This is a genomic window from Acinetobacter sp. 228 (assembly GCF_048147885.1).
In genome coordinates this window covers 230,686-288,356 of the sequence record NZ_JAYWYV010000001.1, presented here as the reverse complement: position 1 = coordinate 288,356, position 57,671 = coordinate 230,686, and the positions used below count along the sequence as shown (strand labels likewise).

General features: G+C 42.5%; 51 protein-coding genes and 1 tRNA gene (2 of these 52 only partly in view). 23 read left to right on the top strand and 29 right to left on the bottom strand.

All coding sequences use genetic code 11. The features are described 5' to 3' along the window. Both VXQ92_RS01355 and VXQ92_RS01350 read left to right on the top strand, forming a co-directional pair. Positions 1 to 866 carry the 3' portion of a sensor domain-containing diguanylate cyclase gene (locus VXQ92_RS01355; protein WP_064095456.1) on the top strand. The gene continues 79 nt to the left of window position 1, outside the view, so the window shows 866 of its 945 coding nt (coding positions 80–945); the start codon falls outside the window, past its left edge; its stop codon occupies positions 864 to 866. 939 nt (positions 867 to 1,805) lie between these two features. Continuing rightward, positions 1,806 to 2,087: a hypothetical protein gene (locus VXQ92_RS01350; protein ID WP_064095457.1), complete on the top strand. Its 282-nt coding sequence runs from the start codon at positions 1,806 to 1,808 to the stop codon at positions 2,085 to 2,087. A 75-nt stretch (positions 2,088 to 2,162) separates the two neighbouring features. Here the strand turns inward: VXQ92_RS01350 and VXQ92_RS01345 are convergent. From VXQ92_RS01345 to efp, 7 genes are all read right to left on the bottom strand, one after another. Beyond that, positions 2,163 to 2,239 (bottom strand) — tRNA-Val (locus VXQ92_RS01345). Between the two features lie 47 nt (positions 2,240 to 2,286). Then, a complete protein-coding gene (locus VXQ92_RS01340) occupies positions 2,287 to 4,278 on the bottom strand; it encodes a transglutaminaseTgpA domain-containing protein (protein ID WP_416680005.1) in 1,992 nt (663 codons plus the stop codon). A 16-nt stretch (positions 4,279 to 4,294) separates the two neighbouring features. Beyond that, entirely contained in the window at positions 4,295 to 5,200 is a 906-nt protein-coding gene (locus VXQ92_RS01335) for a DUF58 domain-containing protein (protein ID WP_064095458.1), read from the bottom strand. A gap of 12 nt (positions 5,201 to 5,212) precedes the next feature. Then, positions 5,213 to 6,175 carry an AAA family ATPase gene (locus VXQ92_RS01330; RefSeq protein WP_416680004.1) on the bottom strand — a complete coding sequence of 321 codons (963 nt, stop codon included), beginning with the start codon at positions 6,173 to 6,175 and terminating at the stop codon, positions 5,213 to 5,215. A 398-nt stretch (positions 6,176 to 6,573) separates the two neighbouring features. Beyond that, positions 6,574 to 6,879 (bottom strand): YbdD/YjiX family protein, encoded by a 306-nt coding sequence (locus VXQ92_RS01325; protein ID WP_171254926.1) that lies wholly within the window; start codon positions 6,877 to 6,879, stop codon positions 6,574 to 6,576. Between the two features lie 7 nt (positions 6,880 to 6,886). Continuing rightward, positions 6,887 to 8,986, bottom strand: a complete 2,100-nt coding sequence (locus tag VXQ92_RS01320) for a carbon starvation CstA family protein (RefSeq protein WP_064095460.1) — start codon at positions 8,984 to 8,986, stop codon at positions 6,887 to 6,889. A gap of 171 nt (positions 8,987 to 9,157) precedes the next feature. Continuing rightward, the gene (gene efp / locus VXQ92_RS01315; protein WP_064095461.1) at positions 9,158 to 9,727 is read right to left on the bottom strand and encodes an elongation factor P; all 570 of its coding nucleotides are present in this window, start codon (positions 9,725 to 9,727) and stop codon (positions 9,158 to 9,160) included. Positions 9,728 to 10,108: 381 nt separating this feature from the next. Between efp and epmB the strand changes: the two genes are divergently transcribed. The 3 genes from epmB to VXQ92_RS01300 are packed head-to-tail and all read left to right on the top strand — an operon-like array spanning position 10,109 to position 15,033. Continuing rightward, positions 10,109 to 11,131, top strand: a complete 1,023-nt coding sequence (gene epmB / locus VXQ92_RS01310) for an EF-P beta-lysylation protein EpmB (RefSeq protein ID WP_416680001.1) — start codon at positions 10,109 to 10,111, stop codon at positions 11,129 to 11,131. Positions 11,132 to 11,140: 9 nt separating this feature from the next. Beyond that, positions 11,141 to 12,886, top strand: a complete 1,746-nt coding sequence (locus VXQ92_RS01305; protein ID WP_416679999.1) for a GTPase — start codon at positions 11,141 to 11,143, stop codon at positions 12,884 to 12,886. Continuing rightward, positions 12,868 to 15,033, top strand: a complete 2,166-nt coding sequence (locus VXQ92_RS01300; protein ID WP_416679997.1) for an EAL domain-containing protein — start codon at positions 12,868 to 12,870, stop codon at positions 15,031 to 15,033. Before VXQ92_RS01305 ends, VXQ92_RS01300 begins: the two co-directional genes overlap by 19 nt. A 99-nt stretch (positions 15,034 to 15,132) precedes the next feature. On the opposite strand, the gene rpmE is transcribed toward VXQ92_RS01300, so the two are convergent. The 4 genes from rpmE to VXQ92_RS01280 all read right to left on the bottom strand — a co-directional run bounded on the left by rpmE (position 15,133) and on the right by VXQ92_RS01280 (position 19,259). After that, entirely contained in the window at positions 15,133 to 15,357 is a 225-nt protein-coding gene (gene rpmE / locus VXQ92_RS01295) for a 50S ribosomal protein L31 (protein ID WP_081406336.1), read from the bottom strand. Between the two features lie 195 nt (positions 15,358 to 15,552). After that, the gene (locus VXQ92_RS01290; protein WP_416679996.1) at positions 15,553 to 16,545 is read right to left on the bottom strand and encodes a bile acid:sodium symporter family protein; all 993 of its coding nucleotides are present in this window, start codon (positions 16,543 to 16,545) and stop codon (positions 15,553 to 15,555) included. 142 nt (positions 16,546 to 16,687) lie between these two features. Then, on the bottom strand, positions 16,688 to 17,089 hold the full coding sequence (gloA, locus tag VXQ92_RS01285; protein WP_064095466.1) for a lactoylglutathione lyase: 402 nt from the start codon (positions 17,087 to 17,089) through the stop codon (positions 16,688 to 16,690). Position 17,090: 1 nt separating this feature from the next. Continuing rightward, entirely contained in the window at positions 17,091 to 19,259 is a 2,169-nt protein-coding gene (locus VXQ92_RS01280) for an AmpG family muropeptide MFS transporter (protein ID WP_416679994.1), read from the bottom strand. 198 nt (positions 19,260 to 19,457) lie between these two features. Here VXQ92_RS01280 and VXQ92_RS01275 point away from each other — a divergent pair, with 198 nt between their 5' ends. Then, positions 19,458 to 22,112, top strand: a complete 2,655-nt coding sequence (locus VXQ92_RS01275; RefSeq protein WP_064095468.1) for a Lon protease family protein — start codon at positions 19,458 to 19,460, stop codon at positions 22,110 to 22,112. A gap of 89 nt (positions 22,113 to 22,201) precedes the next feature. Here the strand turns inward: VXQ92_RS01275 and grxD are convergent, their stop codons facing one another. Then, complete coding sequence (gene grxD, locus VXQ92_RS01270) at positions 22,202 to 22,543, bottom strand: Grx4 family monothiol glutaredoxin (protein ID WP_064095469.1); 342 nt, start codon at positions 22,541 to 22,543, stop codon at positions 22,202 to 22,204. Between the two features lie 160 nt (positions 22,544 to 22,703). Here grxD and VXQ92_RS01265 point away from each other — a divergent pair, with 160 nt between their 5' ends. After that, positions 22,704 to 23,915 carry an aspartate aminotransferase family protein gene (locus tag VXQ92_RS01265; protein ID WP_416679992.1) on the top strand — a complete coding sequence of 404 codons (1,212 nt, stop codon included), beginning with the start codon at positions 22,704 to 22,706 and terminating at the stop codon, positions 23,913 to 23,915. A gap of 58 nt (positions 23,916 to 23,973) precedes the next feature. Here the strand turns inward: VXQ92_RS01265 and VXQ92_RS01260 are convergent, their stop codons facing one another. From VXQ92_RS01260 to surE, 3 genes are all read right to left on the bottom strand, one after another. Continuing rightward, on the bottom strand, positions 23,974 to 24,903 hold the full coding sequence (locus VXQ92_RS01260; protein ID WP_416679990.1) for a LysR family transcriptional regulator: 930 nt from the start codon (positions 24,901 to 24,903) through the stop codon (positions 23,974 to 23,976). 91 nt (positions 24,904 to 24,994) lie between these two features. Then, positions 24,995 to 25,825, bottom strand: a complete 831-nt coding sequence (locus tag VXQ92_RS01255; RefSeq protein WP_416679989.1) for a peptidoglycan DD-metalloendopeptidase family protein — start codon at positions 25,823 to 25,825, stop codon at positions 24,995 to 24,997. A 94-nt stretch (positions 25,826 to 25,919) separates the two neighbouring features. After that, on the bottom strand, positions 25,920 to 26,708 hold the full coding sequence (gene surE / locus VXQ92_RS01250) for a 5'/3'-nucleotidase SurE (RefSeq protein ID WP_416679987.1): 789 nt from the start codon (positions 26,706 to 26,708) through the stop codon (positions 25,920 to 25,922). A 112-nt stretch (positions 26,709 to 26,820) separates the two neighbouring features. Here surE and VXQ92_RS01245 point away from each other — a divergent pair, with 112 nt between their 5' ends. From VXQ92_RS01245 to VXQ92_RS01185, 13 genes are all read left to right on the top strand, one after another. Then, the gene (locus VXQ92_RS01245) at positions 26,821 to 27,192 is read left to right on the top strand and encodes an MCR_0457 family protein (RefSeq protein WP_064095474.1); all 372 of its coding nucleotides are present in this window, start codon (positions 26,821 to 26,823) and stop codon (positions 27,190 to 27,192) included. 162 nt (positions 27,193 to 27,354) lie between these two features. Then, positions 27,355 to 27,729: an MCR_0457 family protein gene (locus VXQ92_RS01240; protein WP_064095475.1), complete on the top strand. Its 375-nt coding sequence runs from the start codon at positions 27,355 to 27,357 to the stop codon at positions 27,727 to 27,729. Positions 27,730 to 27,863: 134 nt separating this feature from the next. After that, a complete protein-coding gene (gene dacC / locus VXQ92_RS01235; protein WP_144724496.1) occupies positions 27,864 to 29,012 on the top strand; it encodes a D-alanyl-D-alanine carboxypeptidase PBP5/6 in 1,149 nt (382 codons plus the stop codon). A 105-nt stretch (positions 29,013 to 29,117) separates the two neighbouring features. Beyond that, positions 29,118 to 29,651: a gamma carbonic anhydrase family protein gene (locus VXQ92_RS01230; RefSeq protein ID WP_416679984.1), complete on the top strand. Its 534-nt coding sequence runs from the start codon at positions 29,118 to 29,120 to the stop codon at positions 29,649 to 29,651. Between the two features lie 85 nt (positions 29,652 to 29,736). After that, complete coding sequence (locus VXQ92_RS01225; protein ID WP_416679983.1) at positions 29,737 to 29,919, top strand: antibiotic biosynthesis monooxygenase family protein; 183 nt, start codon at positions 29,737 to 29,739, stop codon at positions 29,917 to 29,919. A 371-nt stretch (positions 29,920 to 30,290) separates the two neighbouring features. Beyond that, a complete protein-coding gene (hdeA, locus tag VXQ92_RS01220) occupies positions 30,291 to 30,599 on the top strand; it encodes an acid-activated periplasmic chaperone HdeA (RefSeq protein WP_064095478.1) in 309 nt (102 codons plus the stop codon). Positions 30,600 to 31,048: 449 nt separating this feature from the next. Next, complete coding sequence (locus tag VXQ92_RS01215; RefSeq protein ID WP_416679982.1) at positions 31,049 to 32,254, top strand: alpha/beta hydrolase family protein; 1,206 nt, start codon at positions 31,049 to 31,051, stop codon at positions 32,252 to 32,254. Between the two features lie 293 nt (positions 32,255 to 32,547). Further along, entirely contained in the window at positions 32,548 to 33,033 is a 486-nt protein-coding gene (locus VXQ92_RS01210; RefSeq protein ID WP_064095480.1) for an NUDIX hydrolase, read from the top strand. Positions 33,034 to 33,037: 4 nt separating this feature from the next. Further along, positions 33,038 to 34,177, top strand: coding sequence for a tRNA 2-thiouridine(34) synthase MnmA (mnmA, locus tag VXQ92_RS01205; RefSeq protein ID WP_064095481.1), 1,140 nt, complete (start codon positions 33,038 to 33,040; stop codon positions 34,175 to 34,177). A gap of 7 nt (positions 34,178 to 34,184) precedes the next feature. Next, complete coding sequence (gene hflD, locus VXQ92_RS01200) at positions 34,185 to 34,916, top strand: high frequency lysogenization protein HflD (protein WP_064101387.1); 732 nt, start codon at positions 34,185 to 34,187, stop codon at positions 34,914 to 34,916. Between the two features lie 54 nt (positions 34,917 to 34,970). Next, positions 34,971 to 36,359, top strand: coding sequence for an adenylosuccinate lyase (gene purB / locus VXQ92_RS01195; RefSeq protein WP_064101388.1), 1,389 nt, complete (start codon positions 34,971 to 34,973; stop codon positions 36,357 to 36,359). A gap of 88 nt (positions 36,360 to 36,447) precedes the next feature. Further along, on the top strand, positions 36,448 to 37,074 hold the full coding sequence (locus VXQ92_RS01190; protein WP_416679980.1) for a DUF2238 domain-containing protein: 627 nt from the start codon (positions 36,448 to 36,450) through the stop codon (positions 37,072 to 37,074). Between the two features lie 357 nt (positions 37,075 to 37,431). Then, positions 37,432 to 38,028 carry a hypothetical protein gene (locus VXQ92_RS01185; protein WP_416679979.1) on the top strand — a complete coding sequence of 199 codons (597 nt, stop codon included), beginning with the start codon at positions 37,432 to 37,434 and terminating at the stop codon, positions 38,026 to 38,028. A 133-nt stretch (positions 38,029 to 38,161) separates the two neighbouring features. Here VXQ92_RS01185 and sohB read toward each other — a convergent pair whose 3' ends face one another. From sohB to VXQ92_RS01145, 8 genes are all read right to left on the bottom strand, one after another. Next, positions 38,162 to 39,124, bottom strand: a complete 963-nt coding sequence (gene sohB / locus VXQ92_RS01180) for a protease SohB (protein ID WP_064095486.1) — start codon at positions 39,122 to 39,124, stop codon at positions 38,162 to 38,164. A 532-nt stretch (positions 39,125 to 39,656) separates the two neighbouring features. Beyond that, positions 39,657 to 40,568, bottom strand: coding sequence for a phosphate ABC transporter ATP-binding protein PstB (gene pstB / locus VXQ92_RS01175; RefSeq protein ID WP_416679977.1), 912 nt, complete (start codon positions 40,566 to 40,568; stop codon positions 39,657 to 39,659). Between the two features lie 14 nt (positions 40,569 to 40,582). Beyond that, a complete protein-coding gene (gene pstA, locus VXQ92_RS01170) occupies positions 40,583 to 41,974 on the bottom strand; it encodes a phosphate ABC transporter permease PstA (protein WP_064095488.1) in 1,392 nt (463 codons plus the stop codon). After that, complete coding sequence (gene pstC, locus VXQ92_RS01165; protein WP_005107378.1) at positions 41,974 to 43,353, bottom strand: phosphate ABC transporter permease subunit PstC; 1,380 nt, start codon at positions 43,351 to 43,353, stop codon at positions 41,974 to 41,976. Before pstC ends, pstA begins: the two co-directional genes overlap by 1 nt. 104 nt (positions 43,354 to 43,457) lie before the next feature. Then, complete coding sequence (locus tag VXQ92_RS01160) at positions 43,458 to 44,489, bottom strand: substrate-binding domain-containing protein (protein WP_004279710.1); 1,032 nt, start codon at positions 44,487 to 44,489, stop codon at positions 43,458 to 43,460. A gap of 460 nt (positions 44,490 to 44,949) precedes the next feature. After that, positions 44,950 to 46,299, bottom strand: a complete 1,350-nt coding sequence (locus tag VXQ92_RS01155; RefSeq protein WP_085064273.1) for an MFS transporter — start codon at positions 46,297 to 46,299, stop codon at positions 44,950 to 44,952. Between the two features lie 173 nt (positions 46,300 to 46,472). Next, the gene (locus tag VXQ92_RS01150; RefSeq protein WP_416679973.1) at positions 46,473 to 48,005 is read right to left on the bottom strand and encodes a pyridoxal phosphate-dependent decarboxylase family protein; all 1,533 of its coding nucleotides are present in this window, start codon (positions 48,003 to 48,005) and stop codon (positions 46,473 to 46,475) included. Between the two features lie 3 nt (positions 48,006 to 48,008). Further along, a complete protein-coding gene (locus VXQ92_RS01145) occupies positions 48,009 to 49,382 on the bottom strand; it encodes a diaminobutyrate--2-oxoglutarate transaminase (protein ID WP_064095493.1) in 1,374 nt (457 codons plus the stop codon). Between the two features lie 474 nt (positions 49,383 to 49,856). On the opposite strand from VXQ92_RS01145, the gene VXQ92_RS01140 reads away from it, so the two are divergent. Together VXQ92_RS01140 and VXQ92_RS01135 are read left to right on the top strand one after the other, a co-directional pair. Continuing rightward, complete coding sequence (locus VXQ92_RS01140; RefSeq protein ID WP_416679971.1) at positions 49,857 to 50,558, top strand: SIMPL domain-containing protein; 702 nt, start codon at positions 49,857 to 49,859, stop codon at positions 50,556 to 50,558. A 164-nt stretch (positions 50,559 to 50,722) separates the two neighbouring features. Continuing rightward, entirely contained in the window at positions 50,723 to 51,319 is a 597-nt protein-coding gene (locus tag VXQ92_RS01135) for a phosphatase PAP2 family protein (protein WP_144724504.1), read from the top strand. A 66-nt stretch (positions 51,320 to 51,385) separates the two neighbouring features. Here the strand turns inward: VXQ92_RS01135 and proB are convergent, their stop codons facing one another. The 4 genes from proB to VXQ92_RS01115 form a co-directional block, all read right to left on the bottom strand. Continuing rightward, complete coding sequence (proB, locus tag VXQ92_RS01130) at positions 51,386 to 52,519, bottom strand: glutamate 5-kinase (protein WP_416679969.1); 1,134 nt, start codon at positions 52,517 to 52,519, stop codon at positions 51,386 to 51,388. A 27-nt stretch (positions 52,520 to 52,546) separates the two neighbouring features. Then, a complete protein-coding gene (gene cgtA, locus VXQ92_RS01125) occupies positions 52,547 to 53,764 on the bottom strand; it encodes an Obg family GTPase CgtA (protein WP_064095497.1) in 1,218 nt (405 codons plus the stop codon). A 162-nt stretch (positions 53,765 to 53,926) separates the two neighbouring features. Further along, positions 53,927 to 54,457 (bottom strand): hypothetical protein, encoded by a 531-nt coding sequence (locus VXQ92_RS01120; protein WP_416679967.1) that lies wholly within the window; start codon positions 54,455 to 54,457, stop codon positions 53,927 to 53,929. A 59-nt stretch (positions 54,458 to 54,516) separates the two neighbouring features. Further along, complete coding sequence (locus VXQ92_RS01115; RefSeq protein ID WP_064095498.1) at positions 54,517 to 54,891, bottom strand: winged helix-turn-helix transcriptional regulator; 375 nt, start codon at positions 54,889 to 54,891, stop codon at positions 54,517 to 54,519. A gap of 102 nt (positions 54,892 to 54,993) precedes the next feature. On the opposite strand from VXQ92_RS01115, the gene VXQ92_RS01110 reads away from it, so the two are divergent. Beyond that, positions 54,994 to 55,854 (top strand): SDR family oxidoreductase, encoded by an 861-nt coding sequence (locus VXQ92_RS01110; protein WP_064101397.1) that lies wholly within the window; start codon positions 54,994 to 54,996, stop codon positions 55,852 to 55,854. 54 nt (positions 55,855 to 55,908) lie between these two features. On the opposite strand, the gene VXQ92_RS01105 is transcribed toward VXQ92_RS01110, so the two are convergent. Then, positions 55,909 to 57,363 (bottom strand): glyceraldehyde-3-phosphate dehydrogenase, encoded by a 1,455-nt coding sequence (locus VXQ92_RS01105; protein ID WP_416679965.1) that lies wholly within the window; start codon positions 57,361 to 57,363, stop codon positions 55,909 to 55,911. Positions 57,364 to 57,614: 251 nt separating this feature from the next. Further along, on the bottom strand, positions 57,615 to 57,671 hold the 3' portion of the coding sequence (gene rarD / locus VXQ92_RS01100; RefSeq protein WP_064101398.1) for an EamA family transporter RarD. It continues 876 nt past the right edge of the window; only the last 57 of its 933 coding nucleotides appear in the window; its start codon lies off the right edge, out of view; it ends in the stop codon at positions 57,615 to 57,617.

Here is a 57,671-nt window from a genome sequence, read left to right as displayed (position 1 = left end):
AATTATGGATGATTACTCGTACAGAGGGTGATGACTGGATCGTGTTACTAAGTGAAGATAATGGTTATAACGTTAAGCCTGGACAAGTATTTCATTGGGCAGACTCATTCTGCTCACACATGGTGCAAAGTAATGCGCCCCGTATTGCTCCCTATTCACCAGATATTCAAGTTTACGCAGACGCACCTATAAATCACCTAGTCCCAATTAAAGCCTATATCGGCCAACCTCTGTATAAAGAAGATGGCTCTCTTTTTGGTACTTTATGTGCAATTGATCCCGAACCTCAACCTAAAATTCTTGTTGAAGATGCTCCATTATTCGAGCTGATAGCAAAGGTACTCAGTTATACGATTCAAGCCGATATAAAAGCTGCTGAGTACATACGTAAAGCTGAGCGTTTTGAAATGGAAGCAATGTCCGACCCAATGACTGGACTTTTCAACCGTCGTGCCTGGGATGAGCTGATTATCAAAGAGGAAGAGCGCTGTAAGCGCTATGGGCATCCTACTGCTATTCTTATGATAGACCTTAATGATCTTAAGATCACAAATGATACTCTGGGTCATGCTGCAGGTGATGAGCTCATTCAAAGAATGGCTTTAGCTCTCAAAAATACGGTACGTAGTAATGATATTATCGCTCGCTTAGGGGGTGATGAGTTTGCTGTGATGACTATTGAAACTAACTTAGAGCATGCTAAAAAGCTTGCATCAAGAATTCAAAATACTTTTGCAAAAGTTGGAATTAGTGCTGCAATTGGTCTTGCAATGCGTAATCCAACCTTTGGGTTAGCTGAAGCTATCAAAGAAGCAGATGCAAAGATGTATCAGAATAAAGTTATGGTCAAATCAAGTAGCCATTAATTAAACTACTTGCACGATGTATTCTTTGTATCTGTTAAGGTCCTATCTACAATCTGAAGATATGCAATTGAAACAGTCACATGCACTTCACACAATCTGATACGCGATTTTGCCCAAATATTTTTATCTCTGGTCAAAAAACTTATGATTTTCCCATCTCAAAACTTCATAATTATTGCTTTTTAAAACACTTTATATCTTTATATTTTATAATCTAATTATTTGTTTACTTTAAAAAAATAATACCTATAATCCCATCTGCTCATTACGAGAAGCAGACATGATGAAAAGAAAAATTCTCCAAATTCTATTAGTACCCTTTCTCTATACGAGCTGTTATAGAACTTCGTCGGAAGATGACCCGAAATCTATAGTGACAAATATAGAGAGATCAAAAAATCTCTTGGCTCTTTCAGCTCACTCGGGAATTTGTCACCATGTTGGTACGGTCTAAAATCAGCATCGATCAGATCTACTCAGACAGACTGCTGATGTTGTTCAACCAGTATCTCAGCAAGAGTTTTTTTATGATTTGAACTGCCGTATAACCAAAACAGAGCAAACATGAATGGTGGGTAATTCTGTTTACCTTCATTTATCACGCGCTTTAGTTGAAGCAAACTTTAAACATAAAAATATTTATAAAGGGGCAGCTTAATGATTGAAATGAGCACAATTGCAGTACCCAACTTCATCATTGACGAGCTGCACAAGGACAAGGCTTTTAATCTGGCACCGAACTAACAACAAGCCGATGTTTCTTTTGGGTAGTAGAAGAATTTCAAGGTAATTTTAGGCTATCTATTTCCTATAAATTAGGCATAACAACCGTTCCAGTTGATAATGAAAATGCCAATGCAATTTACCCATATGCTTTCAAGCTATATTGCGAAGCATGACCGATCTGGAGTCGTACAGAGCTTAAAGGAGGTGTCTTAAATGGATATTTTTCAAATTACTGTACAAAGTGAAGCACCTCAATTATTTATAGGATCTGAGATTGGCGGTGCAAAGATCATATCGATTAAGGATGTAAGCCCAAAACTGGTATCAGCAGCTGAATTGGCTCAGCACTATGGCATTAGTGTAGATGCTGTACGTGATCGCTGTGCAGAGATTAACAAAGGCACTCGAGGCAAATGTCTTTACGACCCAGAGCAGGCAAATTTGATTTTGACTGCTAAGCCAGTGGCTAAGCGTGGGCGTGCTAGGAAGAATTAGTGACTATGAAATATAAAAAATGGCTTTAAGCTACTGTTTTTGCTTAAAACCCTTATAACTTAATGTTTAGAATCTTGGTAGGTATATCCAGACTCGAACTGGAGACCTCTACGATGTCAACGTAGCGCTCTAACCAACTGAGCTATACACCTAGAATGCTTGGCATATTATAAATTTTTTCTCATGAAGACAAGCCTTTTCATTTAGTTTTTAAAACATCCGCGCAAGTTTTAAGCAAATCCTTGAATTTTTTCATTTCTTGCTCCGTCATTGTTATTCCTGAATACAGATTTTTTTCAAAAACCTTTATGGCTTGAATAAAGGCAGTCTGGTTTTCAACCTGAACCTGCTGGGATAAACGTAACATCCACTGATGAAAGGTTTCAGCTGGCTGTTTTTTGAAATCGTCAGCTAAAGATTGATTCAACTGTTGAATCATACGATCATATGGAGCTTGAGCTTGTCTTGCCTTCAAATAAATTCTCAAGATGTAGAGGAATATTAGTATACTGATACCAGATATTAGTATAACGACGCTGGAATAGATTGAATCTAGGCCCAATTTCGCTAACCAGCCCTGTTGTGATTCTGCATTATAACCCACCACCTTACTTTGCCATTGGTAGCTGGCATAATCGCTCCAAACACGTATTTTGGTCATCCACTGATTATTCTGTGATGCCCAGGTTGAATTATTTGCCGATACACGTTCATCTTGAGACATTAGATTTTGCATTCCGTTGTCTATACGCTGTGGAGCAATCATAGCGGTTGGATCAAAGCGCTGCCATTTCTGATCAATCCAGACCTCTGTCCAGGCATGGGCATCCATTTGTCGGACCTCCCAACTCATCCGATCCGGGGCCAACTCTCCCCCTTGATAACCTGTGACCACCCGTGCAGGAATTCCAACATAACGCATCAACATTACGAAACTCGATGCATAGTGTTCACAAAACCCCTGACGGGAATTAAATAGGAATTCATCAATCCGGTTTTGTCCCAATTGACCCGGTTTTAAAGTATAAACAAAATTATTCTGCTGATACCAGTTCAAGACTTGTTGCACATAACGACGTGGCTCTTTAGCACTTTGTTCATATAGATGTAATGCCAATTTCTGGGCTCGAGGGTCTAGGCTACGCTGCACTTGAGTATTCATTCGCTCGATATATTGGCTTGGCAGTGTTTGAGGCTCGTATTTTGTACCGACCCATTGTAATGTAATCGGTTCAACGCGTTGCGTAAGCCGTCGCGGTACAATACTCCAGTCCTGACGGTTATAATAACGGCGTTCCACAGGTATGGATTTTTCCAGCCCCATGATCCAGAACACCGAAGGATCTGCAGCCAGATATTGATAACTCCAGCCTGTAGACACTGTAGATGTATCCATCGATGGTTGCATTAAAGGCTGTTGATTGCTGAAATTGCTGGTCCAGCGCTGCCCATCATATTCATCTAGTACCAGGGCTCGCCAATACAACTCTGAACGTGATGGGAGCTTGCTGACATCACCGATAATCCGGAAAGCAAGGGCACTGGATTGGGACAATTCGGCAATATCACCGGGCGACATGCTGTCGCTAATGCCTGTTACACCTTTGTTTTCTGGAATAGAAATATACCAAAGCGGAGGCAAGCGCGGGAAGAAAATAAATAACAGTATGAAAAATGGAACGGCGTAGAAGACAAACTGGCCCACATGTTTGGCATCCTGTTGCAATGCTGTGCCCAGAGTGGTCTGTTCCTGTTCAAATTCGCTGGTCTGAATCCGGTACAGGCCAATCAGACAGCTGATTAAACACAGTACAATCACGATTGCCATCCCAAATGACTGACTGTATAAGAATGAACTTGCAGCGACAAACAGGGCAAAATTAAACAGGATAATCAGGTCTCGTTTATTTTTGCTTTCCAGTGATTTGGCAAATAAAAATGTAGATAAAACAGCCACTCCTGCATCTACGCCAATAAAACTTTGATAATTCAAATAAATACTGCCCAGTGCCAACGCCGTCAGCAGAAAAGTACCGATTTTTGGAAATGGCTGCTGACGCTTCTGATAAATCCAGATACACAGAATACTGATGGCAAAAATTATACTGAGTAGCACAGGAATAAATGCCATTTGGGCGATGAGAATCAGCCCCAGAGTCAGTACAATCGAGGTACAGATTTTTGCGTTCATCGTTTCTTTATCCACTTTAGGCCTGCGCCAACAATTGTTTGGCTTTCCGTAGTTGTTCTTCCCCTGCTCCCTGTGGCAACTCAGCCTGTGGCAAATGCAGGCTATAGGCACATTGCTGCTGCTCGCACTGCTCGACCAGCCCCATTACAAATTCAAGTTTTTCTTCATGTGACTGGCTTGGCATATGCTCATAATGAATCTCGATACTGTGTTCATCCTGATATTGTTCAAAGACTTTGACATACAGGCCTTGCCCACGCGCAAACTGCTTCCAGGAGACAGCCTGCAAGGAATCCCCAGACTGATAATTGCGTAATTCACGAAATTCATCCATATCCGGTTCAAAGCGGTTAAAGTAATATTTATTTTCAGCCGTAAAAGCTTCAGCCTTAGGAGCAATCCAGGCAGAATGCTGATGATAAAGATAGGTCCAGGCTCGAACCAGACCAAAGGGATAAACCGAATAAATCTGAATGATCGGGTAATCAAACTTGCCACGTTGCTCTGTGTAAAATGGCAGGATAAATTGCTGCTTTGCTGCATTCAGATAAAATTTTGCTATCTGATCTCCTGCCTTGATATATACATATCGTGGACGAAGCTGCTGCTGTTGAAAATAAAAATGTAGATTCAGGCTATTCCCTACCTGACCAATATCATCTGCAATTAATTCAATTTTCAGGTCATGCAATTGTTTGAAAGTCAGATAAAAACTAACACACAGCACGGCACTGATTAAAAAACAAAAACCTAAAATCAGGTTATTGGCATAATTCACTCCGGCCACAAAGGTGATCAAGATCAAAACAAGATACAGATAACCCTGCCGATAAATAAATACCAGAACATCTTTCTGTGAGAGCTGTTTCTGCTGTGAAAATTGAAAGCGTTTGGCCAGCCATTTTTGCCAGGTTCTATCCAAGAGAAAACTCCTTTAGCTGACCGCAACCTGTTGCATGACATTAAAGGCTTCTGCCTCACTTAAACCCAGACGATGTGAAGTCACCGCAACAAATACGGCCTGTACATCATCGGGCGTGACAAAGGCACGTTGCTGAATCAGGGCATGGGCTTGTGCTGCACGCTTCAGGGCCAATAAGCCACGTGTGGAAAGTCCATGTCGTTTTTTACGGGTTTCTTCTGCCAGATCGAGCAGATATTCCTGAATCGCTTCACTGATAAATACCTGATGCGTCAGGCTTTGCAGTTCCAGTGTCTCATCTTCAGTGAAAATATGGGTCAGGCTCGCAATCAGGGCAAAACGGGATTCCTGCTGTAATAAAAGTTTTTCTGCATGGCGTGATGGATAACCCAAGGATAAACGCATCAGAAAACGGTCAAGCTGGGATTCAGGTAAAGCATAAGTACCACTTTGAAACAGCGGGTTTTGTGTCGCAATCACCCAGAAGGGTTTGGGCAAGGCATAGCGCACACCATCAATGGTGGCATAGCCTTCCTCCATGGCTTCAAGTAAGGCACTCTGGGTTTTGGGACTGCAACGGTTAATTTCATCTGCCAGTAAAATCTGGGTAAAAATCGGCCCTTGCTTAAACTCGAACCGGTGTTCTTTCTGGTTAAACATATTAATACCGATCACATCACTGGCCAGCATGTCATTGGTAAACTGGATCCGCTGGAACTTCAATCCTGCCAGATGTGCCAGACTGCTGGCTAACGTGGTTTTCCCCAGCCCGGGTAAATCTTCAAACAGGACATGTCCACCCGCAATCAGGCAACAAAGTGCCAGTTTGGTCTGAGCCTGCTTGTCCAGCACAATGGCATTAACTTCTTCAAAAAAATGCTGGATCTTGGGTGAATAACTTGCAATCTTTTGTTCAAGCCCTGTATTGATGTATGCAATGTCGTTATTTTCCTTTTGTTTCATGCCCCAGATCACAGTAAATTCCTTAATAAAACATGGTCTAGGATTAACATACACTGAAATTTAAATTTTCCCAAAAGATCAATCATCTGTCTATGTAACTGAATAAATACACTCACTAGAAAATACCGGAATAGAAAGAACATACAGAAATGAGATCTAGAAAATAAAAATGACTGCTACAGACAGAGATATTTTTTGATCAAATATCAAAATACTTATAGGACTTTGCTGTCTCTTAAAAGACTTATACATAAAAAATCATACTTAAAAGGTATATAAACTCAGATCATTTTTTCGATTTTTATAATTTTTTTGGAAATAGCTCAACTCATGCAATCAGGGTTATTAGGTGGCCTATTCTTTTAGAGAAAAAAAAAGCGCCCCGAAAGGCGCTTGCTGTTACTTAACCATTAACATGGACATTTCTTCATACCACCACCCGCGGATGGATAACGCGAATCTACACAATGGCGATAGAAAGTCTTAGGATCCATCGGTTCCAGATCCGGGTGATGCTTGCGCATATGCTCCACATAGGTCTGATAATCTGGCACACCGACCATCAAACGGAAACTTTGCTGCAAACGTTGCCACAAGGTCGCAATCCGTGACCAGTTTTTCGGATTCAGGATCAAATCCTTCTGCGACATCACGGTCATCTTGATGATTTTATAAATCATCGTTTTCCCGCTTTTGGCAAACTTCAGATTCATAATATTCTCCTTAATGACCTTTCGCTGGCTGAATCTCTTCAGGATCGCGATAAATCGCTTCTGCCTCATGCACGGTCGGTACCGGACTTGCCAAGGCACGGCGAATCACACCAATCGCAGCGAACAACATCACAAAGGCTACAATCATGAAGAAAGCACAAAGTGCAGCATTGATCTGGTTCGACATCGCTACCGTCTGCATTTCAGCCATGGTTTTCGCTGGCGCCAGGATTTCATTATTGGCAATTGCCGTGTTGAAACGGTCAGCTTGCGCAAGGAAACCAATCTTTGGATTTTCGTGGAAAATCTTCTGCCAGCCTGCTGTCATGGAAGTAATGAACAGGAACACTGTCGGGATAATTGTCACCCAGACATATTTCTGTTTTTTCATCTTGAACAGAATGACGGTACCGAGAATGAGCGCCATCGCAGCCAGAATCTGGTTACCGATACCAAACAGTGGCCATAAGCTGTTAATCCCGCCCAGTGGATCGACTACGCCCTGATAGACGAAGAATCCCCAGCCTGCAACTGCAACCGCAGTACCCAACAGGTTTCCGAAGAAGTTATGCGACTGTTTCACCGCAGGAATCACGATACCCACGGTATCCTGAACCATGAAACGACAGGCACGGGTACCAGCATCTACAGCAGTCAGGATAAACAATGCTTCAAACAGAATCGCAAAGTGATACCAGAATGCCATCATTTCACGACTGTTGAAAATTTCAGTGATGATATGTGCCATACCAATTGCAAAGGTAGGCGCACCACCAGTACGTGACAAAATCGAGTTTTCACCGACTTCTTGTGCCAGTAAGGTCAAGGCTTCAGGCGTTACCACAAAACCAAGGGTTCGTACTGCTTCTGCTGCACTTTCGGCTGTAGTACCGAGTAAAGCTGCTGGCGAGTTAATGGCAAAGTAAATTCCTGGATCCAGAATTGCAGCACAGATCAAGGCCATGATCGCCACAAAAGATTCCATTAACATACCGCCGTAACCGATCATGCGGATATCGCGTTCATTGTTGACCAGTTTCGGTGTCGTCCCCGAAGATACCAAAGCATGGAAACCGGAAATCGCACCACAGGCAATGGTAATAAACAGGAATGGGAACATAGAACCTGCGAATACAGGACCAGTACCATCAACGAATTTGGTAATTGCTGGCAGTTTCATTTCAGGCATGGCAAACAGGATACCCACAGCCAGACCTGCAATCACGCCAATTTTCAGGAAGGTCGACAGATAATCACGTGGAGCAAGCAATAGCCAGACTGGCAGTACCGATGCAATGAATCCATAAATGATCAATGCCCAAGTCAGCTCAGTGCCAGAAAGCGTAAAGAATGGACCCCAATATGGATGTTGTGCGATGTTTTCGCCGTAGATAATGCCTAGCATCATCAGGACAAAACCAATAATTGAGACTTCAGCAATTTTACCCGGTCGGATAAAACGCATGTAGATGCCCATAAAGATCGCAATCGGAATGGTCGCTGCGATACTGAATACACCCCAAGGACTGTTGGTCAGCGCTTTTACCACTACCAGTGCCAGTACCGCTAGAATGATAATCATCACACCTAAGGCACCGAGCATGACCACAATCCCGGCAAAAGTACCCAGTTCCTGCTTGGCCATTTCACCGAGTGATCGACCGTCACGACGGGTGGAAATAAACAGCACCAGGAAATCCTGGACTGCACCGGCAAGCACCACGCCGACCAGTAGCCAGATCGTGCCCGGCAGATAACCCATCTGCGCTGCCAGGATTGGACCGACTAAAGGACCTGCACCGGCAATTGCTGCAAAGTGATGGCCAAACAGAACGCTTTTATTGGTCGGCACATAGTCCAGACCATCGGCCAGACGATGCGCAGGCGTTAAACGGCGTTCATCCAGCTCAAATACTTTATTGGCAATAAATAAACTGTAAAAACGGTAAGCAATGCTATAGACGCAGGCGGCGGCAAGTACCAGCCAGACTGCATTGACATGCTCACCCCGACTCAGTGCCAGCACTCCAAAGGAGACTGCACCCACAATGGCTACCAAAAGCCAAATCATTTTCGAAGTCAGCGTGGACTTCTTTTGTAAAGTTTCCATTCAATCCCTCATATTGTGATGCATACAAATCAGCGTGATTGTTGTTGTTCGAGGTACTGCTGTTTTCCCTTGCGACTTTACGCCTGTTCTTTTGCTTTTCCTCTAAGACTTTGGCATAAAAAAAGGGATGATTTAAATCATCCCTCTCGATAATAGTCTATTTTCAAACCATTATGCACGTTCTAAATAGTCACCAGTACGGGTATCTACACGAACGCTTTCTTCTTGCTGTACGAATAATGGAACACGTACTACAGCACCTGTTTCAAGTTTCGCCGGCTTACCACCACCGCCAGAAGTATCACCACGAACACCTGGATCAGTTTCAACGATTTTCAATACCACGAAGTTTGGTGGGCTCACACTAAGAGGCACGCCATTCCACAACATGATGGTACATTTTTCGTTAGAATCGTCTTTTAACCATTTTGCAGCATCGCTCATTGCTGTTTTATCAGCTGCGATCTGTTCAAAGGTAACAGGATCCATGAAGTTCCACATTTCGCCATCGTTGTACAAGTATTCCATTTCTACTTCAACGATATCAGCAGCTTCTAGTGAGTCACCAGACTTAAATGTTTTTTCTAACACTTTGCCTGATTTAAGGTTACGTAATTTTACGCGGTTAAAAGCTTGGCCTTTACCTGGTTTTACGTATTCATTTTCCATGATTGAACATGGGTTGCCATCAAGCATAACCTTAAGGCCTGACTTGAAATCATTCGTAGAATAATAGGCCATGACTGGCGCACTCCAAACTTACTAACTTTAATCTATAGATGCTATGGGCTGTTGCGATGTCATTTAGCAAGTCTGACACGAACATGATTTGCCACATGCACATTCATTTGATGTTGCGTATTCTAAATGAGCAATACGTCTTGCCGCAATGAAAAAATCCGCTTTTACCTGCTCAGGCTGTCTAAGTTACAATCAGACATGAAAATCCTTTGTTTATTCATGTCTTGCTCAACGTTAGACTGTCATCAGCTTATCATGAAGATCAGCATATCTGAATCGCACCCCATATTAGAGCACAGCGAGTCATTCTGCTTTCTTACAAACTGTTAAACTGTGTCCATCAGGATGTGTCCTCCCACTTAATATTGTTAATCTTCCAGCATGACGAACTATCTATATCAAGAACAAAACTGGCAATCACAACTCAGCGACCTGATCACTGATCCACACGAACTGCTTGAAGTACTGCAGCTTGCACCGGAGCAACTGCTCTCAGGTGCCATCTTGGCTTCCAAGCAGTTTAAATTACGCGTACCACGTGCTTTTGTGAGCAAAATGCAAGCCGGAAACCCTTTAGACCCCCTGCTTTTACAAGTGCTGCCCCATCATCTGGAACTGGAAGAGCATCCGGGATTTGTCACTGATCCCTTGGGCGAAGAACAGGCCAATCAGCAACCTGGCGTACTGCACAAATATAAATCCCGTTTCCTGCTGACACTGACTGGTGCCTGTGCTGTCCATTGCCGTTATTGTTTCCGCCGGCATTTTCCCTATCAGGAAAATCTGCCTAAAAATGAAGACTGGATAAATATCAAGCAATATCTGGAAAGCCAACCCGATATTAATGAAGTGATTTTGAGTGGTGGTGACCCACTGACCTTATCGAACCGAAAATTAAAAACCTGGATTGAACGACTGGAATCAGTACCACATCTCAAATTCTTAAGAATACATTCACGAGTTCCTATTGTGATCCCCAACCGAGTCGACGAAGAGTTACTTAGCATGTTAAAAAACAGTAGGCTACGTATTATTCTGGTGGTACACTCAAACCATGCATCGGAGTTGGACGACTTCACTTGCACGCGTTTAAACCAGCTGGTTCAACACCAGATTACTGTATTGAATCAGGCGGTTTTATTAAATGGGGTTAATAATTCTGCTCAGGTTTTAGTAGATTTAAGCTATCGCTTGTTCGATGCTGGGGTCATGCCTTATTATTTACATGTACTTGATAAAGTAAAAGGTGCCCATCATTTTGATTTGGCATCTGACCATATTAATGAGATTTATACAGAAGTTTTAGCGAGCCTACCGGGGTATCTGGTTCCTAAACTGGTTCGAGAAATAGCGGGCGAGAAGAATAAGACACCGCTTTTTGGGGTTTCAACATTTTTGAGTTAAATAATAAAGATGAGCACGCATACTTCAGACATTTTTCAGACACCGACTGAACTAAAACGAGAGCAGTTGAGCTTTTGCCCAACCACTGCCAAAGCTCTACAGGAATGGGTTGCAGGAATTTCAATTCTACAACTGGGGAATTCATCCAAATCCCTGTTTAATGCCCTATTGGAAGTTTCTGAGCTGAAATGTACAGAAACCCAGCGCTTTGACCTGATTCAGATTTTACATCCAACTCTTGAAAATGTTCTGACCAGCCTGGAAAAGCATTTCGTTAACCAAGGACTGATCACATCGGATCGTAATGACCAGATTATTGAGCTGGCCATGCTGCTGCGCAGTCATTTTGCCAAAATTTATATCGATATCGTTAAGCGCTGCAATCATCAGCTGACGCATCAGAAGTTTTCGCTGTTCTCTCTGGGTAAAAAGAAAAGCATTCAAACTGCCCGGATGGTCTCGATTTATTATGCACTGCAGCAACTTACACTTCTGTTATATCAACAGCATATGCTTTATAGCACGCCAGGACTGGGACAATGGCTGGCCGCTCACCAACTGCTTGAATATGCCATAGATAATAATTTCTATCAAACCAATATCAATCAGGTATTGGGCACCCAGCATGAGATCCAGAATATTGCACATGCCTATTCACAACTGATTTTACTGGATATTTTCAATACTCATCAAATCCGGCCTGCAGAAATCCAAGGGCTGTATTTGTGTAGTTTTGACTGGGCCAAACTGGTACAGATCCTGCCAAAGGAAACCACATTATCCCGTTATGTGGTTGATGCCAGCAAAGACCATCCGCCGATCTTTAATTCCCATCAGGAAGCCCAATTTCAGCCAAGCTTCTATATTTCCACCCAAAATCTGATGGATCATTTAACCGGCACCCAAAGCAAAAATGCCCAGTATCTGTCACGTAATGAAAAACTGTTTCTGACCCCTGCTCTGCATTTTCATATCTATAATCTGCTTTCCAATAATGTCGAGCGCCGTCATGAACGTTATGAGTATTCAGCCCAGATCAACATCTGCTTTGGCTTAACGGTAGCGCATTTTTACCTGTCTAAAGGCAAAAATTTTAACGAAACACTCGAACTTGGTGCCAATTACAATTTCCAGAGCGAAAGTAGTTTTGTCAGCTCGTTGGAAAATTCCATTCCAAGTGGTTTTAGCAGTATTAAGGCGCTCGATCGTGAAACCAAACAGATCCATAGTGCTGAAGTTCTGGATATTAGTGTCAATGGTTACCGGATTAAATGGACCGACGTTACCCCTGCCAACCTGAAAACCGGTGAATTCATCCTGGTTCAGGAAAAAACCCAGAGCCAGTGGCGTGGCGGTGTGATTCGCTGGATCAAGCAGTCAACAGATAAGAGCCTGGAAATTGGCCTGGAAATTCTGGCACAAGAGCTCTTCCCTTGTGCTGCCTATACCCGTACCGAACGCCATCATGTCAATTATCAACCGGCACTCCTGGTGAAAATGACGCAACTAGATGAGGTTTCGACTAGTCTTATTGTTTCTGGCTCACAGATGTTTAGGGAAAAACAAACCATTCATTTACGTCTCGGTCAGGAAGAAGTCAAAATCTATCTGACCAAAGCACAACTGATTACACAAAGTTTCATCCGTTTCGATTATGAATTACTCAATGATCAGGAAGAAGAAAGGATCGAAACCTTTATCGATCAGCATATGAATGAAAGCAGAAATCATGATTTATGGGAAGCATTGAAGTGAGAAATCCATTATTGTCTAAAAAGTTAAAACGTACTGAAACACGTTTACTCATTATTGATGATAATCAAATTAGATATAACCAAATCTGTGATCTTCTGACGAATAATGATTATCAGGTCAATGCTGTTCTGCTAGATGACCTGAAATCTTTTGAAAAGCAGTTAAATTTCAACTGGGATCTGATTATTTTTGGCCGTGCATATGACCTTAAATATGAACAGGCCTTAAGTCTGGTGCGTCTTTCGCAGCAACCCAATCTGCCGATGATTTTGCTTAAACCAGATGATTACCGCGCTGAACAATATGCACAATATATCCATAAAGGGATCTATGACATTCTCAATTTCGATTACCTGGAACGCTTTTATGTGGGACTGGTTCGAGCATTGTCATTCAGCCGTTTATCGCAGACCCAGCAATATTTAATGAATGAACTGGAAACGGCACAGATTCAGGCACAATCTTTAGTAGATGACAAAAACCGGGCTGTCGCAACCATTCAGGAAGGGATTCATATTCAAGCCAATGCAGACTACCTGAAACTGTTTGGCCTGCAAAATGAAGATGAAATTATTGGGTTACCACTTCTGGATCTTCTTCAGCCTTCAGACTTAAATGATTTCAAAACACGTTTCAAAAAGATTTCTCAAGGTCAGTTTGATTTAGGTCGGGTCGAAATCCAATCCCTTAATCCCCAGGTATCAGCATCGGGTCCTTTAAAACTGGAATTCTTGCCCTCAACCTCTGAAGAAGATGCAGTGCAAATTAGCATTGATACCCAGTCGCAAGCCGTTACTACCGAGAAGACTGCAGGAAAACCAAGCACTTTCCAGTTACTTAAGCGCGAACTGAACAAGCAGTCTGCACCTGCTAATGCCTTGGTCACTTTCTCCTTCGGTGCTTATGACCCAGAACTTCTGCAATCCGACTGGACTACTTTTAGTGGGTACTTTAATACAGTCAAAGAGTTCCTCATGGAGCAGACCCGACTTCCACTATTTAAACTCGAATATGACGTCATTGTTGGTCTGTTCCAGGCAGATTCTAAAGCAATTCTTGAATCCAAACTGATCAGTTTAAATGCCTTAAGCAAGCCACAACTTATTACAGTAGGACAAAAGTCATTCCCTCTCAATTTACGCTTGGGCTATGTCATGCTTGAACAGGGGTTAAAGGATGAAATACATTGCAATACATTGATTGCACAAGCATTCTCTACTCCATTACCTCAAGCAGAAGTGGCGTCTGAATTTAAACTCGACATTCCATCTTCATCTAGCAGTCCAAGCTCTTTAGATATGCCGAGTATAGACTTCAGTGTTGCTGACAAACCAGTTGCCAGCCCAACAGTTGCGACGATCAGTCCAGCAGTCACCTCTCTTCCGAGCACCACACCTTCTATTTTAAAAACTTTAAGTGAATGTCTGGAACGTGGTGAAATTCATCTGAAATATCAACAGCTTTATGATAAAGAAGATACTGATCTGTACACGTATGAAGTGACCAGCGGCTTTATCTTTGAAAATAAATGGCAGGATATTTCCAATCTTGTAGAACTTCGTGAAGATGATGAGCTGTCCATTAAACTGGACCGCTGGATTCTGGTAGAATCCAGTAAGCAGCTACATAACTTTATTGTTCAGTATCCAGATGCCCGTTTAATCGTGAACTTAAACCGTGCTGTACTGTTTAAAGACCGTACTTTCCCTGAGTTTATTTCCAAACTGATTACGATCATCCGCAGTAAGCAGCAGCATCCGCTCACCCTACAGTTTTCTGAAGAAGATATCTTGATGAACCAGCAGGATGCCCAGAAATACCTGAGAAATTTACGCGAGCATGGCGCACGAATTTCACTGCGTGACTTTGGTCATTCTATGTATAGCGAAACTTTATTGCGCGAATTCGATATCAATGCCCTGTCCTTGCACACCGAATTGACCCAGATGCTCAACAGTGACACCGGTATTGAGCAACTGCAAGAAAAAATCACCGGCTATAATGATATTAAGCCAGTTAATATCGTGATTCGTGAACTAAATGACATGACTTTGTTTGCCAATGCCTGGAATGTGGATGCCCGCTTTATTGAGGGTAATTATTTCCAGAAAAAACTGGATCATTTAATAGATGTACAAGAGCATTAACTACTTCTCCACACCTGAAATTCAGAAAATGAGCTTATAGTTTTCTGAATTTCAGGCACAAAAAAACGGGCTTGAAGCCCGTTTTTTTCATTTTGGGTATTAACGTTTAACAGAACGTGACATACCAGCAAAACGTTGTTTGAACTTGTCGATACGACCGCCAGTGTCAACATTCTTTTGCTTACCAGTATAGAATGGGTGGCAAGCTGAACATACGTCTAGATAAAGAGTTTCTTTACCAAGAGCTGAACGAGTTTCGATTACGTTACCACATGAACAAGTAGCAACTAAAGTATCATATTTTGGGTGAATATCGGCGCGCATCGTCGATTACTCCATTAGGTTCAAGAAGGTTTAGCTGTCATCGCTATTGATCACTCTCAACTGAGGAAGCAGGAACAATGTTCATGCAGATCAACACCACAACAGACCATTCTTTTGGCCCACCGAGACGGATACCGTCAGAGCTAAGCACAACAAGTGGGCATTATTATACGTGAAACGAATGCAATATGCGAATTATTCTTCTGCTTCTGCTGCTAATTCTGATTCATCCTCTTTGGCCCACAGATTAGCAATAATTCCGCACACCATTAGCTGAATCTGATGGAAAATCATGATCGGCAAAACAATCATACCTAATGGCTGACCAATAAATAAAATTTGCGCCATCGGCACGCCACTGGCCAGGGTTTTTTTAGAACCACAAAAGAATGCCGTTTTCTGATCAGCGCGGCTAAAGCCCAGCCAGCGCGGAATATAAAGTGATAACAGCATTACAATGGTAAGCAATACCGAGCAGGCCAGTAATAGCAATAACAGGGTACCCAGACTAACCTCATTCCAGAGTCCGGCCACTACAGCACTGCTGAAAGCCCCATAAACCACCAAAAGAATCGAGCCTTGATCGAAAATCTTGACGATTTGTGGCACTTTCATCATGTAAGGATAAATCCAGGGACGCAACACCTGCCCAAGAACAAACGGCACCAGTAGTAGCAATGTAATCTGGATAATCGAGGTGGTCGGGTCAAAATCATGTTCAGATTGACCAAGAATAAAAAATGCCACCAGGACCGGAGTAATAAACATTCCAATAAGATTGGAAAAAGAGGCACTACACACAGCCCCGGCAACGTTACCATGTGCCACTGAGGTAAAGGCGATAGAAGACTGCACCGTAGAGGGCAAGAAACACATAAACAGGAAGCCCCAATACAGCTCCTGCCCGAGCATCGGCAATAAAATTGGCTTGGCCAAAAGTCCTAAGATTGGAAACATGACGAAAGTCAGTGCAAACACTAAAGTATGTAATCTCCAGTGCATAATGCCTTCTACAACTGCCTCGCGAGATAATTTGGCACCATGCAAAAAAAACAGGATGGCAATGGCTCCCGTTGTTACCCAGCCAAAGACTCCAGCCGCCTGCCCTGAAACGGGCAATACACTGGCCAGCAAGACCATCACAAATAACAGTATCGTAAAACGATCCAATGCCAAGAATTTAAGCATATCCCTTTAATCCCTCAAATTTTAGATTTTATTGTTTGATATAAAAATGCCCGGCTATCTTAACAGATGCCGGGCTGATACTACGCATTCAGCTTGATGTAATATATTCATCTATACATGAATATATTTCACTACACCACGCTTAGTTGTTACGTGCATCCTGATCCTGCTGGATCAGCTCGATTTTATAACCGTCTGGATCTTCTACAAATGCAATCACAGTCACGCCACCTTTCATCGGACCGGCTTCACGCACGACGTTACCGCCACGCGCTTTAATTTCTTCACATGCCTTGTAAGCATCATCAACTGCTATCGCAATATGACCATAGCCATTGCCCAGCTCATAATGGTCTGTATCCCAGTTATGCGTCAGCTCTAGCACGGTATGATTTTCTTCATCGCCATAACCGACAAAAGCCAGGGTAAAACGACCTTCTTCGTAATCACGCTTACGAAGCAGAGTCATGCCAAGTACTTCAGTATAGAACTTGAGAGACTGTTCTAAATTGCCTACACGTAACATGGTATGCAGCATGCGCATATTAATCATCCTTTTGTACAGATTGTTGTTGGTGTTCACCGAGCAATTTTGCAACCCAGACTACCAGAATCAGAATGGGGATCCCGATTAGAGTAGTCATTAGGAAGAAGTTCGGATAACCGATATGGGTGACTATAGTACCCGAATATCCGCCTAAAATCTTAGGCGTCAGGGTCATGAGAGAGCTAAAAATCGCATATTGAACGGCGGTAAATGAGACACTGGTCAAGCTCGATAAGAACGCAATAAATGCAGCACCTGCAAGCCCGGCGGCCAGGTTATCGACAATAATGGCAAAATAAAGCCACTTGTCGCTATAAGGTTTAATTACCTTACCACTGACCTCGACTGTATCTGAACTGTTGTTATCTACCAATGCTAAAGGTTGGATATCAATATCCAGATTCGGGGTATGGGTCAACTGTTCATTGACCTGATAAACATGGGTTGTTTGTTGCAGTGCCTGACCATCTTGCATCAAGACTGCACTGATAATATGTGCGGGTGACTGGATCAGTTGCTGTGCTGGAATCGCGGCAGTAAATATGCCCTCACTTTCCAGTTTCGCATCAATATTCTGGTCGTTAATCTGCAACACGATCTTTTGATTTTCTGGCAGTGCTTTACCGACATACTGGCCACGCACCACAATGGTCTTGTCCTGTTCAGCAGCTGTAAGCGTATTATCACTCGTAATCGGCAGGATCTGTAACTGGGTGCTGCCCGGTTTTTCAGTTAAATACGGCATACTGACTTGTACCGGGGCCTGATCAGTAACATCTCCATCCAGATAAGCAGCCGATACTTGTAACTGCTTGCTTTGCGCCAGCACGGCACTCGGTAGCTCCAGCTTCCAGTAACCAACTTCATCTGTATCTGCCTGATAAACCTGATTAGCCACCCTAACTTCAACAGCGGCCAGTTGTTCACCTGACTTGACCAGCCCAATAAAAATGAGATTGGTCAAACAGGCCAGTAGAGCACCGACAAACATCAGTTTCATGATATTCATTTTCTGGGCCAACAACCCACCCAGAAATCCACCGATCAAAGAGAAAATAACGCCATAAACTTTGACCGCCTCAGCGATTTGCTCTTTACTGAAATTCAGGTCCTGATAAAAGACATTGGAAATCACCCCGGCAATAATATCGGAAACCCGATAAAAACCAATCAGCAATAACAGCACCAAAGCCAACTTCAAACCATACCGTTTAAAGAAATCGGCAACCGGATCAACCCAGGTTTCATAGGCCATCTGCTTGTTGACTGCACCCATTTTTACCAGGCTGGTGCCAACGGCAAAGGCTACTGCACCCGAGCCAATAAAACGTAAAGCTTCAAAACAGAACAAGACAAAGGTATCTTGAATGGCAAACTGTTCCGTGACGCTGGCCACCAGATTGCCCGAATAGACATAGCTCAGTACAAAACTGATGACCGCAACAAAAAACACTGCGACCAGACGAAAATAGTCACTGCGTACATAGTGCTTGCGTACCCGGTTAACCTGTGGTTCCCGGATGGACAGTGTGGTGACAATACCCACCATCATGACCGCAGCCATCGCCATATAGGTCCATTTCCAGGCATCATAAATATAGTTGCCTTTCGCTGTACCCAGATAGGCAGCCAAAAATAATGCCCCGGCACCCGCAACAATCATCCCGATCCGGTAACCGGCATTATAGGTGGCGGCTAGCACAGTCTGCATCTGGGTTTCTGCCAGCTCGATCCGGTAAGCATCAATCACAATATCCTGCGTTGCTGCGGAAAAGCCGAGCAACACTGCCCCCAGTGCCATTTGCTGTAAATGGGTCGTTCCTAGCGCAGGATCAGAAAATGCCATAATCAGAATAGCACAGACAATCAGAATCTGGGCGATCAGCAACCAGGCACGACGGCGTCCCAGGGCCTTGGTCAAAAAGGGCACTGGCAGTTCATCAATGAGCGGAGCCCAGACAAATTTAAAAGAATAGCCCAATGCCGCCCAGCTAAAGAAAGTTACAGCACTTTTGCTGATTCCGGCCTCACCTAACCATAAAGACAGACTGGAAAAAATCAGAAGAATCGGCACACCAGCCGAAAATCCCAAGAACAGCATAATCAAGGCACGTCGATCTAAAAATGCTGTAAATGCGGATTTCCAACCCGTCGTTTGTGTTGTCATTGCTTTATTATTTTCCGCAGAAAAACCAATTGCTGCTATTCAATCCTGTAATAGCGTATCTTTCAACAAGATTTATATATTTATCACATTTCCGGTTTTTTATTTTCTGGGAAAAGCGACATGTTGGCTTGAATTTTTCAAGTAAATCTGTATACCTTAACTCTCATCAACGTAATATTTCGTTTTGGATTTTCAACAGTGACCCAGAGACTCGATCAAATTAATTCTTCTATCGCCAGCAACAATACGACAACACCAGAAAATATCCGCTCAGATTTACTCATCTCGGCATTTGAACAAAGTGAAATTCAAAACACCCTTGAACATACCCGCTTAAAATCAATACAACTGACACATATTCCTAATCTAGAAAAAATTCCTGCGTCTACCAAACGGATCAAGCCCCTGAATAATTTTCTGGGCCAAGATCGGGCACGTGCTTCAGTCGAGGCCGGGATTGCCCTGCCTTATTCCGGTTATAACATTTTTGCCGTCGGTACAGCAGGTCTTGGTAAACGCACCATGGTGAAACGTTTGCTACAGCAGCATGCCAAAACCATGGATACTCCTAATGACTGGGTCTATGTCAATAACTTTCAAAACCAGCGTCAGCCGCTTGCACTGGAACTACCCCCTGGGCAGGCACCAAAATTTCAGGCGATGTTAAATCAAAGCTGGCAAACCATCCTGAAACAGCTTGAGCGCCGTTTTACTGCTGAAAGCTATCACAACCGCATTGAAATGATTCGCCAGGAAACCGGGGATGAACAACAACAGGCACTGATTGAACTCACCAAAGAAGGTGCAGAACTGGATCTGAAGCTGATCTCGCGACACGATGAGCACTGTTTTGTACCTGTGCATTTGATCGATGACAAATTGCAGGAAATGTCTCAGGAAGATCTAAACGCATTAAGCAACAAAGATCGTGCCGAACTCGCTTCCAACATGCGCTATATGGATAAAAAGCTGGAACGTCTAGGGCTACATCTGGGTGATCTGGAAGATGATGCACGCGATCGCGTACAGGTGCTAAATCGTGATATTGCCAAGCAGGTGGTTCTGCCGCGAGTAGAACAGATTCTGGCAAAATTCAAACATGTGGAAGGTCTGGAAAATTACCTGAAATATTATGCTGAAGATATTATTAACAATGTCGAAATTGTGCTGGAACAGGAAGAAGACGATTTCACTCCGGCACTGTTCAGTCGCGTTCCGGCACGTTATCAGGCCAATGTGATTATCACACACAAGCCGAACAGTGGTGCGCCGGTGATCTTTGAAGATTTTCCAACCCATTACAACTTGCTGGGTCATGTAGAACAGCTGACCCAAAATGGCACGATCACGACTGACTTTACCCTGATTCGTCCAGGCAGTTTGCATAAGGCCAATGGCGGCTTCCTGATGCTGGAAGCAGAACAACTACTGGAACAACCTTATGCATGGCAAGGTTTGAAACGCGCGCTTAAATCCGGGCATTTAAAACTGTCTTCACTTGAGCATATGATCACGCTGACCGGCAGTATTTCGATCGAACCTGCATCGATTCCTTTAAACATCAAGGTGATCTTGCTGGCGGAGCCTGAAATTTATTATGAAATTTTAGAGCTTGAACCTGAACTGGGCAGCATCTTTAAAATCCGCGCTGACTTTACCGATACATTACAACGTAATGACGACAACGAGCAGGCCTATATGCAACTGATTGCCGACTATGTGCAATCCGATAAATTACTGCCTTTTGACCGGTCTGCTCTGGCCGCATTGCTTACCGATTCCAGCCGTCAAGCTGAAGATCAAAGTTCATTGTCATTACATGCCCTGACACTGGGTGATCTGATCCGTGAAGCACATCATCATGCTTTCAAGGCAGGTGACAAGATGGTTTCAGAAAAACACATCAATACCGCACTGGATCACCGCAAATATCGTCTCGGCTATTTACGTGAACTATACTGGCAGGATCTGACCCGTGGTACCCAACTGATTGAAACCCGTGGCCATCGTCTGGGACAGATTAATGCCCTGTCGGTGATTCATTATGCTGATGTTGAATTTGGTCTGCCTTCACGTCTGACGGCTTCGGTTTATCAGGGTGGCGGTGATATTCTGGATATCGAACGCAGTGTAGAACTCGGTGGATCTCTGCATGCCAAAGGTGTGTTACTGATGGCGTCTTTCCTGAAAGCACATTTCGGTCGTGAACAGACCTTGCACTTCTCTGCCGCATTGGCCTTCGAGCAAAGTTATGGTCAGGTTGATGGTGACAGTGCCACAGTGGCAGAACTTTCAGCTCTACTTTCGGCCATCAGCCAGTTACCAATTGATCAGTCCTGGGCCATTACCGGGTCTATGAACCAACTAGGTCAAGTACAGCCAGTAGGTGGCGTGAATGCCAAAATTGAAGGTTTCTTCGATGCCTGCAAGTTACAGGGCCTGACCGGTAAACAAGGTGTAATTATTCCGCGACAAAATATGCAGCATCTGATGCTGCGTAAAGATGTCACCCTTGCCGTGGAAGAAGGTCAGTTCCATATTCATGCAATTGATACCATTGATCAGGCATTAGAAATCCTGATGGCTCGACCAGTGGGTACGCTGGATAAAAAAGGACGTTATAGCAAAAATTCAATCTATGCCGCAGTGATGGCACAGCTGGATTATTGGCAAGCGATTGAAGATGGTGCCGAACTGGTTGAAGTACCAAAGAAAAAGAAAAAAAAGAAGAAGAAAAAGCAAAAAGATAAAGCACCTGTACAAGAGGTCCAGGCCGATTCAGAGGTCCTCGCTGCTACCTTGGCCGCTGAATCAAAAGAACTTGAAAAGACTAAGGAACAGCCAGAAGACTGATTCTGTTCTGCTTGCATTTCTCACTCATAAAAAAAGCGCTTCTGATATGAAGCGCTTTTTTTATTTCTTGGACTTAATTTAAATCTAAATTAAGCTTCAGGTGCCGGGCTGTACTGTTCAACTAAAGGTTTTAATTCACCTTTCTGGAACATGTCGAGCATGATATCACTACCACCGATCAATTCACCATTGATCCAAAGCTGTGGAAACGTCGGCCAGTTGGCGATTTGCGGTAACATCGCACGAATGTCCGGATTTTCCAGAATGTTTACATAAGCAAACGGACGACCAATCTGACTGAGTGCTTCTACTGCACGAGCAGAAAAACCACATTGTGGAAATTGCGGTGTGCCTTTCATGTAAAGAAGTACTGCATGTTTTGCAATTTGGTCACGAATTAACGCTTCGGTATCGCGTGCTTGTTCAGTCATTGATAAATCCTCAACTCATCTGTCTCGCATTATACCCAAATCCAAGCAAAACAGTATGTCTAAAGCAATATTTCCAATTTTATTTACAATTGCCCTTTAAATCTGAGCGAGTTTTTGCTTATATAAGTTTTTCTTTCCACCTAACAGTTAAGAGTTAGTCATGAATAATATTACCCTCGCACCGGTACAACCTGATCAACCGTCTCACTTGATGCCCGTTTTTGGCCGTCAACCGATCAGCTTTGTCCGAGGACGGGGTGCATATCTTTATACTGAAGATGGTACAGAGTATTTTGATGCCTTAACCGGAATTGCAGTATGTGGTTTAGGTCATGCGCATCCTGTGCTTGCCGAAGCGATTGCCGACCAGGCAGCGACCCTGATTCATACCAGTAACCTGTTTGAAGTGCCTTGGCAAACCGCCGCTGCACAAAAACTGGCTGAAGTAGCGGGTATGGAAGAAATATTTTTCTCGAACAGCGGTGCAGAATCCAATGAAGGTGCAATCAAGATTGCGCGTAAATTTGGTCATATGCAAGGTATCGCTTCTCCAAAAATTATTGTAGCGGATCGTTCTTTCCATGGCCGTACACTAGCCACCCTGTCTGCTACAGGTAATAAAAAAGTTCAGGATGGCTTTGGTCCGCTAGTTGAAGGTTTTATTCGTGTACCTTTTGGTGATATCGAAGCGATTGAAGAAGCTGCAATCAACCATCCGGATATCGTAGCCATTTTGATTGAACCGATTCAGGGCGAAGGCGGTGTTAATACCGCACCTCAAGGTTTCAGCTATCTGGAAGAGATTCGTCACATCTGTAACCAGCACAACTGGCTAATGATGCTGGACGAAGTTCAAACCGGTAATGGTCGTACCGGTAAATACTTTGCTTATCAGCATACCAATATTGTTCCGGATGTACTGACCACTGCTAAAGGCTTAGGTAACGGTTTCCCGATTGGTGCAGTCATGACCCAAGGTCGTGGTGTTGGTGTACTAACTGCAGGAAATCACGGTTCAACTTATAGCGGTACAGCACTGGGTTCGCGTGTGGTCTATACCATTATCGACATCATGCAAAAAGAAAATATCGTGGCCAATGCTGCTGAAAAAGGTGCCTATATTGTTGAGCAATTGCGTAGCCAGCTTGCAGATCACCAAGTAACTGTGCGCGGTTTTGGTCTGATGATCGGGATTGAATTGCCTAAAGACTGTGGAGACCTGGTTGATATTGCACGCGATGAATACAAGATGATTATCAATGTCACCGCAGGCAATGTCGTGCGCCTGTTGCCTACCCTGAACATTACCCAAGAACAGGCGGATCAGCTGATTGAACGTCTGGTTACGATGATTAAAGCTTATTTGGCTTAATACACCAGCCTGAAATTAAAAAAGCCGCTTTAAAGCGGCTTTTTTATTATTCTGCATTCTATGAGGCATTTTGTAACATACGTCCACCAGAAATCTGGCCAAAATATTGTTTCAAGGTTTCAAGGCAACGAAGAATTTTTGTAGGTTGTTGTTCACGTTTTGGCATGACTGCATAAAGGGTAATCTGGGGAAGTCTCCATTCAGGCAAAACTTCAACCAAGGTACCATTCAGCAAGTTTTTCTTAGCATCAAGATATAAAATTTTAGCAATACCATTCCCCTGCAAACACATTGCTTTTGCGACCAGACCATTATTGGTACTGAAACGGGATTTCAATTCAAACTCTGCTTTTTCCGCGGTATTGACATGCTGAAAATGGAAATACTGGTGGTTTCTGATATGCGTTAAAGGCATCACGTCATGATTTTGCAGATCCTCAGGTCGTGAAATAATCGTACTCTGATTAATATAACTTGGTGCAGCCACCAGAATCTGCTCAATCTGCATCAATGGCACAACCTCAAGGTTATGCTCATCGATTTTTTGTTCGAATCTCAGGGCGATATCAATACGTCCTTCTAACAAATCAACCTCATGATTGTTTGTTTCCAGATGTACTGCTAGGCCACGATGTGCGGATATCCAGTGAGAAAGTGCAGGAATCACATGATTCGCACACAGTTCTGGTAAAGATACAATGCGCAGTTCACCCACAAGATCATCACGTAACTCATTGATCCGGACTTTACCACGTTCAGCAGCAGATAACATTTCTTGACAGCTATGAAAAAAAGCTTGTCCCGCTTCGGTCAGACTTAATTTTCTCGTCGAACGATTTAAAAGTATGACTTCCATATCTTGTTCTAATGAGCGAATCTGTTGACTAACGGCGCTGGTCGTAATTCCTAATTCACGGGCAGCACCGCTAAACGAGTTTTTCTCCACAACACAAGCAAAGACACCCATTGCTCGAAGCTGATCTAACATAAATTTCCCTCTAAACTTATGAGGCGCTCCATCATTTGATAAAAGCAACTTATTGTATTATACGGTGAAATTTTCAGTTTGCATTATTTTTTTAATTGTTTGGCAGCACTGTAGCTGGATTAATAGGTTTGCCGTCTAAGCGCACCTGAAACTCAAGCATGTTCCGGGTGGTCCCTGTCGATCCCATTTCTGCAATTTTTTGACCTGCAGTTACATTTTGACCGCTTTTCACATTCATTTTACTATTATGTGCATAAGCTGTGATATAGCCATTGACATGCTTGATCAAAACCAGATTACCATACTCTTTCAGGCCGTCTGCAGCATAAACCACCTGCCCGTCTGCTGCTGCAAATACCGGATCACCGACATTGCCAGCATAGCGAATGCCCTTGATATTAGACGCCAGATTATACGGTTGTAGAATCGCCCCATTAGACGGTTTTACCCAACGCAGGCCTGCTGCGGTAGATACAGGTGTTACCGGCGCAGCTGTACTGACACGTGGTGTCGTCTGTACTGTCGTTGCGGGCGCGACTGGTGCTGGTGCAGGCACTGCAATTGTTTGGCGCTGGATTGGCGCTGCCTGTGTCACTGCCTGTGTACTAGTACTACGGTGTGCAGTATTATTTTTCAGACGAATCGACTGTCCCACATAAATCCGGTAAGGTGCACTGATGTCATTCATCTCGGCAACACTGATATAGTTCAACCCATAACGTGCTGCAATACCACTCAATGTATCTCCTGAACGCACCGTATAGAAATCAGGAGCCGTTGCATAGCGTGTCGCATTATTCACCTGAGGTTTGGTGGCACAACCGGTAATTATTCCTGTAGAAATAACAACAGTCGATAAAACCAGGGTTTTAATCAGGGCGGCAGGTGAAGCTACGACACATTTCGGTAACACCAAGAACATTATCTTCCTCTCTAATGCTATACGGTTGCAAAATTTCGTTAAGATTAGCAAAGTTTTACGGCAATATACTTGTAATCGCGAGTTTTTCACAAAGTTATAACACTAGGGATGCATTTTCTGCTAATTGTGTTTGCAAATTCCGCAAACTCTCATAATTGGTGGCATCCATCTGGATGGGGGTAATACTGACATAGCCATTGGCTACTGCAGAGAAGTCTGAATCAATCTCGCTATATCCTGGTTTAGGTTCTGCGACTGCTTCTCCGGAGAGTCCAATCCAGTACACTTGGCGACCGCGCGGATCCACATGATTCGTCACCAGTTTAGACTGACGGCGACGACTTTGATAAGTGACCTTTTCACCCTGTAATTCAGCCACATCTGGAATATTGATATTGAAAATATGACGCTCAGGCAGAACAGGCAAACCGCGAGCAATAAAATCATGTACCCATTCGGCAGCCAGCTGATAATCCTGTGCATATTGATAGCTGCGTACATTCGGCCCACTCAATGATACGGCAATTGCAGGGTTTTTACTTAAACGGCCTTCAAAAGCTGCACCGACCGTACCAGAGTACAATACATCATCGCCCAGATTCGCACCGCTATTAATTCCACTGACCACCAGGTCAAACTCAAAATCAAACAGGCCGTTCATTGCCAGGTAGACACAATCTGCCGGTGTGCCATTGACAGCCCAGACATCTGGGGAAATCTGGATGGGGCGTAGAGGGCGATCCAGAGTTAAAGCACTGGAAAATCCGCTGCGTTCACTTTCGGGTGCCACAATAACTACCCGCCCCAGAGGTTTTAAAGCTTTTGCCAAAGCCTGAATACCGGGTGCCAATACACCGTCATCATTTGAAACTAAAATATTCACTGAAAAAATCTCGTTACTTTAAAAAATGACTAGTTAGGACAATTCATTGTATTAGTACAGGAATTATATATATTTATGGCTCGACATCCATCTTTATAATATGTGGCTCAAGATGATTAAAAAATTCCCTTTATTTGGTGCTTTAACTTTAAGCCTGACAGTATTCATTTCCCCTTCTGTCCTAGCGACCGATCTGACTGTTGAAGAAAACGATACCATCGTCAAAGAAGATATTGCCGCAGCACAGGTCATGACCGAAGTTTGCCCGGCCGTGATTGGTCAAAATGCAAAATTGGACAGTACGATTCAACAATTGATCCAGTCTTATCTTGCAGAATATTCAGATAAAGGCATGAGCTATACCAAGTTGCAGGCTGACAGCGAATATAAATCCTTGCTTGAAGAAGCGCGTCAGGGTGCCAAACAAACTGCAAAGGACGAGCAAAAAACAGTATGTGAAGAGGTCTTGGACTACCAAGGCTAAGTAATTTACTTTTGAAAAATAAGATGATGTCCACATCATCTTATTTTGCTTACAGATTTCTTCACATTTCTACAGCTTCGCTACATTTCCCTACTTTTCAATTGCAAAAATAAGTTTAAGCTAGGCAAATTATTGTTCTAAATCTTTTTTTTGAGTTTTTTAATGAAAAGTCCATTATTTCAGGCTTTGGCCTTCTGTACAGTTTCCGCAGCAACTTTTTTCGGAACTTCCGCCTTCGCAGCCGATGAAAATATTAATGTTACTCCAACCCAGAAAGTGACCAAAGAGGAACTGGCTGCAATTTATGTTCTTTCAGAAATCTGCCCAAGCGTGGTTAAAGACAAGTCACAATTCAATCAAGGCTATAATAAGCTGGTGACAGAATATATGCCGGGTCAAAGCAATCCGGTGGAACGCTTAAATCAGATGGCAAAACAGAAAGATTTCCGCAATATTCTGGCTGAAGCACAAGCGGATGCCAAAAAAGCTGGGAAACAAAAAAATCAGGTGATTTGTGACGAATTAACCACATATTAAAATTAAGCGATATTTGTGCCGATTACTTACAATACTTTTGAAATTAGACTGGGTTTCCCATAGAAGTCAGCCTAGCTTTGTCCTAAAATGCTAGGCTCTTCGTGCTTACATCAAGATATTGGAACCCACTAGAAATGACCCAAAAAACTGCCCTTGCTGCATTATTATTAATTCCTAGTTTCAGCTTTGCAGCAACTGTCTTATCTGCACCACCAGAATTGAATAATAAATCTTATGTGCTGATGGACTTCGAAACAGGGCAAATTCTCGCATCTAAAAATGAAAATGAAAAATTAGCCCCTGCTTCCATGACCAAGATGATGACCAGTTACATCATCGAGCAGAAACTATTGAGCGGTGAGCTGACTGAAGACGAACAGGTCCGTATGAATGAATCTGCATGGTGCCGCGGTAGCAGTGCGGAATCATGTATGTATGTACCTTTAAACGGTACGGCAACTGCACTGGAAATGCTGCGCGGAATTATTATCCAGTCTGGTAACGATGCCTCTAAAGCAATGGCCGAACATATTGCAGGGAACGAGGGTACCTTTGCACATATGATGAATCAGGAAGCCAAACGTATTGGCATGACCAATACCAGCTTTATCAATTCAACCGGTATGCCTGCTGAAGGACATTATTCGACTGCCAAAGATATGGCCACATTGGCACAGCACATCATCAAAGACAGTTCAAAGTATTATCCGATTTATGCGGAAAAAGAATTTACTTTTAATGGGATTAAGCAAGGTAATCGTAATGCCCTGCTATATACTGACCCAAGTGTAGATGGTTTAAAAACCGGTCATACCAATGAAGCTGGTTATTGTTTGACAACTTCTTCAAAACGTGGCCCTACCCGATTAATTTCAGTAATTTTTGGTGCACCAACTATGCAGGAACGTGCGACTCAGACACGTGAGCTGCTTGCCTGGGGTTATGCCAACTTCGAAACCAAAAATGTTCAGCCTGCCAAACAGGTACTCGCCAAAGCCAAAGTCTGGTTCGGCAAGGAAGATGAAGTCCAGATTGGCCTGGCTGAAAACTTTAATGTGACCATGCCAAAAGGTCAGGCCAACGCAATTAAAACCCAACTGGTGGTACAGCCTAAACTGACTGCACCTTTACAGCCAGGTCAGGTAGTAGGTAAATATGTAGCCACTCTAGATGGCAAAGTAATTGCTGAAAAACCACTGGTTGCACTACAGGCAGTTGAAGAAGCAGGCTTCTTTGCACGTATGCTGGATCATATCAAGCAATTCTTTAGCAACCTGTTCTAAGTATTAATTTATACATACTGTTTCAGACTAAAGCCAAAGCATACATTCCTGGAATGTATGCTTTTTTATTTTATAATGATCATAAATTTTCAGGGTAATACTGACATGAGCCAAAATATTCGTTCTTATCTGAATACCACTCCGCAAGTGGCAGATTCCTGTTATATCGATCCAATGGCCGTAGTCGTGGGTGATGTAATTTTGGCTGAAAATGTCTCAGTCTGGCCTTTTGCCGTGATTCGTGGAGATGTTAATTCGATCCGGATTGGTAAAAACTCGAATATTCAAGATCATGCCATGCTGCATGTAAGCCACAAGAAAGCAGACCAACCGGAAGGTTCACCCCTGGTTATTGGGGAAGATGTGACAATTGGTCATCACGTAACGCTGCATGGCTGTACCATTGGCAATCGTGTTCTGATCGGGATTAATAGTATTATTCTGGATAATGTGGTAATTCCGGATGATGTCATGATTGGTGCAGGAACTTTAGTACCACCGAATAAAGTTTTGGAAAGCGGCTGGCTCTATGTGGGGAGTCCTGCAAAAAAATTAAGACCGTTAACTGAAAAAGAAATAGCATTCTTGCCATATTCAGCACAAAATTATGTAAAAGTTTCCCGAAATTATCTTGGATAAATAAAAATATTTATATCTCAATATATTATTTTAATCCTATTAGTTTAATGCTTGCTTAAAAACAAGCATGACCTAGAGAATTAAAATGTTTATTGCGGTCTATTGTTTCAAAATTAAACCAGCGACAGATGAAGCTTTCGTGCAAGCATGGAAAACACGTACAGAAGGGATTCATCTGGTTCTAGGTTCTTTAGGCTATCGCCTCCACAAAAACAAAAAGACCGGTGATTATATGGGTTATGCTCAATGGCCAAGCAAAACACAGTGAGAAAATGCCGGCTTTAACTATCTCAATTCACAAGAATATTTAAGTATAAGAAATCAGGGGAAGTAATGCGTGAAACCGTTATTTCAAGTATATTAGAATTAATCTCGGCATCATCCAAAATCAAATTCTTAAAATTTACTTGAAATATACCATTTCTCAAAATTGTAATATTAATTTTCAAACAATTTAATAAATTAATATTAATATTATATCTATTAAATACTTACTATGATTAAATTAATTTTATATAAAATTAGATACACATTATTAATATACATCCTATCAAGTATCAGTTAATTTCACCAAATAAGATTATAATTAAATATTATAATCTCAGATAATTTCATAACCGTCATAAGAGATTAATTAAAATGAAAAAATTATCTATTATCATTTTATCTTGCGTAGCATTATCTCCATTTTTTGTAAATTCTGCTTCCGCAAAAAAACCGGTAAACCAATGGACATGTGAGGACTTTCTTGTATTGGATGCTAAGTACCAACCAACTGCTGTTGGCGTAACTATAGCTTTAAATATGAATAATAAAGGTGTAGAAAATCAGATTATTGATACACAAGGTATTGAAAAGGTTACACCTATTATGGTTCAAGAGTGTAAGAAAGATAAAAAACAAAGCTTTAGACAACGTTTGGCTAAAGAATGGGCTAAAATAAAATAAGCCCTTCATCTGTCTTTTTATATAAAAAACAGTAATTAAAACTAATTACTGTTTTTTAGCTCTTTACGATTGATCATTATATTTTTTTCACCAATCATTTTAGGTTAATTAAATCCAGTGATTTAAACCATGAAGCATATTCTTAACCCTTTATTAAATACAATCCCTCCTAGATCTTTTATAGTTTTATAAAATATAAATTTAAATTAATAAAAATTTTATTTACAGCCCCTCATTTTATTACTTTAAAGATAATTAATTCATTAAATCTAATCCATTCATTTACATAAATTATCAAATATAAGACACTTCATTTCAGGGGCCTAAATCTTACAAAAATAAATATTTAACTGTTTAAACTTATTGTGAAATTGTCTATATTTTCACCTAGATCATCCTAAAGATTTAGAATATTTTAAATTATATAAGTAAGAGTGGAGAATACTTCCATGTTGAAAATAAAAAATCTGATTTCAAAAACCATAGTCAGCTGCATATACTTGGGTTCCGCATATGTGTTCGCTTCTCCCGCTCCAGCCAATCAGGATAAAACCCTGTTTTCTGATATTGCAGCAAAAACACCAGGTACACTGCTGTCTATAAAAGAGCAAACTCCCGATCTCTTTACCAATGCTTCACAACGGTTTTTAATTAATTATCGCAGTCGTGGAGTAAATGCCGAGCCTATCGTCACTTCTGGATTCATTTTATTGCCTAAAGGCAAGGCACCCAAAGGAGGCTGGCCTGTACTAGCCTGGGCTCATGGTACAACTGGGGTGGCCGATACCTGTGCACCCTCTGAGGATTATGTGGGCGGGCCAGTACATGTCTACCAGCAAATTGCAGCAACGGCCCTAAATGCCTGGCTTGCGCGTGGTTATGCAGTAGTCGCACCCGACTATCAAGGTTTAGGTACGCCCACCTTACATCCCTATATGAATGCCCAGAGCCAGTTGCATACTGTAGTGGATGCTGTAAGAGCGGCCCATTTTTTAAAGCCCTATCAGTTTAGTAAAGACTGGTATGTCATGGGACATAGCCAAGGTGGTGCTGCCACTATTATGGTAGCCGCACATGGGCAAAAATATGCACCAGAATTCAAGCTTCGGGGAGCAATTGCTCTTGCGCCAGGAGGGTATCAATATCAGGGAATTGCTGAATATGTAAAAACTCATCCACAGATTTCATCGAGTGTTGCTTCGTTTTTTCCTATTGTTCTTTTAGGTGCTGAAGCAGCAGATCCAACGCTTAACCCTACGAATCTCGTTAGCCCCGAGATGAATAAAATTCTTACTTTTGCACGTAGTCGTTGTTTGTCAGAATTGCAAGATGACTTAAAGCAAGCGCCCAAAACAGTTTTCAAGCCCGATGCCAATCTGACACCTTTGATTACCTATCTAAAAAAACAGTCAATTGAAAATATGATCCCTACCGTACCTGTGATGCTGGTACAAGGTGATAAAGATCAACTGGTCGATCCTCGTGGAACTTATGCTTACTTTCAGCAAATTTGTAAAATGAAAAAACCTATCGAATTCCATGAAGTTAAAGGTGGAGATCATCGTGATTCCCTAAGACAGAGTCCCACCCTGATTGGCAACTTTATTAATTCTGTGGACCAAGGGAAATTTCAAAGTAACTGTAATCTAAAATAATATAAAGTATTGAGCCGTCTAGTCAGAGCTCAATGCATAGATGCGATTGAAAATATATTAAAGCTCCTTTTTCAAAGGGGCTTTTTTACAAACACATTTTCGCATATTTCAGCCAGGTGTCAGCCTATAACCTTATTTAATAGCGAGAATTTTAATGTTTTTCCTTTATTTATACCGCTCGATTCCTTTTTAAAATCTCGATTATTTACAGAATCAAAGAAATCCTGCCCTTCACATAGCCACACACCCCAAAATTTTATACAATAGTGCATCCTTTTCCATGGTGCTGCCTTATGACCGCTTGGACTGCTCACGTCACTGTCGCAACTGTTGTTGAAAAAGACGGAAAGTTCCTGTTTGTAGAAGAACATGCTGAAGGTGTGATGCACACAGTTTTTAATCAGCCAGCAGGTCATGTCGAATGTGGTGAAAGCATTATTGAAGCTGCCATTCGTGAAACTATGGAAGAAACAGGTCATACCGTGGAAGTAAAACACTTGTTGGGTATATATACCTATACTCCACCGATGTTCCCTGACCGCACCTATTACCGTTTCTGTTTCTTGGCCAATTCCATCGCCTATGATCCGAATGCCACTTTAGATACAGGCATTGTCGGTCCAGTGTGGATGACGCTTGATGAACTGATTGAGTCTGCTCGCGCACGTAGCCCACTGGTAATTAAAGCCGTGCAAGATGCACTTTCAGGTCAAAAATATCCTTTATCGCTCATTTACGAGCACCAAAATTCTCCCTTAATTTCAAATTTGGATGCCTAATCCTATGCAACAACGTGTCATCGTCGGTATGTCTGGTGGTGTAGATTCATCTGTGTCTGCAGCACTCCTACTTCAACAGGGTTATCAGGTTGAAGGTCTTTTCATGAAAAACTGGGAAGAAGATGACGGCACAGAATACTGTACGGCAATGGAAGATCTTGCCGATGCACAAGCCGTTTGCGACAAGATCGGGATTAAACTGCATACTGCCAATTTCGCGATGGAATACTGGGATCGCGTCTTCGAGCATTTCCTGGCAGAATATGCAGCCGGACGTACGCCTAACCCAGACATTTTATGTAATAAAGAAATTAAATTTCGTGCCTTTCTCGATCATGCAGTGAACCTGGGTGCAGACTTTATTGCGACAGGTCACTATTGTCGTCGTGGTGAAACCATGACCAACTCACGTGGTGAAGAATATGCACCGCTACTGCGTGGTGTGGACAATAACAAAGACCAGACTTACTTCCTGCATGCTGTCCATGGTCGTGAAATTAATAAGACTCTGTTCCCTGTTGGCGAAATTGAAAAGCCACAAGTCCGTAAAATTGCAGAAGAATTAGATCTGGTTACTGCCAAGAAAAAAGACTCGACTGGGATCTGTTTTATTGGTGAACGTCGTTTTAATGACTTCTTGAAGCAATATTTACCCGCTCAACCCGGAAAAATTGTACTGGAAGACGGTAAAGAGGTTGGTGATCATCACGGCTTAATGTACTATACGCTCGGTCAACGCGGTGGCATTGGTATTGGCGGTATGAAAGGAGCTGCTGAAGGCGCCTGGTTCGTATTGCATAAAGATATCGAAGGCAATCGTCTGGTGGTCGGCCAAGGCCATGAACATCCTCTCATGCAAAGTACTACACTTTGGAGTGAGGCAATTGACTGGGTGGCAGGTGAGCAGGATATTCCTGAAACAGGTTTCCGTTGCACAGCCAAAACCCGTTACCGTCAGACTGATCAGGCATGTACTGTGTATCAAGATTCAGAAGCGCCGAATGGTGTTCGTGTTGAGTTTGATGAACCTCAACGTGCGGTGACCCCAGGTCAAAGCGTGGTGTTCTATTCAGGTGAAGTTTGTTTAGGGGGGGGTGTGATTCATCATACCAATGCGCCTAAACCTGATTTTATAAAAGGATGAATTCGGCATGACGGAGTTACCATTTCAACCAGCCACAACGTTGAATACTCGTCAAAATCGTGCTTTGGCATTAGCAGGTGTGTTTCAGGCCACCCAGCTAACCCATATGACAGCGGTGACAGGTCAGCAAAGCATTGGTGAAAGTGGTAACTTCTATTTTGAACAGTTAATTAAAGCCAGTCTTAATATCCGCCCCGGCAGCAATCAGAACGCCCAGACTTTAGACTTTTTTAACCAGTTGGCCGATGTTTCCTTAGGTTTAAAAACATTAGAAAGCAGCCTTATTCAGCCCTTCAACACTTCACCCAAATCCAGAATTCCAAAACTTTCCAGTACAAAACTTCCAATGACCTATGCAATGGCACTTCTTCAGTTAGAAAAGAAGGTCTATAGCAATCCCAAATTTGTTGAAATTATTGAACAGTCCCAACAGAAAATTCTCAGACAGCTTTCTTTCTTTGATAATAATTACCTGCACCCCAGCATCATTGCCAATCTAGCTCAAACCTATGTCGATACGGCCGGTCAGATTAATCCGCGAATTATGGTACGTGGTAATGCCGAAGCCTTTAAAGATGCCGGACATACCAACCGCATTCGTGCGTCCTTATTTACCGGCTTGCAAATGGCACATCTGTGGCGTCAGCTCGGTGGCAGCTCTTGGGGCATGGTATTTGGCAAACGCAAGTTGCTACAAGATATTCAGAATCTAGCGCGTTTACAGTTTCAGGTGGTTTAACTGATGCTGCACGTGTTTCGTTTTACGTTTAATTCCAAAATCTAAGGAATCGATATGAACGCTTTAACTGCACTTTCTCCATTAGATGGACGTTACGCGAGCAAATGTGATGCTCTACGTCCCTTTCTTTCTGAGTTTGGTTTAATCCATGCTCGTGTGACTGTTGAAGTGCGTTGGTTACAAGCGCTTGCAAACCATCCGGAAATTACTGAAGTTCCGGCGTTTTCAGGCGAAACTAATGCAGCGCTTGATGCGATTGTGAGCGATTTTTCTGAAGATGATGCCAATCGCATCAAAGAGATCGAACGCACCACCAACCACGACGTTAAAGCGGTTGAATATTTCCTGAAAGAAAAAATCGCTGGTATCGAAGAACTTAAAAATGCCGGTGAATTCATTCACTTTGCATGTACGTCTGAAGATATTAACAACCTGTCACATGCCTTGATGCTGAAAAGTGGTCGTGATGTACTGGTTGCATCTATGCAGCAAATCATTGATTCAATCGTTGCGCTTTCTGAAAAACATGCAGACCAGCCAATGTTGTCTCGTACTCACGGTCAAACTGCAAGCCCGACGACTTTGGGTAAAGAAATGGCGAACGTGGCTTACCGTCTTGCACGCCAAATCAAACAGTTCAAAAATGTTGAGCTACTGGGCAAAATCAATGGTGCAGTCGGTAACTACAATGCGCACTACTCTGCTTACCCAGACATCAACTGGCCTGCGCATTCACAAGCATTTGTAGAGTCTTTGGGTCTAGACTTCAACCCGTACACCACTCAGATCGAGCCACATGACTACATGGCAGAACTGTTTGATGCGCTTCGTCGTTTCAACACAATCTTGATCGATTTTAACCGTGATGTTTGGGGTTATATTTCGCTTGGTTTCTTCAAGCAAAAGCTGAAAGATGGCGAAGTCGGTTCTTCAACCATGCCACATAAAGTGAACCCGATTGACTTCGAAAACTCTGAAGGTAACTTAGGGCTTGCCAATGCTGTACTTGCCCACTTAGGTGAAAAACTTCCAATTTCTCGCTGGCAGCGTGACCTGACTGACTCTACTGTGCTTCGCAACATGGGTGTTGGTTTTGCGCAGAGCTTAATCGCGTTTGAAGCGTGCTTAAAAGGTATTGGCAAACTTGAGTTGAACGCTGCGCGGATCAATGAAGACCTGGACAATGCACAAGAAGTATTGGCTGAACCAATTCAAACTGTAATGCGTCGTTACAACGTTGAAAAACCGTACGAAAAACTAAAAGCACTTACTCGTGGTCAAGCCATGACTCGCGACATGATGGTTGATTTCGTAAATGGTAACGAGTTGGAAGCTGTTCCTGCTGCTGAGCGGGCGCGTTTAGCAGAAATGACTCCTGCTACTTACACAGGTAATGCTGCAGATCAGGCAAAACAAATTAAGGACTTGATCGCTAAAATTTAATTCAGACGATTAAGACTAAAAGCGAAGCTCCGGCTTCGCTTTTTTATTTATAATTATGATCAGTTTAAAATAATTGCATAAGACGCCGATGATAGATCATCAATTAAGTAGCAAGCATTTTGTCAGTTTAGCGATTCTGGCAATCGCAGTTATAGTGGCCAGCATTCAACCTTTAGAAATAGAGTCATATTTGCTCCATCAAGCGGGCACAGTTTTTATGGTGCTGATGCTACTCCTCTGCTTATATAAGATCGGAATAAATTTTCTCAGTTTTAATCTTTATATTCTTTTTCTGCTGATCCATGTGGTGGCAGCCCATTATCTGTATTCTTATGTGCCATATAACCAGTGGATTGAGCAAATTTTTGGTTTTAATCTGAATGAAACAATGCATTGGTCACGCAATATGTTTGACCGTTTTGTTCACTTGGCCTACGGATTATTACTTTATCCTGTTTTTTATCGTTTGTTTCAAGTCTGGATTCCAAAACAGAAACCGCTCACGATTTTTCTTTTGGTTATTCAATTTGTGATGGCCGGCAGCCTGATTTATGAATGGCTTGAATGGTTCATTGCTATTCGTCTGTCTGCAGAAGATGCGGAAAACTATAATGGACAGCAAGGCGATATCTGGGATGCACATAAAGATATGTTACTTGCAACCATTGGTGCCATAATCACAGGTAGCATCATGTTAATACAGTCCAATAAATAGTCTTCCTGACACTATCTTCTAATTTTATTAAAAAAATCATTTATATAGAATTTTATTTTCCACAATTAAATTTGACTTAAAGTTGATATTAATTTTTAGTATAAAAATGTTTATAGGAGACTCCCCAATAATAAAATGCTCTATTAATGGAAAGTTAAAATAAAATTTTAACTTTATTATTAATTCAATTTAATTCTGAGCAAGATAAAAGTAAAACCAGGACATCATTTTCCTTATTTGACTATCCATGATCATATATAACTAAACACACCTTAATATCAACAAAAATTAACCCATTTAATAGACCTGAGATTGTATGATCTTCGATATCGAATAATTAAAACTAGGTAATAAGAAATGGCTCACAATATTATTCTGATCACATGGAATGAACCCTCAAAAGCCTTTGAAGGTTTTAATAAATTAAAAAATTCACCTATCCAAAATATTAACGAAATTACCCTTCTCAAACGTCAAGAAAATGGAAATTTCAAAATTGAGGAACAATTAGATCCTAGGCAGGATAGCGGCTTGGTAGGCGGAGGCCTGCTTGGTGCCTTAATTGGAATATTAGGCGGCCCACTCGGGATTGTTCTAGGCTTTACCGCGGGTGCATTACTCGGTGAGTCTTATGACATTAATCATGAGCAGGACGATATGGCTGTATTGACAAAAATCAGCCAAGCCTTACCTGAAGAAAGTACAGGCTTGCTCATTGATGCTTATGAAGAATCTGAAGATTTTATTGATGCTTTATTTGACAAAACCGGTGCAACCATTTATCGCTGGAGTTTTGATGATGTGCAATCAGAAATTGAAGCGAGCGTTGAAGCTTGGCATGAATCGCAGCGTATCGCCAATGTAACCCTAAAAGAACAAAAAAAGGCTGAACACAAAGCAAGACGTCAAGCAAAATGGGAAGCTCTTAAATCCCGCTTCCATCTGTCCAAATAACCCAGCGAACAGATGGTCCAATCTTGAATCAATATCCTGTGATTACATCTTCAATGCAGGACATTTATTGTATAGATAAAAAAAGCTCACATTCTGTGAGCTTTTTTTATTCACTAACTTTTATAACCAATGATTACAGTTTTGGATCACGCATTTGTACCAAGTTTGCATTTGCTTTGCTTAAGCTTTCCATGACTTTATTCATGACAGTCGGCACAAGTGAATCAGCAATTTGCGCTGCTTGCAGGCCCAATTTTTCACCCAAAGTTGGTTTCTTGCGAGTCTGCAGTAAATAAATATCATGCTGAGTTAACACATTAAGCAAGTATTCATCCGAGGTTTGCAGGGTATCAACAAGATTAAGATCCAGCGCATCCCGACCATACCAATGCTCCCCAGTTGCTACTTTTTCAATATTGAGCTGCGGGCGATACTTCTCAACAAAATGTTTGAATAAAGCATGGGTTTGCTGCAATTCTTCCTCAAACTTGGCTTTACCCTCTTCGGTATTTTCACCGAACATAGTCACAGTACGTTTGTACTCACCTGCGGTATAGAGTTCAAAGTCAATTTTGTTATCTTTCAACAGACGGTTAAAATTTGGTACCTGAGCAACCACTCCAATTGAACCCACAATTGCAAAAGGCGCCGAAATAATTTCATTAGCGATACATGCCATCATATAGCCACCACTAGCGGCTACTTTATCGACACAGATGGTCAGATGAAAACCTGCTTCACGTAAACGCACTAGTTGCGCTGCAGCAAGTCCATAACCATGCACCATACCGCCTGGACTTTCCAGACGCACCACAACACGGTCACGGCCTGCTTTGGCAGTGGCGAGAATCAAAGTGATTTCTTCACGCAAACCTTCTACTGCGGAAGCAGCCATATCACCTTTAAAATCGAGTACATAGATTTTCTGATTGGTTTTCTTACGCGCACGCGCCTCTTTTGACAGTTGTTGTGACAACTGTAAAAGTTCCAGTTTAGAGCCAGTAGTTTGCGCTATTTTTTTTCTTTGTTCATTGATACGCGCATTGAGATGACTAATACGGATTTCAGCGGACAGTTTTGGAGTATGAAATAACATAAAAAATCAGTTCTCTATTTAATTAGTTCGGGCTTCTTACTTTAGATTAGGTCAATTTATGTTTTTTTCAATACAATATTGTTGCTTAATTGATTAGTATTACAAAAAACCTATTTCCTACTGATAGTCCGTCTTGGCAATAATACCCACTAACAGGGCAGAATTCGCATATAAAGCTTTGTGCTGCTTTGTCTTATTTATAATAGAGATTCAGACTTATCCCACACAGCAAGCAGATCATCCTTTTACAGTTGATGCTATAAACCACCCACGATTACACTCAACGTAATCAGCAACATCAGAAAGATGGACTTCTTTTTTATCATTTCCATAGACTGTACAACCTTTTCCATATTTATTTTTTGGTAGCTCTGCCATTTTCTAAAATTTAGTATGCTAAAGGAATTTTGGAAAAACTAGATTCTCTTTATTTTTCCAAAATTTAATGACCCTATTCCTTTATTCTATATACATTCATTCTGTCCAGAGATAAAAAAAAGAGCTATATAGCTCTTTTTTCAGAAAGTAATAATTAACCAAAACGCCCTGTAATATAGGCTTCAGTCAACTGATGATCTGGCTGGGTAAAGACTTTTTCGGTCGAGTTGACTTCAATCAGATCACCCAGATGGAAATACGCAGTGCGGTCAGAAACCCGTGCAGCCTGTTGCATGGAGTGAGTTACAATCGCGATGGTATATTGCGTAGATAGCTCAGAAATCAGCTCTTCCACTTTAGCGGTTGCAATAGGATCAAGAGCTGAACATGGTTCATCCATCAGGATCACTTCAGGTGATACTGCAATTGTACGTGCGATACATAGACGCTGCTGCTGACCACCTGACAAACCTGTTCCCGGCTGATTCAAACGGTCTTTCACTTCTTCCCACAAGCCGGCTTTACGTAGGCTGCCTTCCACAATTTCCTCAAGATCATACTTGTCACGTGCTAAACCGTGCAATTTCGGGCCATATGCTACGTTATCAAAAATTGATTTCGGAAACGGATTCGGCTTCTGGAACACCATACCGACTTGGGCACGCAACAATACCACATCCAGGTTTGGATCATAAATATCCTGATTGTCCAGCATAACCTTACCACTCACCCGACAACTGTCGATAGTGTCATTCATGCGATTTAAGGTACGCAGGAAGGTTGATTTACCACAGCCTGAGGGCCCAATAAAAGCAATCACTTCATTTTCATAAATGTTCAGGTCAATACCCTTAATCGCTTCCGCTTCACCATAGTACACATGCACATCGGAAGTACTAAGTTTCACATTCGTCGCCTTTACATCTTTTTTGCTGCTTTGCGTATCGAACTGGGAAACAAACGGAGTTGCCGGCTTTTGGGTCGCCTCATCCGAGCTAAATTGTGTCTGTTGTGAATTCACGGATTGATCCTTTTCTAAGGAATTTTGAATAATAGTTGTGTTCATGATTCTGCCCCCTATTACCAACGGACTTCAAATTTCTTACGTAGCCAGATAGCCAGACTGTTCAAGCTGATCATCATGGCCAGAAGTACAATAATTGCCGCTGCAGTACGACCTTCAAAGAAGTTACGCAATTCATTGCCTTGCCATAAGAAAATCTGCACCGGTAAAGCCGTTGACTGATCAAATGGAGTAGCTGGAACGCTGGCAACAAAAGCACTCATTCCGATCAATAATAATGGTGCTGTTTCACCCAAAGCTTGTGCAACTCCGATGATTGCGCCCGTTAAAATACCCGGCAAAGCCAATGGCAACACATGATGGAATACTGTCTGAATACGGGAAGCGCCGAGTCCTAAAGCTGCCTGACGAATCGAAGGTGGAACAGCTTTAAGTGATGCACGTGTGGTAATAATCACGGTCGGCAAGGTCATCAGACTCAGAACCAGACCACCCACCAATGGTGCTGAGAGTGGCAAATGCATCCAGCCAATGAAAATTGCTGCACCCAACAGACCGAAGACAATTGAGGGAACGGCTGCCAGATTGTTGATATTGACTTCTACGACATCGGTAATCCAGTTTTTCGGTGCAAATTCTTCCAGATAGATCGCAGAGGCTACCCCGATTGGAATCGAGATAAAGATCACGATCATCATCATGAACAGCGAGCCCATGAAGGCACCTGCCAGTCCGGAAGTTGCCGGCGAACTGCGCGAATCCGGGCTAGTAAAAATATTGGTATTGAAACTATTCTCGATTACACCAGCGGCTTTCATTTCATCCGCCACCTGACGTACTTCAGGACTTAGTTGCTGCTGTTCATCTGGAAGATCACGGTCAATATTTCCAGCTAACCAGACATCAACATTAGCATCAGCCAGAATTTTCACTTCTTTGCTTTGACCGACCAGAGCTGGATCTTTCATAACCATGTCACGCAAACGGTAAGCTTCCGAGCTAGTATATATAGAACCCAGTTCATCACGTTGACTTTCCAGCTTGCGGTCTTTGGCAATCATGCCGTTGATAATCAGGGCATCCCAATCCACCATGCCCACTTCGGTCTGCCATGCAATAAAGCGATCTTCAAACTGCACCGGAGATTCTCCTGCAAGAGGCTTTGGTTTCGGGCCAATATTCACAATGGCAGGATCGAAATAGATCGGCAAATTCATACTGCTTTGCCAGAATGCAGGAAGACCTTTGGACAAAATGCTACCGAACAGCAATACCACAAAGAACAAACCTGCAAGTACCGCAGAGAAACCAAATAGACGGAAGGTTTTTTCTTTACGATGACGTCGTGCCAAAGAGCTTTGAATGGTCTTCTTACGCTTTTCACGCAGCTCGGCAGCGACGGATGGATCAATACGCTGATCCACAGGCGTTGTATTTGAAGTACTCATTAGTCGTATTGCTCACGATATTTACGCACGATGATCAGTGCAACAATGTTCAAACCCAGGGTAATCACGAATAGCGTCAATCCTAGTGCAAAGGCCACCAGTGCTTGTGGACTAGCAAAATCAGTATCGCCAGTTAGCTGATTGACGATGGTAATCGTAACCGTAGATACGGCTTCAAGCGGATTGGCATGCAGCTGCGGACTGTTACCAGCTGCCAGGACCACAATCATGGTCTCACCAATCGCACGTGACGCTGCCAACAGGAACGCACCAATAATACCGGGCAAGGCTGCAGGTAAAACCACCTGACGGATCGTTTCAGATTTGGTGGCACCCAAACCCAAAGAACCATCACGTAAAGCACGTGGTACTTGAGTAATAATGTCATCTGACAGAGAAGATACAAATGGAATGATCATGATGCCCATGACCAGACCGGCGGTCAGCGCGCTGGTGGCATTAATTTCGAGTCCGACCAGAGCACCCATACTTTTAAGGAATGGACCGATAATCATCAAGGCAAAGACACCATAGACAATCGTAGGAATACCCGCCAACACTTCAATCGTAGGTTTTGCCCAAGAGCGGAATCGCGGTGAAGCATATTCTGCCAGATAGATCGCAATCATCAGACCAACCGGAACTGCAACTAAAAGTGCGATCCCGCTGACCATGAGCGTGCCCCAGAGCAGTGGCAATAAACCATAACTGCCTTCAGCACTGCCTGAGGTACTAAAACCTGGGTTCCATTGAGTACCAAAGAAGAAATCCAGTGGGCTGACAAAGCTGAAGAAACGCATTGCCTCGCCAAACATCGACATCACAATCCCGAGGGTGGTCAGAATTGCCACACCAGAACACAATGCCAGGCCGATATTAATCATTTTTTCGACCTGGTTACGCGCACGAAATTCCTGGCTAATATGTTTCTTGGCCCAGACCAGACCAGCCAGCGCCGCCGAAATCACCACTGCCAGTTTGGCAAACGTACCAATGGTCGAGAATTTAGCCAGCTGTTCCGCAGCTGCGACTTCATAGGCTGCAGGTGTATCACTCACCCCGAAACCTGAGGCAAGTGCCTGAACGCGATCAATCACAACACTCAGACTTGCCGGATCCAGACTGGCCGAAACATTTTCTGGCAAATGGTTGAGTACCACCTGCTCCAGAAAAGTGGGTTCCACCATATTCCAAACAATCAAAATTAAAAACGCAGGGATACCACACCATAGTGCAACCAGGGCACCATAATATCCGGGACGCGAGTGTAAGTTTGCAGAATTGCTTCCCTTACCTGCTAAGCTACGGCTTTTACTTAATCCGATTTGATAGGCTATGGCCATGATGGCCAATAACACACCTATAAGTAGCAGATTCATGTATTCTCCACTGTTTTTTCAATTTTCATGGTTTGAAAAAACTTGTTTATCGCAAAAAGCCGATGGTAGGTTGACCCTACCACCAGCGTTTTCAAAATCATTTATTACTTCACAACAACCGCTTTACCAGCCTTGAAATTTGCCAGGACTGCTGCACGTTCTTTATCAGACATTGAAATCAGACCTGCTTTTTCCAGCTTAGAGCCTTTGCCAGATACTTTCTTGTTCAGGAAGTATTCTGTGAACTGCGGTAAGCCTTTGATTGATTTCAAGTGCTCGCCTTTTACGTAGAAGAACAATGGGCGCGATACCGGATAAGCACCATTCAAGATGGTCTTTTCAGAAGGCGCTACATTGTTCACTGTGGCAACACGTAGACGGTCACGGTTCTGATCATAGAAACCTAGGCCAAACACACCTACCGCACTTGGAGAAGTTTTTAAACGTGCCAATGTTTCGGTATAGTCACCGGCAATCTCAACCACACGGCCATCTTTACGGAATGTCGTACAAGCTTTTTTCTTGGCATCTTTGTCTAAAGACTTAATTGCAGCGTACGTTTCACAACCTGCATCCACCATTTTCTCCTGGAAGACTTCGCGCGTACCATGATTCGATGCAGGAATTACCAGGGTGATTGGTTCATTTGGAAGTGCTTTGTCAATTTGGTTCCAACGCGTGTACGGGTTAGCGACCATTTTGCCATTTGATGGAAGTTGTGCAGCAAGTGCAGCGAAGACATGTTGTGGACGCAGTTTATAAGCCGCTTTATTGGCATTCGATGCAAATACAATACCGTCATAACCGATTTTGATTTCTAGGACTTGGTTAACGCCATTCTTTTTACATTCTGCCAGCTCTGTAGATTTGATTTGACGAGAAGAGTTTGCGATATCAATCGTGTTATCACCCACGCCATTACAGAACTGCTTTAAACCACCTGAAGAACCGCCAGAACCGACAACTGGTGTTTTAAACTGTGGAAAAGTATTACCGAATTCTTCTGCCACGATACTGGCATATGGAAGTACAGTTGAAGAACCTGCAATTTGAATGGTGTCACGTGCTGCGTGTGCAGTCGTTACAGCAGTTGCCCCGGTTACTGCTAATGCTAAAGCTATATTTGTAAAGCGCATTCTAGTATCTCTCTCATTTATGCAAATTTGGAGTACACCACTTTTTATTCAGTTTTGTACTTCTTTCGATACCTGCATTTTGATTTTAGAATATGACAGATAAGTTACAGCTTTATTACGATTTAGTGATTTTTCATCTAGCGGTTTTTTCTTGATTAAATTTTTATGGATTTCAATGATTAAGTTCTTTTTGTCATTCACTTCATTAAAAAATTTTAGACCAATGACATGTAACAATTTTTATAAACCTGAACTCAGGATAAATCCTGCTCCCCAGTTTTACATAAGCCTATGACAAATAAATAACAGGCTAAACAGGATTCAGATCTTCGGTGTTTTTGTGGTGAATTTCGATCTGGGAAATGACCTTTTTGTTTTTTAAGCTCACAAAAAAAAAGGAGATCTTTCGATCTCCTTTTTATTTAAATACAGAATTTCAATCTAACTACATACAAAAATATTATGCATCTATCAGAACCTGTGGAATACGATATTTAATCAGGAATACGCAGCAAAGAGCGAATACTAAAGGTACGCCGAGCGCATAAAAATAACCTGAAACACCATATTGCGTGAGTACAATTCCGCCAATGGCTGATCCTACAATTGCACCCATACGTCCCATTCCAATTGCCCATCCTGTTGCAGTTGCACGAACTTGAGTTGGATATGCAGCGACCACCAGGTAATTCAAAGCCAATTGCTGACCACCAATTCCAAATCCTGCCAATGCAATCAAAGCGAAGATATAGCCCCACTGATTACTTTCAATAAATAAACCTAAACCAGCGACGATCACCAATCCTGTAATTAGCATAAAAGTGAGAATTTTAGCTGTATTTACTTTAGGTAGCCAATAAGCTAATGGCAAAGCAAATAAGATAAAGGCAGCATTTACTGTAACCGATGCGTAAGGCGCATTTTCCGGTGCCAATCCTGCCTGTTTCAATACAGTCGGCAACCACGATAACAACATAAACCACGCAATCCAGTTAAAGAAATAAGTACCCCATACGCCAATGGTAGTACGAGCCAAATTATTTTGAAACAAGATCGCTAACTTGGCTTTTTGTTGTTGTGTATTATTTGGCTGAAGTAGGTCTTTAGTTCTAATCTCGCCAATTCCCGGAGAAATTTTATTGAGAATTTTTTGAATTGATCTCAAAGAGGAACTTTTATTGTTTTGCGCTAAATATTCCAAAGATTCAGGCAACAAGAAATACATGACAAACAATAATAGCAGCGGGAATCCACCGCCAATCAAATAAATCCCTTGCCAACCTAGCACTGGCAAAATCTTGGCAGCCAGTAAACCACCTAACATCGCTCCTGCTGGCAAGGCTAACAACACGCCTGTGGTAACTGTGCCTTTGAAACGTTGCGGAGAATATTCAGCAGCCAATGCAAGCAACACAGGTGTCGCCCCGCCCATCCCTAATCCGGCAATAAATCTCAATACTAATATTTGATCAACATTCGTCGCATACGCAATAAATATAGTGGCTAGAGAAAAAATGGCCGTACAGATGATTAATGTTTTTCGACGTCCTAATTTATCCCCTACCAGTCCTAAGAGCATTGCACCTATCGTCATTCCTACGATACCTGCAGTTAAAATCGGTGCTAATGCGCCTGTTTCTAAATCAAAGTGTACTAGCAAGGCTGGTGCGGTAAATGCAACAGCTTGGGTATCAAAACCATCAAATAATGCGATCAGAAAACAAAGTGCAATGACCATCCACTGATATTTAGAAATTCCTTGATCAATCACTGTTTTGATGAGTGATTTTTCTTGTATATTTTGCTCCATATTCCCGAGTTTTCCATTTTATTTTGAATAGCTTATAATTTTGAAAAACACGCAGCAAAGACTTAAAAGGTATATTTATATATTGGAGCTAGTTTGATCCTGGCATCTAAAACCGAAATTTAATTATAAAAAAAGGAGATCATTTCGATCTCCTTTTTTCACACCACCATCACTTATGCAATGGGTGGCGTATAAGTACCGTCAGCGATTGAATCTTTGATACGATCCGCTTCTGCAAGCACTAGCGCCAGCAAGTTCTTCACGTTATCAAGTGTTGCAACTGGGCTTAAAGTGGTCATTTTCAGAGACTGAACCTGACCAACTTTCGTTACACCAATGTTCGCTTCACCACGTGCAAACAGTTCGTCTGCTACGTTTTGGTTGAGCGTATCGAGCAATTCAACCGGATAGCCCGCTGGAACCACACGGAACAGTACAGAGGCAAATTGAGGCTCAAGCAGAAGCTCTAAACCGTCAGTCGCTTTAATGTAGTCTGCTACATCACGCGTTAAGCCAACACCATGATCGATCATCGAACCATAAAGCTCTTCGCCCAATGCTTCTACAGTCATCCATAATTTCAAGGCATCAAAACGACGCGTCGTTTGTAGCGACTTCGACACCAGGTTAGGAACACCATGTTCTTCATCATAAGCAGAGTTTAGGTACTCAGCTTCATAATGCATGAAACGGTAGTTCGCTTCATCTTTTAACAAGAACGCGCCACAAGAAATGGTCTGGAAGTAATGCTTATGGAAATCAAGCGTGATCGAATCTGACAGCTCAATCCCGTCCAGCATAGAACGATAGTCATTGGATAGAATCAGTGCACCACCCCATGCCGCATCGATGTGCATCCACGCGCCATATTTATTGGTGATTTCACGAATTTCTTTCAATGGATCAATCGCGCCAGCATCAGTTGTACCCGCAGTCGCTACCACACATGCCACGATCTTGCCTTCAGACTGAAGGTGCGTCATGGTTTTTTCCAGCGCGTCTACGTCCATCTGTGCATTTTCATTCACAGGTACAGTCACGACAGACTGGAAGCCCATGCCCATCATCGCCATGTTCTTTTGCACAGAGAAATGTGCATTTTCAGAACAGATGACTTTGACGTTGCGCATTGCATCCGCAGGAATACCATCACGCTGAACAGACCACGGATTGCCGTTTTCGTCTTTCCAGTTTTTTGCGATGCAGGCATCACGTGCCAGCAATACACCCATCAGGTTCGATTGTGTACCACCAGAAGTAAATACCCCTGCCTGACCTGAACCATAACCCACTTTTTGACGCAACCAGTCGATTAACTGAACTTCCATCAAAGAACCCGCTGGGCTTTGATCCCAAGAGTCCATTGACTGGTTAGTTGCATTAATCAGCACTTCTGCAATCTGGCTTGCCACCATGGTAGGACAGTGCAAATGCGCTAGAGAATGCGGATGATGTACTTTCAGGCTTTTGTTGAGGAATAGCTCAACCATACGCTCTAAAGACTTCTGGAGGCCCATACCTTCTTGAGAAGGCTTGAAAGAAATTGCGCTACGCAATTCCTTAATGCTACCGCCTGGGTACATTTTGTCGTCTTGCAACCATGCTGCAACCGCTTTGGTCGCCTGTTCCATTGCTGACTCATAGTCAGCAATGGATGCAGCATCATTGCAGAGTAACGCTTTACGATGTTCTGCAAAATCTACCATGAATTATACGCCTCGAACTGCTATCAGAGCTTCAGCAACCGCTCTCTTGAAGCGGACAATAACTTCTTCACATTCTGTTTGAGTGATGATCAGTGGGCAAAGTAAACGGATTACCGTACCGTTACGACCACCTTTTTCAAGTAACAGTTTGTTGTTGAAACAAGCGGTCTGAATTGCTGCGGCCAATTGACCATCAGCAGGCAAAGAGCCCATATGATCCGCTGGTTTACGCTCGTCAACAATCTCAACCCCGATCATCAGACCACGGCCACGCACGTTGCCAATACATGGAAATTCATTGGCTAACTCTTTTAATGCAGACTGTAGATAATCACCGCGCTCTTGTGCATTTTGCGCCAGGTTCTGCTCTTTAATCGTATTGATTGTCGCAAGACCCGTACCCATAGCCAACTGGTTGCCACGGAAAGTACCGGTATGTCCGGCAGGCTGCCATGCATCAAACTTGCGTTTAATACCTAGAACCGCAAGCGGCAGGCTACCACCCACAGCTTTAGACATCACTACAACATCAGGCTCAATGCCGGCATGTTCGAATGCAAACATCTTACCTGAACGCGCAAAGCCTGCCTGTACTTCATCAAGAATCAACACGATGTTGTGCTTTTCAGTCACTTCACGGATTTTTTGCAACCATTTTACTGGCGCAGTCACCACACCGCCTTCACCCTGAATCGCTTCGAGGATTACAGCTGCAGGTTTGGTCACGCCGCTTTCGACATCCTCAATGAAGTTTTCAAAGTAGTAAGTCAGGGCATCTACACCGGCTTCACCGCCAAGACCCAATGGGCAACGGTATTCATGCGGATACGGCATAAATTGCACGCCTGGCATTAAACCGTTCACTGCATTTTTCGCAGACAGGTTACCTGTCATTGCCAATGCACCGTGAGTCATACCGTGATAACCGCCAGAGAAGCTGATTACAGAGCTACGACCGGTAAAGGTTTTCGCGAGTTTGATTGCAGCTTCTGTTGCATCTGCACCGGATGGACCGCAGAACTGCAAGCAGTACTCTTCTTGACCACCTGGAAGATAAGAAAGAAGTGCTTCAGTAAAAGCATCTTTTAAAGGAGTAGTAAGATCCAGGGTATGCAATGGTAGACCGCTTGCAATCGTATCCTGGATGCTTTGAATGACTGCAGGATGATTATGGCCTAATGCCAACGTCCCTGCCCCAGCTAAACAATCAAGGTACTCAGTACCTTCAACATCGGTAACCCAGCAACCTTGTGCTTTCGCTATCGCTAACGGTAATTTACGTGGATAACTACGCACATTCGATTCCATCTGACTTTGGCGAGTCAAGTAGTATTCGTTTGTGGAATTGGTGGCAGGGTTTACAGAAGTAACGCTCATATCGAATTACCATCTCTGATATGGGTGAAAGAAATAAGTCTGGTGACGTTTGGTCCTTTGACTCGGCGCTTTATAAGGTTCTAGCTAGCAGTTTTGTATTCGAATAACTAGGAGGCGGATGATACCGAATTTTTCAGGAAAATAAATAACTTTCAGTCACATTTTGTCCTAATCTTTATCGAAAAAAAACATCGTGCCAATCCATCCCCTGAATCATCATCTTACAGCCTGATAGCAGAAAGGAAAGCCTGTTCTTTTATGCTTTTTTGTAGCACAGCTAATATTCAGAAAATAAATTTTAAAATTTATTATTAAACAATTAATTATTAACAATAAATATAGATTAAATAATAAGTTAAAATGAAAGAAAAATTAACACTCTTACCACAAATATTTCGTAAAAAGATCACAATTGAGAATTAATATTTCTTTAACGGCTTAGATGGCCAATTTTAAGAATAACAGGACAATTTCATGCGTCTCTTAGCACTTAGCAGTTTTATCCTTGCCAGTACCCTCGCCACAGGCGCATTTGCAGCTCCTGCCGAATCCATGAATTATAATATTGTTAATCTTTCAGCAGAGGCCAGTCGTGAAATTTCAAATGATGAAATGCATGCCGTACTTTATATTGAAAAATCCAACAAACAGCCGGCTGAACTGGCCACCCAAATCAACCAGCTCATGAGTCAGGCGATTGCTACAGCACGCAAATATCCTACTGTGAAAATCGAAACAGGTACACAAAGTACTTACCCTATTTATGACAATGATAACCGTAAATTAAAAGAGTGGCGTGGTCGTGCCCAGATTCGCCTAGAATCAAAAGATTTTAAAGCGGCTTCGCAGCTCATTGCAGAATTGCAGCAAAATTTCCAGACCGAGTCAATTAATTTCAAGGTATCAGATGAAAAGCGCAAAAAAGTTGAAAGTGAACTGATGATTGAAGCGACTAAAAACTTCCAGCAACGCGCCCAAGCACTCACCCAGACCTGGAACAAACCGGGTTATCAACTGGTAAACTTGAACATCAATACCAATAACTATGCACCACAGCCCGTACCGCGTATGGCCATGATGAAATCAGCTTCGTCTGATATGGTTCCAGAGCAGGCCGTTGCGGCAGGTGAATCGCAAATGACTGTTAGTGCCAATGGCTCGATTCAGTTTAAATAAAACTTCATTATATTATTCGTATTTTTAAGAACCACCCTTTTGGGTGGTTTTTTATCATGTGAATATTCTTTAAAAAGCGAAGCTACAAATTCATACAAACTCAGATATGAATTGAGCTTTGACCGGTTTACAGTAACGGACATTTGCACCAGCCCTTTCTACTCATGTCTCTTGATCAACTGAACCTTTCCCTGTTTCATCTTCTTAATGTACCTGATCAAGCCTCGATCTGGATGATCAACTATGCCTCCCTGATTGCGCACGATCTGGTTTATCTTTTTCTGCTGATTTTTGCTATTGCCTGGTTCCGTGGCAGTTACGAAGTAAAAACAGGGATTATCAAAGCCTTCATCTTTACAGCTATTACCTTATTAATGAGTGAAGTATTGTCTACGGTACTCAATACCCCACGCCCGTTTGTGATGGATGTTGGTCGCACCCTGCTTGAACATGCGCCGACTGGTTCTTTTCCCAGCAACCATATGAGTATTTTTAGCGGGATTGCCTTCGCCTATTATTTTTCACCGCAGCGAGACTTGGGACGAATTCTAATCTGGACAGCTTGGCTGGTAGCGTGGTCGCGTGTTTATGTCGGTGTACATTTTCCGATTGATATGCTGGGTGCATTCCTGATGGCAATAACAGTAAATTTAGCTGGATTACCATTGTGGTGGAAATATCAGGATAAACTCATGCGCTTTATTTTAAATATTCATCTATCGCTGTTTGCGCCATTGATCCGGATGGGGTGGATTAAATAAGCTTCAATGACAAAAATCCCGCTCGAAGGCGGGATTTTTTTATCTCTTAACTTAAATCCGAATGGCTTAGTAGATCGCCATATGATTGCGATGAATCATTTCTAGTGAACGTGCCTCACCTAACACCTGATGTACTTTATCTGATGCCAGACCACGAACGATATCTGCTGAACGCGAACTGAAATTGACACGACCGACCGCAATCCGGTGACCTTGTGTATCGACACATTCAACCACATCACCGCGTTCGAAATGACCCTCAACCGCTTTCACCCCTACAGGCAACAAGCTGCGATGATTGTCTTTAATGGCTTTTACTGCACCATCATCAATCACTAAACGACCTGCAGTTTGCAAGTGAGCAGCTAACCATTGCTGATGCGCTGTCATACGATCTTTGTCAGTTACAAACAAGGTACCTAATAATTCGCCAGACATTAGACGTGATAGAACACCATCACTATCACCACTTGCAATTAAGGTCGGACAGCCAGACTTTGCAGCCAGACGTGCAGCACGAACTTTGGTCAGCATGCCGCCACGACCAAATTTCCCGCCTCCACCGGCCATATCAAACAGGCTTTCGTCCATAGCACGTACGGTATGGAACAGTTTGGCATCGGGATTAGACCGCGGGTCTGAGTCAAACATTCCTTCCTGATCCGTTAAGATAATCAGAAGATCTGCATGTACCTGACCAGCCACCATGGCAGCAAGCGTGTCGTTATCACCAAAACGGATTTCGTCAGTAGAAACCGTGTCATTCTCATTGATCACCGGAATCACACGCCATTCAATCAGGTGCTGCAAGGCATCACATGAGTTGAGATAGCGACGACGATCTGCCAGATCATCATGAGTCAATAGTACTTGAGCAGTTTGAATCTTGTGTTTCTCAAGTACGCTTGACCAAGTATGAATCAGGCCCATCTGACCGATGGCAGCACAAGCCTGAAGACTGGGTAGATCGGTGGGTCGATTCTCAAGTTTCATTCGCACCATACCTTCAGCCACAGCACCGGAAGACACCAGAATAATCTCGTGTCCTGCATTGTGTAGATTTGCGATTTGTCCCGCCCAGTGCGAGATGGCATCTAAATCTAGACCTTGTCCGTTTGCTGTGAGTAAAGATGATCCGATTTTAACAACGATTCGTTTACAACCCTTGAGCTGACGTTGCCCATCTACCACTTCTATCATCTTGTCCTCAGACTCTTCTCTCAGAGATTAGCGTACGTAGTACACTTCCACATCACTATCATCATCGCCATCTTCATCATCTTCGTCATCGCCTAGAATACCGGCAAGACGTTGCTGACGACGCATCTCACGATACGCTTCTTTTGCAGCGATGGTTTGTTCACGTGTTTCAGCTTCAAGCTGATCACGGAATGCTTTCATTTCTGCTGCATATTCTGGATCTTCAGTTTCGCGTTCACGCTGCTCTTCGATCTGATCCATCAGGTAGTAAACTACGTCTTTGGTGCCTTCAGCCGTTAAGCCAGAAGTTTCAAAAACCGGCCCTTCCCACTGCAATTCTTCAAGAATATGAGTACACCATTCTTCACGTGTTTCCTCAGCCAACTGATCGACTTTGTTCAGCACCAATACGATCGGTAGTTTTGAAAGCGTTGGGGAGAAGTTTTTTAGCTCTTTCATAATTGCTTTGGCATTATGTGCCGGATCTGAGCCATCAATCGGTTGTACATCAACGATGTGCAACAGGATACGGGTACGCGCCAAGTGCTTCAGGAAGCGAATCCCAAGACCTGCACCTTCAGATGCGCCTTCGATCAGACCTGGAATATCCGCCATCACGAATGAACGGTGACTGTCGGCATCGACCACACCCAGGTTTGGCACCATAGTAGTAAATGGATAATCTGCCACTTTTGGTTTTGCAGCCGAGACTGCACGAATGAAGGTTGACTTACCCGCATTTGGCATACCCAGCAAGCCGACATCGGCCAGAACTTTAAGCTCTAGACGGATTTCACGGAATTCACCTTTTTGACCATGCGTACACTTACGTGGTGAACGGTTGGTCGATGATTTAAAGTGGGTATTACCTAAACCACCCTCACCGCCTGCCGCAACTTTCACGCGTTGACCATCTTCGATCAAGTCGCCAATAATGTCACCAGACTCTACATCTACAATTGTTGTTCCTACCGGAACTTTTAATACGGTATCTTCACCGCCACGACCAGCACAGTTCGCCCCACGGCCATTTTTTGCTCGTTCTGCACGGAATTTACGTGTATAACGATAATCAACTAGCGTACTGGTGTCGTCGTCAGCCTGAATATAAATGCTGCCGCCACGACCACCATCACCACCATCTGGACCACCAAATGGTACGAATTTTTCACGGCGAAAACTGGCTACGCCATTGCCACCGTCGCCAGCCTCTACGGTAATGACTGCTTCATCAACAAAGCGCATATTGCCAATCCTCTAAAAACTTTAAAACCCCATATTCTGCCATATTTTAAAGAATTTCTCGACTATATTTATGACACAATCAATGAAGATCGTTCACCTTGCTCTGAATTTTATTCAACAAGCCTGATTTCCTTGTTTTGAAAATTAAAAATCATATAATTCTTACTTATATAAGGTGTAATTAATAAGTTGCTCTAGTATAGGATCAAATCCTATCTGAGATTTTCTAATCGTTTCTCTAGCATATTTATTAGAATTCTTGTGTAAAATATCCCCATACTCAACATTACGTTCTTGTGTCTGCTGATTAAAACTTGTAGTGATTTCATACAAATTATCATTTAAAAGAATAATAGATTTCTTGATTTGTATTCTTAAATCATGAAATTCATTAACATTTTTCTGACTCTTTTCGAAGCTGATATTGCTTACACAAAAACCGCTAAATATTTCATTATTAAGTGCTCTTAATTCCAATATGTCAGTGGTTATATCTTTAGCTAAGATCGCTACAACCTCACTCCCTTTCTGCTCTCGCCAACTGTTATATGTCATCAATACTGCAACAGGTGCAAAGATCGCTGCAGACCAAAGCAAGAGATTGGTTGCTAAAGTAATATCAACTTTTAAAAGTTTAAAGATTGCATAAATCGCAATGCATAAAACTAAAATGATCGCGTACACTGCAAACAAAGTAGCAACCAGATTTTCTGACTTATTCCTGTCCTTGCTCACCCCAGAAGCAATTCAGCCTATTTTGCTACGCGCGCTTTATTCTCCACAATATCTGGCAGACTTTTCTCAATCCAGCCAATTAAGTACATAATTTTTTCAGCTGCTTGTGAACCGGTAATCGTCAACTGATATTCTACTTTCGGCGGCACGACCGGATAAACAGTTCTTAAAATAAAACCATCCTGCTCCAGCATTTTTAAAGTCTGGGAGAGCATCTTTTCACTCACCCCTTCGATTCGCTGTTTCAACTCGCTAAAACGATGCACCCCTTCACTGAGACAGCGCAAAACTAAAACAGACCACTTATTGGCGATATGCTCTAATATTTCTCGAGAAGGGCAATCAGTAGATAAAACTTGCCCCAATAATTTACTGGTTTCATAAGCAGACATAAAAATCTTCCCTTCTAGTAATAAGCTTACTTTTTAATATGGGCTTAAATTGAGTAAGTTATCAGATTAATATTTATTCATCAAAAAAAGCGAGAATAAAAAATGAAAATTGCAATTACTGGCGCAACGGGTCATCTCGGTCATCTGGTTATTCAACACCTACTTCATCAAACATCTGCAAACAATATAGTTGCCTTAGTGCGTAATGTAGAAAAAGCTGAATCATTTCAAAACCAAGGAATCGAAGTCCGCCATTTTGATTATGATCAAATCGAATCTCTTCAACCTGCCCTTCAGGGAGTCGATAAATTACTTTTAATCTCTGCCAGTGAAATTGGTCGACGGACCCCGCAGCACAAAGCGGTAATCGATGCTGCTGTTGCGGCTAAAGTTCCCTATATCGCCTATACCAGTTTATTGCGTGCAGATACCTCCCGGCTTAGTCTTGCACAGGAACATCGTGAAACAGAACAATTTATCCATGATAGTGGCCTAAAATATACCTTATTAAGAAACAACTGGTATATCGAGAACTACCTAGCCAACATTCAACACACGATTGACTCAGGTATTTTCTATGGTGCGGCTCAGGATGCCCTTATCAGCGCTGCTCCACGTGAGGATTATGCAGAAGCTGCAGCAAACGTCCTGCTTGGTTCAGATCATGACAATAGAACATATGAATTGGCGAGTTCTAAAGCATTTACTTTTGACACTTTGACCAAAACGATTTCTGAAATTAGCTCGAAAACTGTCATTTATAAGAACTTGAGTGCTGAAAACTACAAACAAATGCTTCTACAGGCAGGACTACCTGAAAGCTTAGCTGAGACAATGGTGGAGGCAGATGTTGAAGCAACTCGTGGTGCATTTTTCAGTGAGAGTAAAGATTTAGAAAATTTACTGAAGCGTCCTACCACTCCAATTGAAACGACAGTTAAATCTTCACTTACCTCTTTTTGATCACGTATAAAAAAAAGAGCCTCAAATGAGGCTCTTTTTTTAGCTAAAAACTAATTATGCATTAGTCTCAGCAGGAATTTTAGGATAGCTTACGCCGCCCATCTGTTCAGCAATACGAAGTACCTGACAGCTATAACCTACTTCATTATCGTACCAAACGTAGCAAGTTAAACGGTTACCTGAAGTGATAGTCGCTTGCGCGTCAAATACACCTGCAGTACGTGAACCGATAAAGTCAGAAGATACCACTTCAGTCGAGTTGGTATAGCCGATTTGACCTTGCAGGCTAGATCCGATTGAAATCTGACGAATGTATTCGTTCACTTCATCACGATCAACATCCTGACCCAAGGTAAGGTTAAGAATCGCCAATGATACGTTTGGTGTAGGTACACGTACAGAGTTACCTGTCAGTTTACCTTGAAGAGCTGGAAGCGCCTTAGCAACTGCTTTCGCTGCACCAGTTTCAGTAATGACCATGTTCAGTGTAGCAGCACGGCCACGACGGTCAGCATGATAGTTATCGATCAGGTTCTGGTCGTTTGTGAACGAGTGAACTGTTTCAACATGACCATTAATCACTGTGTATTTGTCGTTTAACACTTTTAATGTTGGAGTGATCGCATTTGTAGTACAGCTTGCTGCAGAGATGATTTTGTCTTCATCCAGAATGTCAGCCTGGTTCACACCAAATACCACGTTCTTCATGTCACCTTTACCCGGTGCAGTCAGAATAACACGGGCAGCGCCTGGACATTTCAGGTGCTGAGCAAGGCCTTCCGCATCACGCCATTTACCTGTATTGTCGATAACAAGTGCATTTTCGATACCGTATGCAGTGTAATCTACTTCAGATGGGCTTGATGCATAGATCACTTTGATGAACTGACCATTAGCAATAATTGCTTCGTTTTCTTCATCAACAGAAATCGTACCCGCGAATGGACCGTGGATTGAATCACGACGCAATAAAGACGCACGTTTTTCCAGATCACCATCAGACGATTTACGAACGACAATTGCTTTCAGGTTCAAGCCACGGCCCAGACCTGACTGGCTGATCATCAAACGTGCAAGGATACGACCAATACGACCGAAACCGTAAAGAACAACATCTCTACCTTCAACAGAAGTTGGATTGCCTTCAAGAGATTTCACAGCGTCAGCAACGAATGCGTTAACATCCCCACCTTTTGCTTTGAACTCAACAGCAAGTTTGCCTAGATCGACTTCAGCAGTACCGATGTTGTCAATTTTCGCCAATGCTTCAAGGATTGGGAAAGTGTCTACAACAGAAAGTTCAACGTCTAGCACGCGAGTACGGCGATGTGCTTTCAGAATCTGAATCACAGAACGGTTAATTAAAGAGCGACCATAAACTGTAGCTACAATATTTTTTTCACGATATAACTGACCCACAAGGGCAATCATACGTTCCGCAAGTTCTTCACGGTTTTTCCAGCGACCTTGGTGCTCTGCATGTAGGGCAACGATAGTGTCTTTGCTCACAGATACGTCCTCTAATTAATTGTAAATCTAGGCATAAATTTCTAAACCCGACAATTGTAATGGAATTGGCGGCAAGTTTGAATCAAAAGCTCATTATGACGGGCAGTTTTTAACGTATATTCACTATAAATTTTAAAAATAATTGTAATTAGCTGAATGATTTTGCATCCAAAAATTTTAAAGATAGCTGTTTTTTAATCACAGGCATAAATTTGTTAAATGTTGTTTATTCATGCGATCTCTTCTTAATTTTAAGATTGAAGTCGATCTTTATAGTTTTCCAGATTTTTCTTAAGGGCTAATTGATG

Coding starts and splice junctions, on each gene's coding strand:
- gloA (WP_064095466.1), bottom strand. CDS start 17,089: ATGCGCATGCTGCATACCATGTTACGTGTAGGCAATTTAGAACAGTCT.
- VXQ92_RS01265 (WP_416679992.1), top strand. CDS start 22,704: ATGAATAATATTACCCTCGCACCGGTACAACCTGATCAACCGTCTCAC.
- pstB (WP_416679977.1), bottom strand. CDS start 40,568: ATGAACACAACTATTATTCAAAATTCCTTAGAAAAGGATCAATCCGTG.
- pstA (WP_064095488.1), bottom strand. CDS start 41,974: ATGAGTACTTCAAATACAACGCCTGTGGATCAGCGTATTGATCCATCC.
- VXQ92_RS01280 (WP_416679994.1), bottom strand. CDS start 19,259: ATGACAACACAAACGACGGGTTGGAAATCCGCATTTACAGCATTTTTA.
- VXQ92_RS01160 (WP_004279710.1), bottom strand. CDS start 44,489: ATGCGCTTTACAAATATAGCTTTAGCATTAGCAGTAACCGGGGCAACT.
- VXQ92_RS01210 (WP_064095480.1), top strand. CDS start 32,548: ATGACCGCTTGGACTGCTCACGTCACTGTCGCAACTGTTGTTGAAAAA.
- VXQ92_RS01340 (WP_416680005.1), bottom strand. CDS start 4,278: ATGAACGCAAAAATCTGTACCTCGATTGTACTGACTCTGGGGCTGATT.
- VXQ92_RS01300 (WP_416679997.1), top strand. CDS start 12,868: ATGGGAAGCATTGAAGTGAGAAATCCATTATTGTCTAAAAAGTTAAAA.
- VXQ92_RS01290 (WP_416679996.1), bottom strand. CDS start 16,545: ATGCTTAAATTCTTGGCATTGGATCGTTTTACGATACTGTTATTTGTG.
- sohB (WP_064095486.1), bottom strand. CDS start 39,124: ATGTTATTTCATACTCCAAAACTGTCCGCTGAAATCCGTATTAGTCAT.
- VXQ92_RS01110 (WP_064101397.1), top strand. CDS start 54,994: ATGAAAATTGCAATTACTGGCGCAACGGGTCATCTCGGTCATCTGGTT.
- hflD (WP_064101387.1), top strand. CDS start 34,185: ATGACGGAGTTACCATTTCAACCAGCCACAACGTTGAATACTCGTCAA.
- purB (WP_064101388.1), top strand. CDS start 34,971: ATGAACGCTTTAACTGCACTTTCTCCATTAGATGGACGTTACGCGAGC.
- hdeA (WP_064095478.1), top strand. CDS start 30,291: ATGAAAAAATTATCTATTATCATTTTATCTTGCGTAGCATTATCTCCA.
- epmB (WP_416680001.1), top strand. CDS start 10,109: ATGACGAACTATCTATATCAAGAACAAAACTGGCAATCACAACTCAGC.
- VXQ92_RS01135 (WP_144724504.1), top strand. CDS start 50,723: ATGTCTCTTGATCAACTGAACCTTTCCCTGTTTCATCTTCTTAATGTA.
- VXQ92_RS01245 (WP_064095474.1), top strand. CDS start 26,821: ATGATTAAAAAATTCCCTTTATTTGGTGCTTTAACTTTAAGCCTGACA.
- efp (WP_064095461.1), bottom strand. CDS start 9,727: ATGGCCTATTATTCTACGAATGATTTCAAGTCAGGCCTTAAGGTTATG.
- VXQ92_RS01260 (WP_416679990.1), bottom strand. CDS start 24,903: ATGTTAGATCAGCTTCGAGCAATGGGTGTCTTTGCTTGTGTTGTGGAG.
- proB (WP_416679969.1), bottom strand. CDS start 52,519: ATGATAGAAGTGGTAGATGGGCAACGTCAGCTCAAGGGTTGTAAACGA.
- VXQ92_RS01225 (WP_416679983.1), top strand. CDS start 29,737: ATGTTTATTGCGGTCTATTGTTTCAAAATTAAACCAGCGACAGATGAA.
- mnmA (WP_064095481.1), top strand. CDS start 33,038: ATGCAACAACGTGTCATCGTCGGTATGTCTGGTGGTGTAGATTCATCT.
- rpmE (WP_081406336.1), bottom strand. CDS start 15,357: ATGCGCGCCGATATTCACCCAAAATATGATACTTTAGTTGCTACTTGT.
- VXQ92_RS01230 (WP_416679984.1), top strand. CDS start 29,118: ATGAGCCAAAATATTCGTTCTTATCTGAATACCACTCCGCAAGTGGCA.
- VXQ92_RS01350 (WP_064095457.1), top strand. CDS start 1,806: ATGGATATTTTTCAAATTACTGTACAAAGTGAAGCACCTCAATTATTT.
- VXQ92_RS01190 (WP_416679980.1), top strand. CDS start 36,448: ATGATAGATCATCAATTAAGTAGCAAGCATTTTGTCAGTTTAGCGATT.
- VXQ92_RS01215 (WP_416679982.1), top strand. CDS start 31,049: ATGTTGAAAATAAAAAATCTGATTTCAAAAACCATAGTCAGCTGCATA.
- VXQ92_RS01115 (WP_064095498.1), bottom strand. CDS start 54,891: ATGTCTGCTTATGAAACCAGTAAATTATTGGGGCAAGTTTTATCTACT.
- VXQ92_RS01185 (WP_416679979.1), top strand. CDS start 37,432: ATGGCTCACAATATTATTCTGATCACATGGAATGAACCCTCAAAAGCC.
- VXQ92_RS01320 (WP_064095460.1), bottom strand. CDS start 8,986: ATGGAAACTTTACAAAAGAAGTCCACGCTGACTTCGAAAATGATTTGG.
- cgtA (WP_064095497.1), bottom strand. CDS start 53,764: ATGCGCTTTGTTGATGAAGCAGTCATTACCGTAGAGGCTGGCGACGGT.
- VXQ92_RS01305 (WP_416679999.1), top strand. CDS start 11,141: ATGAGCACGCATACTTCAGACATTTTTCAGACACCGACTGAACTAAAA.
- VXQ92_RS01155 (WP_085064273.1), bottom strand. CDS start 46,299: ATGGAGCAAAATATACAAGAAAAATCACTCATCAAAACAGTGATTGAT.
- VXQ92_RS01150 (WP_416679973.1), bottom strand. CDS start 48,005: ATGGTAGATTTTGCAGAACATCGTAAAGCGTTACTCTGCAATGATGCT.
- pstC (WP_005107378.1), bottom strand. CDS start 43,353: ATGAATCTGCTACTTATAGGTGTGTTATTGGCCATCATGGCCATAGCC.
- VXQ92_RS01255 (WP_416679989.1), bottom strand. CDS start 25,825: ATGTTCTTGGTGTTACCGAAATGTGTCGTAGCTTCACCTGCCGCCCTG.
- VXQ92_RS01240 (WP_064095475.1), top strand. CDS start 27,355: ATGAAAAGTCCATTATTTCAGGCTTTGGCCTTCTGTACAGTTTCCGCA.
- VXQ92_RS01145 (WP_064095493.1), bottom strand. CDS start 49,382: ATGAGCGTTACTTCTGTAAACCCTGCCACCAATTCCACAAACGAATAC.
- VXQ92_RS01140 (WP_416679971.1), top strand. CDS start 49,857: ATGCGTCTCTTAGCACTTAGCAGTTTTATCCTTGCCAGTACCCTCGCC.
- grxD (WP_064095469.1), bottom strand. CDS start 22,543: ATGACTGAACAAGCACGCGATACCGAAGCGTTAATTCGTGACCAAATT.
- dacC (WP_144724496.1), top strand. CDS start 27,864: ATGACCCAAAAAACTGCCCTTGCTGCATTATTATTAATTCCTAGTTTC.